We start from the raw sequence: 55,310 nt of genomic DNA, 5'->3' as shown, positions 1-55,310 counted from the left end.
TACGCGTGCTTGCGCAGCAGGCGGCGCTCGGCGACGCCGCGCGAACGGGCCGCGTCGACGTAGCCCGCGCCGAACGTCGAGATGACGTTGGTGCGGACCACGCGGAGGAACACGCCCGCGGTGAGCAGGCCGAGCGCGACCGCCGGCAGGATCGCGTGCCGGAGCACGTCGCCGAGGATCGCCGGGTCGCCGGTCTTGAACGCGTCGATGAGGTAGATGCCGGTCGCGCCGTCGACGCGGCCGAGGGTGAGCTCGGATCTCGTGTCGGCTCGGCCCGCCACGGGCAGCACGTCGAGCCAGACGGAGAACACGAGCTTGAGGAGCAGGCCGAGGAAGAACACGGGGGTGGCGTAGGCGAGGATGCCGCCGACGCGGAACACGGCGTCGGGCCAGCGGTCGCGGTGGAAGGCCGCGAGGCGCCCGAGCGGGATGCCGACCAGGAACGCGACGATCAGCGCGTAGAACGCGAGCTCGAGCGTCGCGGTGCCGAACGTGACGATGACGTCGGTGACGGCGCGCTTGTCCGACAGCGTGGTGCCGAAGTCGCCGGTGAAGACGGCGCCGAGGTAGTCGAGGTACTGCACGAGGATCGGCCGGTCGTAGCCGGCCTCGTGGATGCGCTCGGCGAGCTGGTCCGCGGGGAGGCGGCCGCCCTGCGCGGCGGTGATGGGGTCACCGGTGAGGCGCATCAGCACGAACACCGTCGTGACGAGGATGAAGACGGTGGGGATGATGAGGAGGGCGCGGACGGCGATGTAGCGTCCCAGCGACCCCCCGGGCTTCTTCGCCCAGGCGCGGGGTGCCCCGGCCCTGGCCGCGGGAGCGTCCGTGGTGGTGGTCATGCGAGGTCCAGACTGGCCGCGAGCGGCCCGGTGACACGCTCAGGGGCGTGGGAGGGACCCGGAGGCCCCTCCCACGCCCGTGAGGATCAGCCCTTGGCGAGGGCCGCGTAGCGGAACTTGAACGAGGCGTCGAGGGTGTCCTCGGCGCCGGTGACCGTGGTGCCGGTCACCGCGACCTGCGCGCCCTGCAGCAGCGGCAGGGTGGAGAGGTCGGCGGCCACGGTGTCCTGGATCTCCTCGATGATGCCGGCGCGCGCGGCGGGGTCCGCCTCGGTCGCCTGCGCGAGGATCAGCTCGTCCACCGTCGGGTTCGAGTAGTGGTTGCCGAGGAAGTTCTCCGTGAGGAAGAACGGCGTGAGGTAGTTGTCCGCGTCCGAGTAGTCCGGGAACCAGCCGAGCTGGTAGGCCGGGTACACGTCCGAGGTGCGGTCCTTGGCGTACTGGACCCACTCGGTCGACTGGAGGTCGACCGTGAACAGGCCGCTCGCCTCGAGCTGGTCCTTGACGAGCGCGTACTCGTCGGCCGAGCCCGAGCCGTAGTGATCGGGGTTGTACTGGAGGCTGAGCTGGACCGGGGTCTCGACGCCGGCGTCCTCGAGGGTCGCGGCCGCCTTGTCGACGTCCGGGGCGCCCGCGCCGTCGCCGTAGAGCTCCATGAGCGACTCGGTGGCGCCGGTCAGGCCCGCCGGGACGTAGGAGTACAGCGGGGTGAAGGTGCCCTTGTAGACCTGGTCCGCGATCTCGGCGCGGTCGACGATGTCGGCGACGGCCTGACGCACGGCCAGCGACTTCGCCTCGTCCGCCTCGGGCGTGGTGGCGCCGTAGGGCATCGTGTCGAAGTTGAACACGATGTAGCGGATCTCGCCGCCGGGGCCGTCGATGACGTTGACGTTCTCGTCCTCGCGGAGGTCCGCGATGTCGGTGGCCGACAGCGAGCGGAACGCGACGTCGATGTTGCCCTGCTGGATGTCGAGCTTGAGGTTCGACTCCTCCGCGTAGTACTTGACGTCGACGATCGGCGTCTTCGCGGCGCCCAGGAGGCCCTGGTAGTCGGCGTTGGCCTCGTAGCTGACGAGGTTGTTCATGTCGTAGTCGGTGATGACGTACTGACCGGCGAAGGCGTTGCCCGCGACGATGTCGGCGTCCGGGGTCAGCGCGTCGGCCGCGAAGACCTCCTCGTCGACGATCGGGCCGGCCGGCGACGACAGGATCTGCGGGAAGACCTGGTCGTTGGCGGACTTGAGGTGGAACACCACGGTCACGTCGTCGACGGCCTCGACCGAGTCGAGGTTGTACAGCAGCGAGCCGGGGCCGTTGCCGTCGTCCGCGCCGGACTCGAAGATCGCGAGCATGCGGTCGAAGGTGAACTTCACGTCCGAGGAGGTGAGGTCGTGGCCGTTGGCGAAGGTGAGGCCCGGCTTGAGGACGACCGTGTACTCGGTGTCGCCGGTGAACTCGGCCGACTCGGCGATGTCGGGCTCGACGTCGGGGCTGCCGTAGGGCGTGTTGACGAGGAACGGGAAGACCTGGTTCATCACCGCGAACGAGCCGTTGTCGTACGAGCCGGCCGGGTCGATCGTCGTGATCTTGTCGGTGGTGCCGACGATGATCGAGTCGCTCATCGACGAGCCGCCGTCGGCGCTCGCGGAGGAGTCGGACTCGGTGTCGCCGCCCGAGCACGCGGCCAGCGTGAGCGCGGAGGCCGCGATGCCGGCCACGAGGGCCGTGCGACGGAGGTTGGACGGGTACGGCATAGGTACTTCCTTCCTGAGGTCCATCGGCGCCGCGGTTGGGCGCGGCCGCCGTGGGATGAATTCCTAGCACGCGGTGCCACGCCCGGAGCCGGCGAACCGGCTTTATTTACACCCCTGCAACATTTGGCCCGAGCCATCCCGTCTGGCGTGACCGAATCGTTACGGTCACGGGCGCGCCCTATCCGCATCGTGAGACGGTCGCGCGCACGACCCCCCAGGAAGCCCGACGAGCCGGGACAAGTCACCCAGAACCGCGCGCCGAGATGTCCGCGAGCTGAGACGGTCGGGAGGCGCGCGGAGGGCTGATCTGGGACCGCTCCCAAACGATGTACGGCCTGCGAAGTGAGGGTCGCGCTCCCAATTCGCCAAAAGATGCCGAAGTCCGCGAAAAAGCGCACAGAATCTCGTTGCCGCGCCCCGTCCGTACCCCTACACTGTTGATCGGCGAGGGGCCGGGAGACCGCCCTGGATCGCCGAAGACGTCCCCGGGAGCGGACGGCCGCGGTGCCCCCCAGCGCAGCCGTCCCCCCGGGGCACCTTCGTCTTCAGGCCGTGTCGTCGTCCGGCCGCTTCTCCCCCTCCGGCGCGTCCGGCCCGGCACCCTCCGCGACGCCGGCCGTCGCATCGTCCACCGCCGCGCGCGCCCACGCGAGGTCCGCCTCGTCCGCCTCCGCGAGCGGCCGCGGGCGCTCGGGCGGGTCGCGCCGCTCGAGCCACAGGTCGTGCCAGCGTTCGAGGCCGACCACCACGCCGAGCACACCGACCGCGACGCACGCGCCCGCGAGGACGTCGGTGAGGAAGTGGTAGCCCAGGTAGAGGCGGCTCGCGCCGACGAGCACGATCAGCGCGAGCGAGGCGAGCGTCCAGCCTGCCAGGGCCCACGACGCCTCGGCGTCCTCGTGCCACAGCAGGTAGCCGACCACCAGGATGAGGGTGGTGGCGCCGATCGTGTGGCCGGACGGGAACGAGCCTGACGTCTCGCCGCCCGGGATGCTCATGAGGTCCGCCGCAGGGCGCGTGCGCCCCACCGCGAGCTTGAGCACGACCGACAGGCCGGTCGACAGCAGCATCGCACCGACGAGCAGCGCGGGCTCCCACCACGACCGCGTGATGCGCCACCAGAGCAGCGCGATCACCGCGACGACGATCGGCAGGAACACCGGCCCGAAGAGGTTCGTCACACCCGTGAGGAAGGTGGTGAGGCCGTCGCTGCGGTTCGCCGCGAGCCATTCGAGGAGCGGCTCGTCGAGCCGCCACAGGTCCTCGCGCTCCGTCACCCAGTCGAGCAGGACCGAGAAGCCGACGACGCCCAGGCCGATGAGGACGACCGCCGGCCACAGGGCCAGCGCGACGTCGCGCGCACGCATCCGCTGAGTCATGCGGACCACCCTAGGCATGCCCGTGCCCGGGGACGATGCGGCGCGCGCCGCCCGCGCGGAAGGGGTCGCGAGCCTCGGACGATGCGTCAGCCGGCGGTGCGCTCGCGCGCGACCATCGCCTCCTCGAGCGTGGGGGTGACGGGCTCGAGCGTCGCCGCGAGGCCGCCGAGCGCGGCGCGGACGCGCTCCTCGTCGGCGTCGACCGCGCGCACGTGGGTGCCCGACAGCATGACGAGCACGCCCGCGTCGTCGAGCGCCGCGAAGGCGTCCTGCCACCGGTCGGTACGGACCGCGAGCGCCGTGGTGCCGCCGGTGATGTCGCCGAGCTGGCCCTCGGCGACCGCGACGCCCTGGGACATCAGCACGAGGCGGTCGCACTGCTCGGCCTCCTGCATGTAGTGGGTCGTCACCAGGACGCCCACGCCCGCGTCCGCGCTGTCGTGGACCGTGTCCCACAGCCGGGCGCGCGACAGCGGGTCCACGCCCGAGGTGGGCTCGTCGAGCACGAGCAGCTCGGGCCCGTGGCCGAGCGCGGCCGCGAACGCGAGCTGGCGCTGACGACCGAGGCCGATGCCGCCCACGAGGCGGTCGCGCGAGTCCGCGAGCGCGTCGGGGACCGCGGTCGCGCGGGACCGGAACGCCTCGTCGACGAAGGCGAGGTTCTCCGCGACGGTGAGGTCGTCCCACAGCCCGAGCCCCTGCGGCACGTAGCCGAGACGCGCCCGACCCTCGCGGGACGGCGGCTCCCCGAACAGCGCGAGCGCGCCCTCCGTGGGGGGCAGCAGCCCGAGGATCATGCGGATGAGCGTGGTCTTGCCGGCGCCGTTCGCGCCGAGCAGGCCCACGATCTCCCCGGGACCGACGGTCAACGAGACGTCGTCGACCGCGGTGAAGTCGCCGAAGCGGCGGGTGACGCCGGTGGCGCGGATGAGCGGCTCGGTCACGTCAGTCCCCCTTCGCGATGGCCGCGGCGACGACGGCGTCCTCGATGTCGGCGACGCGGGCGACGCCGGCGGGCGGGTCGTCGGGCGACCACACGCGGTACCGACGTCCCCGCCGCCACGTGCGCGCGGGCTCGCCCGGCGCATCGGCCGCCACGACGTGGCCCGGGACGCCGTCGAGCACCTCGGCGGGCGTGCCGTCGAGCAGCACCGCTCCCCCGTTGAGCACGAGCACGCGGTGCGCGCGCTCCGCCTCGTCGAGGTAGGTGGTGGCCATGACGACCGCGGCGCCCTGCGAGGCGGCGAGCGAGACCATGCGCCACAGGTCGACGCGGCTCACCGGGTCGACGCCCGTCGACGGCTCGTCGAGGATGAGCAGCTCGGGGCGGTGGAGCATCGCGAGCGAGAACGCGAGCTTCTGCCGCATGCCGCCCGAGAGGTTGCGCGCGAGCCGCGTGGTCGCGCCCTCGAGGCCCGCGCCCCGGAGGAGGGCGGCGCGGCGCTCCTCGAGCACGCTCCCGGACAGCCCGTGGGCCGCGGCGACGAACGCGATGTTCTCGTCGACGGACAGGTCCCGCCACACGCCCGCGGCGGTGGGCATGAAGCCGATGCGCTCGAGCGACGGCGCGCTCACCTCGCCCTCCGTCGGGCGGATCGCGCCGGCGAGCGTCCGCAGGAGCGTGGTCTTGCCCGCCCCGTCACCGCCGACGACGGCCACGATCTCCCCCGGGTCGACCGACACCGAGACGTCGGCGAGCGAGACATGCCCGCCGCGCTCGACGGTGAGGCCGGTCACCCCCCAGGCGGTCATCACGCCGCCTTCGCCTTCGCCCGGTGGTGGGCGCTGGGGGCGAGGTCGCGGCGGAAACGCAGGACCGCCGCGGTGAACACGAACAGCGCCATGCCGGTGAGCACGACGTACGGCAGCCACAGCGCCTCGATCCCCGCGCCGCGCAGGAAGATGCCCTGCGCGATCTCGACGAAGTAGGTGAGCGGCAGGCAGCGGCCGATCGCGGCGATCGCGGTGGGCATCGCGTCGAGCGGGAAGATGAAGCCCGACAGCAGGATCTGCGGCAGCAGCATCATGATCGCGAGCTGGATCGCCTGCGCCTGGGTCTGCGACGCGGTCGAGATCAGCACGCCGAGCCCGAGCACGACGAACAGGAAGATGCCCGCGCCCAGCGCGAACAACCACGGGTTGCCGTTGAACGGCACGTCGAAGATCCAGACGCCCAGCAAGGTGACCACGAGCATGTCGAAGGACGCCAGCAGGAAGTACGGCGCGATCTTGCCGACGATGACGTCGGCGGGCTTGAGGGGCATCACCGCGAGCTGCTCGAGCGTGCCGGTCTGGCGCTCCTTGACCAGCCCGATCGACGTGATGATCGTGCCGATGAACGTGAGGATGAGGCCGATCAGCGCCGGCACCATCACCCACGAGGTGTCGAGGTCGGGGTTGTAGAGGATGTCGACCTGCACCTGGTCGCCCATGCGGCCGAAGGCCGCGGAGGCGCTCTGCGCGGTGAAGAGGCTCGCGCCGTCGATGTAGGCGGTCGGCGGCTGCGTCGTGGTGTCGATCACGACCTCGGTGTCGTTGTCCTGCATCCAGGTCAGCGCATCGTCCGTCGTCGCGTCCGTGTCGACCTCGCCGATGTCGAAGAGGTCGGGCGCGTTGGCCGCGACCTGCTCGGCGCCGGGCCCGATCACGCGCGTGGGGATCGAGTCGACCGTGAAGTTGGCCGCGTAACCGAAGATCGTGAGCAGCACGATCGGCAGGATGATCAGCATCGCCATCGTGCGCCGGTCGCGGCGGAGCTCGCGGAACTCCTTGAGGATCATCGCCTTCATCGGGGTCACCCTTCTCGATGGATGCTTATTCTCCACCTAGGGAAAAACTAGCGCATCGTGCGCGCCCTCGCGTCACCCCAGGTCCCACACCTGTCAGCATGGCGCGGGCGGTCCCCCGTGTCGACGGCAGCGCGCCGGGTGGCACGATGCGTCCATGCAGATCTCCGTGGCCGACCCGGCCGTCCCCGACGTGGTCGCGCTCCTGGCCGAGCACCTGGCCGACATGCACGCGACGTCCCCGGCCGAGTCCGTGCACGCCCTGGACGTCGAGCGCCTGCGCGCGCCGCACGTCACGTTCCTCACCGCACGCACCGCCGACGGCGAGCTCATGGGCGTGGGCGCGCTGGCCGAGCTCGGCGACGGGCACGCGGAGGTCAAGTCGATGCGGACGGCGCACGGGTACCGCGGCGCCGGCGTCGCGGCGGCGGTGCTCGACGCGCTAGTCGACGCCGCCCGCGCGCAGGGCTGCACCCGGGTGAGCCTCGAGACCGGGACCGAGGCGTACTTCGCGGCCGCGCATCGTCTCTACGCGCGCGCGGGATTCGTCGATTGCGCGCCGTTCGCCGACTACGTCGAGGACCCCCACTCGCGGTTCTTCACGCTCACGCTCAGCCCCTGAGGTCGCGCGCGCGGTAGCCCGCCACGCCGAGCGCGAGGAGCACCGCGGTCGCTCCGAACAGCACCACCGGCTGGTACCAGTACAGGCCGTTGTCGAGCGGGAACCCCCACGTCACGTAGTAGTACGGCGACACGTGGGCGATCGGCTCGAGCGCATCGTTCACGGCGGCGAAGGCCGTGAGCGCCCAGCCGATGATCGCGACGCCCGTGCCCGTGCCGATCGCGATGCGTGGGACGCCCGTGAACGCGCCCGCCGCGAAGGACGCGGCGCCGAGCACGGTGCCGAGCCCCGCGATCAGCAGCCCGGTCGCGGCGATGTTCGCGTAGGACATGCCGAGCGAGCCGATCCAGTTTCCGAGCGCGATGCCGGCGGCGATCATCGCGGCCACGGCGAACGACACGAGCACCATGGCCGTCGCGCGGCGCCACGCCACCGTCGCGCGCGACACCTGCGAGGTCAGCAGCACGGAGATGGTGCGGCGCTGCTCCTCGCGGGCGAGCGCGGCACCGGCGGCGATGGCGGGCACGGCGATCGCGACGGGCGCCAGGATCGACAGCCCCTCGCCGTGGTACCAGCCCTCGGGGCGCGAGTAGTCGGCGAAGCCGACCATCGCCATGATCGAGTCGGGGAAGGCCTCCGCGAACTGCCCCACGAAGTCCGAGACCGCGTTGAACAGCGGGCCCATGACGGCCATCATGAAGAACATCCCGCCGCCCGCGATGGTGACGAGCGCGCGCGAGTCGCTGAGCGCCATGCCGACCATGCCGCGCGTGCTGGAGCCGCCCTGCAGCATCGCGAGGACCGGCGCGAGCCGCTCGTCCTCCTGCAGGCGCGCGACCAGCGGCAGCCGCCCCTCGCCCGAGCGCAGGTCGCGGCGCACCAGCGCCGCCCAGCCGACGAGCACGAGCGCCGCGGTGATCGCGAGGAGCACGCCCATCTGGCCCCAGTCGACGCCGTTGGTGAGCGGCGCGGAGGCGTTGATGTAGTGCCAGGGGAAGATCTTCGCCCAGTCCTCCCACCCCTGGAACATCGGCAGCAGGCCCGAGGCGAGGAACGACACCACCAGGAAGGCGGTGGCGATGCCCGAGGCGAGCTGCTGCTGGCCGGTGGCGGCGCCTATCGCGAGCGCGACCGCGCCGTAGAGCATCGACACGACGAGGACGTGGAGCGTCGCGGCGCCGATGTCCACGCCAGCGGTCGGCTCGCCGAACATCACCGTGATGCCGAAGTAGCCCAGCCACGCCAGCACGTTGACCGCGAGCGCGATCGTGAGGATCGCGAGCGACTTCGAGGCGAACAGCCGCGAGCGCGAGCGGGGCGCGGTGGTGAGCACGTTCATCGTGCCGTCCCGCTCCTCGCCGGCGATCGCCGCGGCGCCCATCGAGATCGCGATGCCGGCGACCACGAACGGTCCGAGGAAGTTGAACATCATCGACATCATCAGGCCGGTGACGCCCGCGTCCCCGCTGATGCCGATGAGGGTCGAGTAGAACTCGGGCATCTCGTCGAAGAATGCCACCGCATCGTCCCCGATGCCGGCGTACGCCCACATGCCGAAGACCGCGACGAGCCACAGCGAGCCGACGCCGATGAGGGCGCCGAGCCAGCGGTCGCGGACCGTCTTGAGGTACAGGGTCTGGAGCATCACGCACGCTCCGCGGCGGACGATGCGGCGGCGGGCGCGGGCGCCTCGTCGCCCTCGGCCTCGGTCACCTCGTCGCGGTAGAACTCGAGGAAGATCTCGTCGAGGTCGACGCTCGCCGAGCTGAGCGAGATCACCTCGTGCGCGGTGGCGACCTTGAGCAGCGGCGCCATCGAGCCCTCGTACTGCGCCGTGACGGTGTCGCCCTCGGCCGACACGGTGTGGACGCCCTCGACGCCCTCGAAGGCGGAGGCGGGCACCGGGCGGTCGAACTCGAGGGTGACACGGCGCAGGGCCTTGTCCTTGAGCTCGTCCATCCGCTCGACGGCGATGAGGTGGCCGCGGCGGATGAAGCCGACGCGGTCCGCGACGCGCTCGACCTCGGACAGCGTGTGGCTCGACAGGAACACGGTGTTGCCCTCGTCGACGTGCTCGCGCATGAGGGTGTGGAACTCGAGCTGGACGAGCGGGTCGAGGCCGGTGATCGGCTCGTCAAGGATGACCACCTCGGGACGGTTCATGAAGGCCTGGATGAGCCCGACCTTCTGGCGGTTGCCCGAGGACAGCTCGCCGACCTTCTTTCCGAGGTCCGCGTCGAAGCGCTCGGACAGCGCGTCCACCCACGCCCAGTCGACACCGCCGCGCAGGTTGGCGAGGAACTGCAGCGTCTCGCGCCCGGTGAGGTTCGGGTAGAGGGCGAGGTCCGACGGCAGGAAGCCGAGGTGGCGACGGATCTCGACCGCGTCCTTGCGGGCGTCGAGGCCGGCGATCCGGCACTCCCCCGCGGTGGGGCGGATGAGGTCGAGGAGGCAGCGGATGGTGGTCGACTTGCCGGCGCCGTTGGGGCCGAGGAAGCCGAAGATCTCGCCGGGGCCGATCTGGAGCGAGACGTCCTGCACCGCGGCGACGTCGCCGAAGTGCTTGGTCAGGCCGATCGTCTCGATGGCGGGGGTGGTGGTCATGCTGATCCCTTCTCAAGCTCTGCCGTCATGCGCTCCATCAGCGGAGGCCATTCACGTGCGAAGAAGTCGGCGAGGTCGCCGAGCTCCGTGACCCGTTCGGGCCGGTCCCGGGGAAGAACTGTCTCGCCCGCGCGCGCGAGGTCGCCGAGGGCGCGGATGCGCTCGAGCTCGGAGGCCATGACGCCGTACCAGGCGCCGGGACGGAGGCGGTAGCGCTGTGTGCGGTCGCCACGCACGCGCACCTGCTCGACCATGCCCAGCTGGACGTGGGAGCGCAGCTGCGTGGAGACGGTGCCGGCGCTGAGCCCGAGGTCCTCGGCGATCTGCGCCTGCGTCTGCTCCGCGGGCTCGCAGATCATCAGCCAGCCCAGGATCTCGGCCCACGCGCGCGCCGAGCCGAGCATCGCGAAGAAGGTGGCGACCTTGTCCACGTACTCGTGCTGCGCATCGTCCAGCGGCATGATTTCAGTATGACCTGAAACAACTGAAACATACAAGCCGGCCTGGCCCCGCGGGGGGTGGCGGGGGCCAGCGGCGCGTGGAAGCATGGCCCCATGCCTGAGAGCCTCGACATCAACGACGCGACCCCCGCCCCCGCACCCGCCGAGGGCGCGGCCCTCGTGACGGAGTCCGAGGAGACCTATCCGGTGCCGACGGTCGAGTTCGAGGAGGACGAGGCGCCCTCGCCGCTTCCCGACGACCGCTTCCTCGACCGCGAGCTGTCGTGGCTCGCGTTCAACGAGCGCGTCCTCGAGCTGGCCGAGGACCCGCAGACGCCGCTGCTCGAGCGCGCGCGCTTCCTCGCGATCTTCGCGTCGAACCTCGACGAGTTCTTCATGGTCCGCGTCGCCGGCCTCAAGCGCCGCATCGCGGCCGGCTTCGCGGTGCCGTCCGCGACCGGCATGAGCGCGACCCGCCAGATCGAGGCGATCACCGAGCGCGCCCATGAGCTCATGGACCGCCACGCCGAGACCTTCGAGGACCAGGTGCGGCCCGCCCTGGCCAACGAGGGCATCCAGCTGGTGCGCTACTCCGACCTCGAGGACCCCGAGCAGGAGCGCCTGCGCAAGCTGTTCCGCTCCGACATCTTCCCGGTGCTCACGCCGCTCGCGGTCGACCCGGCGCACCCGTTCCCGTACATCTCGGGCCTGTCCCTCAACCTCGCGATCGAGATCCGCGACCCCGACACCGGCAAGGACTACTTCGCCAGGGTCAAGGTGCCGGAGACGCTGCCGCGCTTCCTGTCCGTCGACGCCGCGGGCCATGTCGGCCAGGTGACCGACGCCTCGGCCCTCTCGGACGAGCCGCGCAGCTTCGTGCCGCTCGAGGACGTCATCGGCGCGCACCTCGACTACCTGTTCCCCGGCATGGAGGTCGTCGACCACTACACGTTCCGCGTCACGCGCAACGAGGACGTCGAGGTCGAGGAGGACGACGCGGAGAACCTGCTCAAGGCGATGGAGAAGGAGCTGCTGCGGCGGCGCTTCGGCCCCGCCGTGCGGCTCGAGGTGGCGGACGACCTGCCGCCCAAGATCCGCGAGCTGCTGGTGCGCGAGCTGGGCATCACCGACAACGACGTGTTCCACCTGCCCGCGCCGCTGGACCTCACGGGCCTCAACGTGATCGCCGACCTCGACCGGCCGTCGATCCAGTTCGCGCCGTTCCGCCCCACGACGCACCACAAGCTCGCGCCCGTCGAGACCGCGGACGAGCAGAACATCTTCGAGGCGATCTCGCGCGGCGACGTGCTGCTGCACCACCCGTACGACTCGTTCTCGACGTCCGTGCAGGCCTTCCTCGCGCAGGCGGCCGCCGACCCCAGGGTGCTCGCGATCAAGCAGACGCTGTACCGCACCTCGGGCGACTCCCCCATCGTCGACGCCCTCATCGAGGCGGCGCATGCGGGCAAGCAGGTGCTGGCGCTCGTGGAGATCAAGGCGCGCTTCGACGAGAAGCGGAACATCTCGTGGGCCCGCAAGCTCGAGCAGGCCGGCGTGCACGTGGTCTACGGCCTCGTGGGTCTCAAGACGCACTGCAAGCTGTCGCTCGTGGTCCGCCAGGAGGAGGACGGGCTCCAGCGCTACAGCCACATCGGCACGGGCAACTACCACCCGAAGACCGCGCGCCTGTACGAGGACTACGGGCTGCTCACCAAGAACCCCGACGTGGGCGCGGACCTCACCAAGCTCTTCAACCAGCTGTCGGGCTACGCGCCCAAGGCGAAGTTCCGCCGCCTGCTGGTCGCGCCCAACAGCGTCCGCTCGGGCCTCATCGAGCGGATCCAGAACGAGGCCCGCCACGCCGCCGCCGGCAAGGAGGCGTGGGTCAAGATCAAGGTCAACTCGATCGTCGACGAGAAGGTGATCGACGCGCTGTACGAGGCCTCGCGCGCGGGCGTCAAGGTCGACGTCAACGTCCGCGGCATCTGCGCGCTGCGCCCCGGTGTGCCGGGCTTCTCCGAGAACATCCGGGTGCGGTCGATCCTGGGACGCTTCCTCGAGCACTCGCGCATCTACGGCTTCGCGAACGACGGCACGCCCGAGGTGTACATCGGCTCGGCGGACCTCATGCACCGCAACCTGGACCGCCGCATCGAGGCGCTCATCACGGTGCCCGACGAGCAGCAGGCCGCGAACCTCATCGAGAACATCGACATGGCGATGAGCGACCGCGTGGCCGGCTGGGAGCTGCACGAGGACGGGTCGTGGAGCCACGTCGTCACGGACGGCGAGGGGGCCCGGCTCAAGGATCTCCAGGAGACCTACATCCGCCGCCAGCCGAAGCGGAGGGCCAAGGGCAAGTGAGCCACCACCCCGCGGGCACCGTCGTGGCCGCCGGTGCCCTGGTGTGGCGCGTCCGTGAGGGCGAGCTCCAGGTGCTGGCGGTCCATCGTCCGCGCTACAACGACTGGTCGTGGCCCAAGGGCAAGCTCGACCCGGGCGAGTCCCTGGCCGAGTGCGCGGTGCGCGAGGTCGCCGAGGAGACCGGCAAGCAGGTGGTGCTCGGCCAGCCGCTCCCGACGCTGCGCTACCCCATCGGGGAGAAGCAGAAGGTCGTGAAGTACTGGGCGGCCGAGGTGATGTCGCCGACGTCCCGCGCGGTGCGCGCCCGGCCCACGTTCAAGAGCGCGTCGAAGAACGAGATCGACCGGCTCCGGTGGCTGTCGGTGCCCGAGGCGCACAAGCTCATCACGTTCCCCGACGACCTGCGCCCGCTCGACGCGCTGGTCGACGCGTACGCCGCGGACCGCCTCGACACGCGGCCGTTCGTGATCGTGCGGCACGCGCGGGCCAAGCGCCGCGCCGCCTGGCACCGCTCCGACCTGCTGCGCCCGCTGACCAAGAACGGCCAGCGACGCGCCGCCGAGCTGGTGCCGCTGCTCGCGGCGTTCGGCGTCGCCAAGGTCGAGTCCTCCCCCGCACGGCGCTGCGCCGACACCGTGGGTCCCTACGCGGCGGCGCTCGATGTGAAGGTGCGGACCCACGAGAGCCTCACCGAGCCGGGGCACGCCGCGAAGCCGCTGGACACGGCCAAGACGTTCAACGCGCTGCTGCGCAAGAAGACGGCGCGCGCGGTGTGCGTGCACCGGCCGACGCTGCCCACCATCGTCGAGATGCTGCGCGCGGCCGTGCGCCCGTACACGCGCGGCGCGCTGCCGCGGAAGAACCCGTACCTGCCCGCCGGCGGCGTGCTGGTCGCGCACGTCGCCGACTGGGAGTCGGGTCCCGTGGTGATCGCGGTCGAGACGCACCTGCTGCGCGTCCACGTCTGACCCCCTCCGACACTACGAACGGAGTGGGTCCCGGATCGCCAGCGCGTCGCGGCCTGCAGGGAACTCGAACCGGCGTGTCGCGGCGAGATCCGTTCGGACTGTCCGGCGGGCGGGAGAGGTGAAGACGTCGGACCGGGAGCGCCAGTCGGCGCGAAGGCCGCTCGAGGCGGCTGATGTTGGAGCCCGGGGCTACCGCGGTCCGACGTCATGACCACCATACGCCCGATGAAGGGGCCCGCAACGTGCCTTTCGCCCCTTCTCGCGGAGCGCGAACAGGTCCTCTCGGCGCCGCGCCGAGCCCCGCTGTCGATCCGCGCGGCGCCGACGCACGCTCACACCGCGATGAGCTCGATCAGCACGCCCTGACCCGGGTCGAGCTGGGGCAACGGCACGCCCGCCGACGCGAGGACCGCGCCGGACATGACAGGCAGCGGACCATCGATCCACGCGGGGTCCGCGACCGAATGCCGCGAGGCGCCGCCGAGGTCGTCGCGAACCCGTACGCGGTACCGCAGCGCCGGCTCCAGTCCTGGGATGGGCGTTCGCGGCGTCGACGCGGCGCCCGACGTCGCGATCCGGACGTACGCGAAGAGCGCCCCGCGGCCGTCCGCCGCCACGACGCCGTGGAGAAGCAGCCCGGGATCCGCGAGATCGGCACGCACGGTCTCGCCCGAGTGCAGCAGCGCGCGCTGCTCGCGGTGCATCGCGATCCATCGCGCGAGCGCCTCGAGCTCGTCGGCACCGCATTCGTCGATGGCCCACTCGATGCCCGCGTGCCCGAAGTGCGCCGTCAGCATCCGCATCGACAGGTCCGCGGTCCGGTGGGTCGTGTGGGCGCGGCCGGGACCGACGTGCGAGCCGACAAGCTCCGGGGGCACGAGCAACCCCGTCCAGCGCTGGATCGCCTGCCGCTCGACGGGATCGTTGGTGTCGGACGCCCACACGCGCTGGACGCGCGCGAGCATCCCGAGATCGACCCGCGCGCCGCCGGAGGCGCAGGACTCGATCTCCAGCCGCGGGTGGCGGGCACGGAGCTCGTCGATGAGCGCGTACACGGCGGTCGTCTGGGCGTGGACCGCGGCGCGGCCGCTCGCTCGCGAGACGGCACCGTGGAGCTCGCGGTTGTGGTCCCACTTGAGGTAGTCCACGCCCAGCTCGGAGACGAGCGCGTCGAGCCTCGCGAGCATGTGCGCGCGCGCGTCGTCGCGGGTGAGGTCGAGGACCAGCTGGTGGCGCCATTCGGCGGGCTCGTCCCGCACGCCGAGGATCCAGTCCGGGTGGCGCCGTGCCAGGTCGGAGTCCCGGTTGACCATCTCGGGCTCGACCCAGAGGCCGAGCTCCATGCCCAGGCCGTGGACATGGCGCGCGAGCGGGCCGAGGCCCTCGGGCCACTTCGCGCGGTCCACCTCCCAGTCGCCGAGACCCGCGTCGTCCCCGTGGCGACCCCGGAACCAGCCGTCGTCGAGCACGAACCGCTCGACGCCGATGCGTGCGGCCGTGGACGCGAGTGAGGCCAGCCGCGCGGGATCGTGGTCGAAGTAGACCGCCTCCCAGGTGTTGAGGGTGACGGGACGCGGCCGCTCCGGGTGCGACGGCAGCGCGCGGACGTGGCGGTGCAGCGCCCGGCTGACCCCGTCGAGGCCGGCGTCCGACCAGGCGCAGACCACGGTCGGGGCGACGTATGTCGCTCCGGGTGCGAGCCGGATCTCGCCGGGGGCCAGCAGCTCGCCCGCGGCGATCACCGCGCCGTGCACGCCCGCTCCCTCGGGCAGCCGCTCCACGACGACCTCCTGGTTGCCCGACCATGCCACGTGCGCGGCCCACACCTCGCCGGTGCGGAACGCGAGTCCCGGGGTGCCGACCATCGTGAGGATCGGCGCATCGTGCCCGGGACGGCCGCGCCGCGTCGCCCGCACGTGGGCGCCGTCCACCACCGGGAGGCGCTGGGGCGCCCGCTCGCGCGTCCACCTCCCGGTCATGTCGAGGATCTCCGTCGCGCGCGTCGGCAGCGGGAGGACCGCACGGGCCGCACCGAGGTCGAGCACCGCCGTCTCCGCCAGGTTCGTGACGGACAGCGTCGTTGCGAGCACCCCGTGGACGTCGAGCACCAGGGTCACGGCGACGGAGGCCTGCGCCACCTCGTCCCGCAGGTCGACGCGCACGCCCGAGCCGCCGCGCTCGGGACGCACGTCGGTGAGGCCCACGGCCACGAGCTGCGCGTCCGCGGCGGACCCGTCGCGATGCCACGCGACCCCCGGATGACCGGACCATCCGTCCCCGTCCACCGGGACGAGCGGGAGCACGCGCGGCGCGTCGAACGAGCTGAACGCGACGGACGGGAGGTCCGTCGCCGCGAGCGCGTCGACGTCGTCGTCGGCGAGCGCCGCGCCCCAGTGGAGCAGGCGGACGCCGCGGTCGTCGGCGACCAGGGCGACGCTGACGCCCCCCTCGCGGAGGTGGACGATGCGCGGGCCGTTCGTCAAGGTGTCTCCTCAGGACGGAGGGGCGGGCGCCGCGCGGCGCCCGCCCCCAGTCTGGCGGTCAACGAGCGATGATCACTCGGCGACCGGGATCGACTGCGCCTCGAGCGCGTCGATGGTCTTCTGCTGGCCGGACTCGAGCGCCTCGGCCAGGGTGCCCGCGCCGGTCGCGGCGGACTTGAAGCCGTCGGCCACGTCGGAGTAGGTCTGCGTCATGGTCGGACCCCAGGTGAAGTCCGGCACGACCTGCTGGGCGGCGTCGGCGAAGACGTCGTAGATCGCCTGGCCACCATAGAAGTCGACGCCCTCCTTGAGCGCGGGCAGCTCGAGACCGGCCTTCGTCGCCGGGTACAGGTTCGCCGCCGCGTTGAGCGCGGTCAGCGCCTCCTCCGAGGTGTTGAGCCACAGCGCGAACTTGGCCGCCTCGTAGGGGTGGTCGCTGCCCGTGAGCACCGCGGTCGAGGAGCCGCCCCAGTTGCCGGCAGCCTCATCGCCCTCGTTCCACTGCGGGGCGGGCGCGACGGCCCAGCTGCCCGCGGTGTCCGGTGCGCCGGACGCGATCGAGTTGGCGCCCCACACGGCGGAGACCCAGGTCCACACCTCACCGGAGTTGTACGCGTTGTTCCACTCGTCGGTCCACGCGGGGTGCGTCGCGACCAGGTCGTCATCGAGGAGGCCCTGCCAGTAGTCGGCGACGTCCACGGAGGTGTCGGACGCGAGCTCGACCGACCACGCGTCGCCGTCGTTGCCGAACCACTGACCGCCCGCCTGCCACACGAAGCCCGCGAACTGGTTGATGTCGGTCTGCGAGAAGTTCGTGATGTACCCGCCCTCGGCGCGGACCTTCTCGGCCGCGGCGCGGTACTCGTCCCACGTCGTGGGCACCTCGATGCCCGCCTTCTCGAAGAGGTCCTTGCGGTAGAACAGCGCCATCGGGCCCGAGTCCTGCGGGATGCCGTACACGCCCTCCGAGCCGAGCGTGACCTGGCTCCAGGTCCAGTCGACGAAGTCGTCCTTGGCGGCCATGACCTCCTCGCAGCCGGACAGGTCGACGAGGCCGCCCTGGACGCGGAAGTTCGGGATGGCGTCGTACTCGATCTGGCCCAGGTCGGGAGCGTTGCCCGCCTCGATCTGGTTGAAGAAGTTCTGGTACGTGCCGCCATTGCCGTTCGGTCCGGTCTGGACCTCGACCTGGATGTCGGGGTTGGCGTCGTTCCAGATGGCGACGACGTCCTCGATACCCGGGATCCACGTCGTGAACTCGAGCGTCACGGGGCCGTCGGCCGGTGCGCACTCGGGCGCGGCCTCGGTGGATCCCGCGCCGCTGGAGCAGGCCGCGAGGGTGAGGGAGGACACGAGCGCGGTGAGCGCGACGGTCGTGATGTGCTTCATTGCAGTGATCTGCCTTCTCTCTATGCGGGCGACGCGGCGGGGCACCGCGCCGGTACTGCGCTACTTGACGGCACCGGCACCGAGGCCGTTGCGCCAGAACCGCTGCAGTGACAGGAACGTCACGATGAGCGGCACGATGGACACCAGCGCCCCGACGAGCACGTAGGTGCGGAGCTCGGGGATCTGGTTGAGCTGGGTGTTCCAGCCGTACAGACCGAAGGTCACGGGGAACAGCGACTGGTCCCGCAGCATGATCAGCGGCAGGAAGAAGTTGTTCCAGATCGTGACGAACTGGAAGAGGAACACGGTGACAAGGGCGGGCGACATGAGCCGCAGGCTCATCGTGAAGAACGTCCGCATCTCCCCGGACCCGTCGAGGCGCGCCGCTTCGAGGATCTCGTCGGGCACGGACGCCGCCGCGAAGATCCTCGTGAGGTAGACGCCGAACGGGCTCACGATCGACGGCAGGAAGACCGCCCAGAAGGTGTTGGTGAGCTCGATCTTGCTGAACAGGAGGAACAGCGGGAGCGCGAGCGCGGTCGCGGGCACCAGCACGCCGCCGAGCACGATGTTGAAGATCGTCTCCCGCCCGCGGAATCGGTACTTCGCGAGCGCGTAGCCCGCCATGCCGGCGATGAGGGTGGCGACGGCGCCGCCGAGCCCCGCGTACAGGACCGAGTTGCCGAGCCACCGGAGGTAGAGGCCGTCACGGAACGCGAACAGCTCGCCGAGGTTCTCGCCGAGACGCATGTCCGCGAACCACAGCGGGTTCGTGGTGAACACGTCGCCCGGCGTCTTCGACGACGCGACCAGCAGCCACCACAGCGGCACGAGGAAGTACACCGTGAAGACACCCATTACGAGCATCGCGCCGGTACGGGACAGGCGCGAGTCGCGCGGGCCGCGGGGTGAGGAGGCCTCCGCGTGCGCGTCCGCCGGCGCCTGCTGCGGGGTCGGGTCGACGAGGATGCTCACGACTGCGCCTTTCGCTGGGTGAACCGAAGGAAGGAGAACGAGAGCACGAAGGTCACCAGCGCGAGCACCACCGAGATCGCGGCGGCGAGGTTCGTGTTGGGGATCGCGGCGGTCGCATACACGGTCATGTTCGGCGTGTAGTTACTTGTGACGGCCGAGCTGAACGACTGGAAGACCTGAGGCTCGGCGAGCAGCTGGAGCGTGCCGATGATCGAGAACACGGCCGTCATCACGATCGCGGGACGCACCAGCGGGATCTTGATCGACCACGCGATGCGGAGCTGGCCCGCTCCGTCGATGCGCGCCGCCTCGTAGATCTCGGCCGGGATCGCCAGCAGGGAGGAGTAGATGATCAGCATGTTGTAGCCCACGAACACCCAGGTGACGACGTTCGCGATGGACCACAGCACCAGGTCCGCGCCGAGCAGATCGACGTTCCTGGTCAGCGCCTTGAAGGGCGACAGGTTGGGAGAGAGCAGGTTGCCCCACATGATCGCCGCGATGACTCCAGGGACCGCGTACGGCACGAAGAACGCGAGCCTGAAGAACCTGCGGCCCTTCACCAGCGACGAGTCGAGGAGCAGCGCGAACAGGAGCGCGAGCCCGAGCATCACCGGCACCTGGACGATGCCGAAGAGGAGCATCCGGCCCATCGACTGCCAGAACGCCTCGTTCTGGAACACGAGCGCGTACTGCGTGAGGCCGCCGAAGACCTCGCGCGCCTCGCCGTAGGTGCCGTCGCGCTCGACGACCAGGAGCGACTGGTAGACCGCGTAGCCGATGGGCAGCAGGTAGAACAGGGCGAACAGCACGCCGAAGGGTGCGACGAGCGCCGCGATCGCGCCGCGGTGGGGGGTTCGCCGACGGACCTGGGGTCGATGCTCGCGGCTCGCGCTCGCTGCCGTGACCTGCGTGGTCATCGCGTCTCCTCTCTCACGATGCGGGCCTCGCCCGCGTCGAGCGTGGTCGCGGCTCGCAGCACCTCACCGGTGAGCAGGTCCGTGCCGCGCACGTCCAGGGGGACCGGACGGTCCGAGTTGTTGATGGCGAACACGTACGTGCGACCGTGACCGGTGCGCCGCACGAGCTCGACGTGCGGCCCCGCGTGCGGGTCGCGACTGACTCCTGCGTCGTCCGCCGCTCGCGCCACCAGAGCCGCGTACGCATCGGCGGCGAGCGCCGTCGCGGCATACCAGGCTAGGCCATCGCCGCGGCGGTGACGTGTCACCGCCGGATGGCCGAGCGCGGGACCGCTCGCGAACGATGCGACCGCCTCGGCACCGCGGAGCTCGACCCGCTCCGACCACAGGGAGGCGCGCGAGCCGTCGTCGAGCGCGAGCTCCTCATCCGGAGCGACCGGGCACATCTCGTCCACGCGGATGCCGAGCATGTCGCGGAAGGCGCCCGGATACCCGCCGAGCCGCACCCGGTCGTCGTGGTCGACGATGCCGCTCGCGAAGGTCACCAGGGCGCTGCCGCCGTCGCGGACGTACGCGTCGAGGGTGTCGGCAGCGGCGTCCTGGACGGCGTGGAGCGCCGGCACCACCACGAGCCGGTACCCGTCGAGGGCCGCGCCCGCCGGCACCACGTCGACGGTGACGCCCGCCGCGCGCAGCGCGCGGTACGCGTGATGCACCTGCTCGAGGTAGCGCACGTGGGTGCTCGGGTTGCCCTCGCCGTCGAGGGTCCACCACGAGATCCAGTCGAAGAGGATCGCCACGTGGGCCTCGACGCGCGTTCCCGCGACCTCGGCGAGGACGCCCAGCTCGCGCCCGAGCTCCACGGACTCGCGCCAGGCCCGCGAATCGGTGCCCGCGTGCGGCAGGAGCGCGGAGTGGAACTTTTCGGCACCCTGGGCGGATGCCCGCCACTGGAAGAAGCACACGGAGTCCGCGCCGCGCGCGACGTGCGTCAGCGCGTGGCGGCGCAGCTCGCCCGCGGCGCGCGCACGGTTGAGCGGCTGCCAGTTGACCGCACCGACCGCGGTCTCCATCAGCATCCAGGGCGCACCCCCGGCGAGACCCCGGGTGAGATCGGCCGCGAACGCCATCTCGGTGACGGGATCCGCCAGACGGTGATCGAGGTAGTGGTCGTTGGCGACGACATCCATGTCGGACGCCCACGTCCAGTAGTCGAGGTTGCGGATGTGCGCGGTGACCATGAAGTTCGTCGTGACGGGGGCGTCCGAGCGGGCTCGGATCACCTCGGCCTCCGCCCGGTAGTGGTCGAGGAGCGCGTCGGAGCTGAAGCGGTGGAAGTCGAGCATCTGGCCCGGGTTGCGCGATGAGAGTGTGAGACGCGGGGGAAGGATCTCGTCGAACGCGCCGTAGCGCTGGCTCCAGAAGGCGGTGCCCCACGCGGCGTTGAGCGCATCCACCGTGCCGTACCGCTCGCGCAGCCAGCCACGGAACGCGTCCGCGGAGGCATCGCAGTAGCAGTGCGCATTGTGGCAGCCGAGCTCGTTCGAGACGTGCCAGAGCGCGAGCGCGGGGTGGTCGCCGTAGCGCTCCGCGACGCGCGCGACGAGGTCCAGCGCACGGTCACGGAGGATGGGCGAGCTCGGGCACCAGGCCTGCCGGCCGCCGGGGTACCGCGTGGTGCCGTCGGCGGCGACCGGGAGGATCTCGGGGTGCTGTCGCGTCAGCCACGCGGGCGTCGACGCGGTGCCGGTGCCGAGGTTGACGCGGATCCCGTGGGCGTGGAGCAGGTCCATGACCTGGTCCAGCGCGGCGAAGTCCCAGCGGCCATCGGCGGGGTTGACGTGCGACCACCCGAAGATGTTGATGGCGACCAGCCGGACCCCCGCCTCACGCATGAGGGCGACGTCCTCCTGCCAGACCGTGGGGTCCCACTGCTCCGGGTTGTAGTCGCAGCCGAGGACGATGCCGTCGAGTGCGAGCCCCAGCGTTCCGCCGGCGCCCGTTCGGGTGTGGGTCGTCATCGATCCTCGCTTGCTCCATCGCAGTATGTGCACGTGCACAGATCGCGAAGAGGTTCATCGACGCCGTAATCTGTGAACGTGCACACATTAGAGTGGCGTTCGCCGCCATGTCAACCTCGCCTCGATAGTGTGAGCCCATGAACGTCACGCCATCCCCGCCGCGACGCGCGACGGTCCACGACGTGGCGCGCGTCGCCGGAGTGTCGCGGGGCACCGTCAGCCGGGTGCTCAACGGCGAGCGGTACGTGTCGGAGAGCGCTCGCGCCGCGATCGAGCGCGCGATCATCGAGGTCGGCTACATCCCCAACACGGCCGCCCGCAACCTCGTGCGCCAGCGCACCCAGGCGGTCGCGTTCATCGTCCACGAACCGCATGCGCTCTTCCTCGAGGACCCGAACATCGGCGGCATCCTTCTGGGCGCCAACGCGGCCCTGTCCGAGGAGGACTACCAGCTCGTGTGCCTCGTGGTCGACTCGGAGCGCGACACGACGCGCGTGGCCCGGTACCTCAACGGCGGTTTCGTCGACGGGGCGATCGTCGTCTCCGCCCGCGTGGACGACCCGATCTCCCGAGCGATCGAGAAGCTCCAGATCCCCGCCGCCTTCGTCGGCCACCCGCCCGGGCTCTCCGTGGCCTGGGTCGGGATCGACAACCGCGACTCGGCGCGAGCGATCACCGAGCGGCTGCTCGGCACCGGCCGCCGGCGCGTGGGCATGATCGCCGCGGCCCTGGACCGGGACTCCGGTGCCGACCGCCTCGAAGGCTTCCGTGAGGCGATGGGCGACCGGCTCGACGAGTCGCTCATCGAGCCGGTGGGACTGTACTCGTTCCACGACGGCATCGCCGGCATGGAGGCGCTGCTACGTCGATCGCCGGACATCGACGGCGTGTTCGCCGCGTCGGACGCGGTCGCCGCCGGCGCGCTGCGCGCCCTCGCGGCTGCGGGACGCCGCGTGCCGGAGGACGTCGGCGTCGTGGGATTCGACGACAGCAACTGGGCACGCCGAACCGAGCCGCAGCTGTCGACCGTGCACCAGCCCGCCGAAGGCCTCGGCGCCGCCGCTGCGCAAGCGGTGCTCGCACGGATCGCCGGCGAGAGCACGGGCGACGGCGGCACGATCCTCGCCACACCCATCGTGTGGCGCGCGTCCGCCTAGCGTCCGCGAGGAGGTCAGTCCAGCCGGCCCTCGCGCCACATCGCGGCGCAGCGCTCGAGGTCCTCGCCGGTGCGCAGCAGCTGCGAGGCGCGCATGGTGGTGCGGTGCGCGCGGCGGTCGGCGTGGCCCTCGTCGGTCTGCGCCTCGAAGGCCGAGCCCGTCGCGACCACGCGGCAGAACGCGCCCGCGCGCTCGAGCGCGACAGCGAGGTCGCCCGAGAACACGCCTGAGAGGACCGCGTCGGCGAGGGTGCGCACCTCGTCGGGACCGGGCGGGTCCTCGACGCCGGCGATCGCGTGCCGGACGTGGGCCGCGTGGACGCCGTGGTGGTACGAGCGCGCCACCGAGGCGGCGTCGTGCTTCACCCACTCGCGGATCATGTAGATGCGCCACAGCGCGCCGGGCAGGGTGTGCTCCCCCGCCTTCGACCACATCATGGCGACGGTGTCGATGCCCTCCTCGTCGACGAGGCGGATGAGCCTCTCGACCAGCTCGGGGTCCTGGGCCTCGCGCGCCTGCGAGACGATCGCGAGCGCGGTCTCGTGCGCGATGAGGCCGCGGTCGGCGGGGTCGATGTCCCCCTCGATCTGATCGGCCATCTCCATGTCGAGCATGGCCGGACGGCGGAAGCGCGGCTCGACCACTACGCCTGCTCGCTGACCTCGACGAAGACCAGCGACACGGAGTTGATGCAGTACCGGTCGCCCGTCGGCGTCTGGGGCGCGTCGGGGAACACGTGGCCGAGGTGGGACTCGCACGAGGCGCAGCGCACCTCGGTGCGGACCATGCCGTGCGAGAGGTCCTCGTGCAGCGTGACCGCCTCGGGGTCCGCGTCGTAGAAGCTCGGCCATCCGCAGTGCGAGTCGAACTTCGTGCCGGACACGAAGATCTGCGCGGAGCAGGCGCGGCACTGGAACACGCCGTCGCGCTTCTCGTCGATGTGCTCGCCGGTCCACGGTCGCTCGGTGGCGGCGTTGCGCAGCACCTCGAACTCGAACTCGGTCAGCTGGGCGCGCCACTCGGCGTCGGTCTTGACGATCTTGTTGGGGCTCATGCTTCGGCTCCTTCCCAGGCAAGCGTACGCGCGCGGCACGCTCCCGAATCGCGCACCGTGCTCGTCGCCGCCGGCCAGTCCCGAAGGGAGACGCGAGGCGCCCGACCTCCGAGGGGGGGAGGAGGTCGGACGCCACGCGTTCTCACCTGGGCGTCCCATGCGGCGACTCCGCCGTGGTGGGTACATCGATACAGACGTCGGGCGGCCCGGATTTGTTCCCGCGTCACCGAACTTTCTTGACGGGTGTCGGACGATGCGCGGCGTACCCCCTGGGGATGCCGCCGCGGGGATCGCGGCGGATTCCGTGCGTGGAGGAGCGCGGAAATCGAATTTCGAAACGCCCGCGGAAATCAATTCGGCGCGAATTCGATAATGCGATACGCGCATATATCGGGCCGCCTTGAATTCGACGAAAGCGCGCGTATATTGGCGATTGTCACGACCTTGCGCCGCCACGGCGGCCCTTCCCCCGGAGGCTCGAATGCCCGTCTCGATCGGACTGCCCATCGTCTCGTCCTGCTCCGTCGCCTCGTGCGGCTACAACCACGACGGCTGCCACGCCGGAGCGATCTCGGTCGGCGCGCACGCCGCCTGCACCACGTTCGTCGACACCGACCACAAGGGCGGCGCGGACTCCACCGCCGCGGTGGGCGCCTGCTCGCTCGAGGACTGCCAGCACAACGAGGACCTCATGTGCACCGCGGACTCGATCGCGGTCGGCGGCAGCACCGACGTCGCCGACTGCCTCACGTACGCCGCGCGCGTCTGAACCGTCACCCCGGCCCCGGCCGCCCTGGATCACCAGGCGCCGCCGGGGCCGTGGCGCGTCCCCCGACACATCCGCGTCATACCCGGGTGAGACACTCGCCTGCGTGACCCTCTCCCGCCCGACCCTCGGAATCGCGCCGCGCCAGTGGGCGGACGCGTGGGCCGGGCTCAAGGCGATCGCACCGCTCATGCCGGGCTCCGCCCTGTTCGGGCTCGCGTTCGGCGCGCTCGTCAACATCGCAGGTATCAACCCGTGGGTGGGCAACTTCGCGTCCTTCTCGGTGGTCGCCGGGGCGAGCCAGATCGCGATCGTCGAGGCGATCCGCACGGGCGCGCCGGCCGCGATCGCGGTCATCACCGCGCTCGTCATCAACGCGCGCTTCGCGCTGTACTCCGCGGCGCTCGCCCCGGTGTTCGCGGCGTTCCCGATGCGCTGGAAGCTGGGCCTCGCCCACCTCATGACCGACCAGGCGGCCGTGGTCGCGCTCCAGCACCACGACGACTGGCCGGACCCGGTGCGACGGCGCTGGTTCGTCGTGGGAGGGGCGCTGCCGTTCGTGGCGGTGTGGTGCGTCGGCGGCGCCGCCGGCATCGCGCTCGGGCCCGTGATCCCCGAGGCGTGGCAGATCGGCTTCATCGTCCCGCTCATGTTCCTCGCGGTGATGGTGCCCGGGCTGCGCGGGGCGCCCGCGCTCACCGCGGTGGGCGTCGCGACCGTCGTCGTGCTCGCCGCGCACGACCTGCCCTACGGGCTCAACGTGCTCGCGGGCGCGCTGGCCGGCATCGCGGTCGGCTCGTTCGTGCCGGACCGCGGACGCCATCCCGACACCGACGACGGCCTCGCGCACGATGCGGGGGCAGGCGAATGAGGACCTTCCTGATCTTCCTCGCCGCCGCCATCGGCACCTACGCGATCCGCGTGTCCGGGATCGTGATGTTCGGCGGCGAGCGACGCCTGCCCGAGCGCGTCGAGCGGTCGCTGCGCCTCGTCGGACCCGCCGCGCTGGCGGCGATCGTGGCGAACTCGCTGCTGCTCGACGAGGGCGAGTGGCGCCCGCTCGGCGCGTGGCACCTCGCGGCGCTGGTCGCGGTCGGCGTCGCGCTGTGGAAGCGCTCGTCCGGCTGGACCATGGCCGCCGGCGCCGCCGCCTTCGCCGCGCTGCTGCTGGCCGGGCTGTGAGCCCCGCTCAGGCCGCCGCGCCGGAGCTCCGTGGTCGCGCCATGGCCGCACCCTCGGCCGCCGCATGCGCGACCGGATCCACCAGGTCCGCGATGCCGCGGCCGATGAGCCGCGCCACCACGTCCTGCGCGACGGCCTCGGCGGCCGCCGCATCGTCCACCACGTCCAGCGCCGCGCGGTGGGCCGCGGCGCGCATCCTCTCGAGCAGCTCGACGTCGATCATGCGACAGAAGATAGCGCCGCCCTCCGACAGCCACCCCCGAGCGTCCGCCAGACCCGCGCATCGTCCCTCCCGCCGGCCCTGCGCCGCTGGTAGCGTCGCGCGCATGACCTGCATCGACGCGGGCCTGGTGCCGTGATCCGCGACTCCGGTCCGCCGCCCGCGCACCCCGCGATCTCGCGGGCGCTGGCGCGAGCGCTGGTGGACCGGCAGCTGCCGGGGCTCGCGCACCTCGAGGTCGGCGAGCGCTTCGACGGCTGGGACATGGTCGTGTACCGCCTCGGCGACGAGCTGGGGCTGCGGCTCCCGCGCGTCGAGGAGGCTGTCGGGCCGCTCGCGCGCGAGTCGCGCCTGCTCGACTCGGTGGGCGCGGGATGGACGTTCCCGCACCCGCGCGTGCTCGCGAGCGGCATCGCGCAGGACGGCTACCCGTGGCCGTGGGCGGTGGTGTCGTGGCTGCCGGGCGAGACCGCGGACACGCGTCCCCTCGACGCGAGCGCGGGTGCAGCGCTGGGGCGTGCCTTCGCGGAGGTGCACTCCCCCGCGCACGAGGACGCGTGGTTCAACCCGGAGCAGTCGATCACCCTGGTGGAGCGCGAGGACAACCTCGACTGGGCGCTCGGGCTGCTGGTCGACGCCGAGGGCCCGGACGGCGAGCGGCTCGACCGCGGCGCGCTTCGCGAGCTGTGGGTCGAGGCGCTCGAGGCGCCCGCCCCCACCGAGGTGGTGTGGTCGCACGCCGACCCGCACGGCTCGAACCTGCTCGGCGTCGACGGCGCGTTCGCGGGAATCATCGACTGGGGCAAGATGGCCGGCTGCGAGCGGGCCGTCGACCTGTCGTTCCTCTACACCGCGATGCCGGCCGCCGGGGTGGACGATGCGGTGGCCGCGTACCGCGAGGCGTCCGGCTGCGACGACCGCGGCCTGGAGGCGCGGATGCGCGGCATCGCGGTGGCCAAGTGCGCGTCATGGGCGGTGCTCGACCGGCCGCTCAACATCGCGATGGCGTGGCGCGGGTTCGGCGAGCTGGGGGTGCTGCGGTGAGCGCGCATCGTCCCGTGCGACGGGCGCGGGCACAGGCACGTACGCTCGGGCGTTGACCCGGCGTCATCACCCAGGAGGACCCATGCGCGCGCTCGACTCGCTGGACACGCTCGACGTGTTCGGCACGCACGGCGCGCTGCCGATCGCGCTGGCGGGGTCGGTGCTCGTGGTCATCGCGTGGGGGCTGGGCTCGCTGTTCGGGCACGGGCGGCGGACCGCGCTGTGGGTCGCGATGCTCACATGCCTCGCGGTGATCGGGTGGCTCACGATCGGGCTCACGGTCGTGACGCACACCGGCGGGACCGGCGGCGTCAACCTCACCCCCGGCCAGGAGATCCAGCGCGCGCTCGAGACCGGCGCGCGGGAGCCGTGGATGAACCTCATCGGCAACATCGTGCTGTTCATCCCGTTCGGGACCGTGGCGGCCCTGCTTACCCGCTCGGGGCTGGTGCTGCGGGTGCTCACCGGCACCGCGCTCGGGGCGGCGCTGTCGACGCTCATCGAGGCGACGCAGTACCTGCTGGGGCGGGTCGCGGACGTCGACGACATCATCCTCAACACCGCCGGGGCGTTCCTAGGGGCGCTGGCCGCCGCGCTCGTGCTGGCGCTCGGCGCCGGGGACGGGTCCGGGCGGGGGCGCGGGGCGCGTTCGGCGGCGTAGGACCCGCCGCTAGCATGGGGGGCGGGCCTCTAGCTCAGTCGGTAGAGCAGCGGACTTTTAATCCGTAGGTCGTGGGTTCGAGCCCCACGGGGCCCACCACATGCGCGCTTCCCACCACGGGTCGCGCTCACCATGCGGGTTCGACATGCGGCTACTCGTGTTCAGGCAGCCGCGGCGCCGACAAGCCAGGATCACGACCGATGAGCGCCGCGCGTGTGACGGCCGCGGAGCCGAACCGATCGCGGACCGCGTCGAGGGCGGTGTCGAGCGCGGTGTCGATGCGCGCCCCGTCGTTCCAGTCGATTTCCAGCTCCGGCTGAACCGTGCCGGTGCTGGTCAGCTGCGCGAGCGAGACGCCGATGAGGGTGACGCCGCGGGCGGCGATGTCGGGAGCCGCCGCGGCGAGCAATCGCTGGGCGACGGCGAGCACCACCTCGGTGCGATCGGTCGGCGCGGCGAGCGTCCGCGATCGCGTCGCCTTGACGAAGTCGCCGTAGCGAAGCCTCAGGACCACGGTGGTGCACGACGATCCGCGATCGCGCAGGCGCTTCGCGAGGCCGTCGACGATCTGAGTGAGGATCAGCCCGAGCTCACCGGCTGAGCACGACCGACTTCCAAGCGCCCGCTGCGAGCCGATGGATCCGTGCCGCTTGGTCGTGTCGACGGGCCGCGGGTCCCGGAGCCGGGCCAGCGCATGCAGATGCGCGCCGGCCGCCTTGCCGAGCCACCGCTCGGCGGTCGCGGCCTCGAGCTCGGCCAGCTGCCCGACCGTGTAGACGCCGTTGCGGTGCAGCTTCTCCGCGGTCACCGCGCCGACGCCCCAGAGCCGTTCGACGGGGAGCGGATGAAGGAACGCCTCCTCGCGGTCCGGCCCCACCACGAGGAGCCCGTCGGGCTTGCTGACCGCGCTCGCCACCTTTGCGAGGAACTTGGTTCTCGCGACTCCCACCGAGATCGGGAGCCCGACCTCGGCACGCACGCGTTCTCGTAGGCGCACGGCGATCTGCTCGGGCGTCCCGGCAAGGCGACGCAGTCCCCCCACCTCGAGGAACGCCTCGTCGATCGAGACTCCCTCCACGTACGGCGTAGTGTCCCGGAAGATCGCGAACACTGCCCTGCTCGCTGCGGAGTAGACCTCCATGCGGGGCGGGACGACGATGGCATCGGGACAGAGCGCACGCGCACGCTGCAGCCCCATCGCGGTGCGCACGCCCCGGGCTTTGGCTTCGTAGCTTGCGGCCACCACGACGCCGCCGCCCACGATCACGGGCCGTCCACGCAGTGCGGGGTCGTCCCGCTGCTCGACCGAGGCGTAGAACGCGTCGAGGTCGGCGTGGAGCACGGTCGCCTCGCCCCGCATCCCGCACCTCCTGCCACCACACGTTCTTCTAGGAATGGTCTCACCGCCGCCCGACATCGCGGGCGCTCCGTGGCTGGCCAACGCGCGCTCGCCGTTCGCCGCCGACGGGTCGCGCCGACTCGGCCTAGCGAGGCGACGCGTGTGGCTCGGGTCCGATGACGGAAGTCAGCCCTTGAGGAACCGGATGAGGATCGGATTCACCCGGTCGGGCGCCTCGTAGTGCGCGAGATGGCCAGCGCCGTCGATCTGGTGATACTCGAGCTCCGGCATCAGATCCCGCAACCTGCGCATCTGCGCCTCCGGCAGCTTCTGGTCCTCGGCGCCGTAGGTGAGGAGCACCGGGATGCCCTGATCCTTGACGCGCCGATAGCAGGTGGTCGCCGGCCTCAACGCGTCGCCCCTGAGGTTGGCGAGCACCGCGCGCCGCTTGCCCTCGAACTCGAACTGCCGGAGCACCTCGGGCTGGAGCGTCTCCCGGGCGACGGGGTCGACCATCGCATCGGAGAGGTCTGCTAGACGCTTGTCGGGGACGATGCGCTGCGCGAGCTCCCCGACACCCCGAGCTGTGACGAGGCGGAACAGCAGCCCGTTCGAGCCGGGCAGGTCGTCGAAGAACGGCGCGAGCAGCGCGAGCCTTGCGACCATCCCGGGGTTCTCGGCGGTGAAGCAGGTCGCGATGCTTCCGCCCTGCGACGACCCCACCATCCGGACCGGGTCCGTGATCCCGAGCGCGCTCAGCAGCTCGGCGAGCTGGGCGTTGTAGAGGCTCTTGTCGTACGTCCGCAGCTCGGGCCGGTCGGAAAGACCGTGGCCGAGCACGTCGTAGCGGAGCACCCGGAACCCGGCGTCGGCCAGGGCGCCGACGTTCCTGTCCCAGGTGACGTACGGGGCGGCGTTGCCGTGGACGAGGACCACCGGCGGCCCGTCGTCGTCGCCGACCAGCTCGTAGTGGGTGACCCCCGTCGGGAGCTCGACGAAGCTGCCGGGCAGGCCGCTCCGGGTCTCGGCTGTGAGCCTCTGCTTCCCCTTGTCGGACATCTCGCCACCGTCCTCCGCTTGGCGCGGACCGGTCCGGGGCCCCGATCACCGATCCGCCGCCTCGCTCGCGCGCGGATCTCTCTTCAATCGTAGGAGCCCGGCGGGCCGGGCGCCTCCGGGCGCGCTGTGGGGACGATGCGCTCAGCCAGCGCTCGCCCGCGGCGTCATGTACCACTCGACGAACCGCAGCGCCCGGCCGTCGGGGGCGAACCAGACCTCCCACAGATTCGTGTACTTCTCGTCGCCCGGGTAGTCGACGGTGCCCTTCACGATGCCGAGCTCGTCGTTCTCGATCAGCACCGCGAGGTCGTGGACCGGCACGCCCGGCTCGGGCTCCTTCCACGACTCGAGGATCGCGTCGATCCCCCGCACGGGCTCCTCGTCGTTCGGCCGGAACCAGTACTCGGCGTCGTCGGTGAAGATCGCGCGGACGTCGTCGTCCGCCTTCGTCTCCCATGCCTTGATGTAGCCGTCCAGCCAGTCGCTCGCTCGGGTCATGGTTCGTGTCTACCGTCGCGGCGGCCGCCGCGCCATCCGAGACGGCCCGACCCGCGCATCGTCCCTCAGCGGCGATGCGTCAGGCGTGGATGCGGTCGGCGTCCTCCATGGCCGCCTCCGTGGCGATCCCCCTGTCGGCGGACGGCGGCCCGGAGCTCTCGCGCACGATGACGGGAGCCGCCTCGTGCACGGCCTTCTCGGGAGGCTCGCCCGCGATGACGCGCGCGAGGATCCCGACGCCGCGACGGCCGAGGGACGAGAAGTCCTGACGCGCGGTCGTGAGCGCGGGCATCCACACGTCCGCAAGCGGGTGGTCGTCGAAGCCGACCACCGAGACGTCGTCGGGGACCTTGAGGCCCTCGTCCGCGAGTCCGCGGATCACGCCCATCGCGAGCTCGTCGTTGCCGCAGAAGACGGCCGTGACCTCGGGCATCCCGGCGACGCGCCGGCCCACGGTGCGCCCGGTCTGCGGCTCCCACGTGACGTCGATGACCGGCGGCACGGTCGCGCCCGCCTTCTTGAGCGCGCGACGCCAGCCGGTGGTGCGGCCGTCCTCCTTGCGCGACGGCGGCACCCGCACGTGGTGGACGGTGCGGTGACCGAGGTCGAGGAGGTGACGCGTCAGCTCCTCTCCCGCCTTGGCCTCGTCGATCAGCGCCTGCGGGAGGCCCTTCTCGCGCACGCCGGACAGCGCGACCATGGGGACGCCCGCGGGGAGCCGGTGCATCGCGGCGACGCCCGGCGGGTCGAACTTGAGCAGCACGATGCCCGCGAGCTGCTGGGACATCGCCGTGGCGATGGCGGCGTCGACGGCCGCATCCTCCGCGCTCTCGATCACGACGATCATGACGCTGTAGCCGAGCGCGCGGGCCGCCTCCTCGACGCCGCGGATCGTGGTCGCGTAGCCGTAGATGGTGGTGTCGCCGGCGAGCACCGCGATGACGTTGCTCTGGCCCGAGGCGAGGGCGCGCGCGGCCGCGCTGGGCCGGTACCCGAGCCGGTCGATCGCCTGCTGGATGCGCTCCTGGCGCTTGGGGCTGACCGGCGAGCCGCCGGAGAGCATGCGGGACACGGTGGACAGCGACACCCCCGCGAGCCGGGCGACGTCCGCCATCGTCGCGGGCCTCATCGCGGCACCGCCGCCGCCCGCACGCTCCTCGACCGACATCGCGCTACTTCACCGCACCGCTGGTGATGCCGGAGATGATCTTGCGCTGCAGGAACACGAAGACCGTGAGCAGGGGCAGGCTCATGAGGATGATGTACGAGAAGATCATGTGCCACCTCTGCAGATACAGGCCCGCGCTGGCCACGTCGAAGAGATTCAGCGGCAGGGTGTCGATGCGGCCTCCGATGACGAAGAGCGCATAGAACACGTCGTTCCAAATATAGAGGCAGATCAGGATGCTGGCCGTCGCCAAGGTAGGCGTCAGGAGGGGCACGATCACCTTCCAGAAGACGCGGAATGGGCCCGCGCCGTCCATCCGCGCGGCCTCCTCGAGCTCCATCGGGATCGTGCGGATGAAGCCGGTGACGAAGAAGATCACGGTCGACAGGTACATGCCGGTATAGACCGAGATCATGCCGATCGCCGTCCCGGCGAGCCCGAGCTGCCGCAGCAGCAGCACGATGGTGACCACGGCGGGCGGCAGGACGATGCCGCTGATCGCCAGCGCGTAGAGGACGGCCATCGACCGGCTCGAGCGGCGCGCGAGGATCCACGAGGCGAGCGACCCGAGCACGAGCACGAGCAGCACCGACGGCACCATCACGAGAAGCGAGCCGAAGAGCGCCTGCACCATGTTGCCCTCGTCGAGCACGGTCGCGAGGTTCGACCACAGCTGCCACGTCGCCGGCGGCGAGAGGTCCGGGTTCAGCGCGGCTCCCTGGTCCTTGCCCGCCGTGAAGATGATGATCATGAACGGCACGCCCAGGAGCAGCACCGTGAGAAGGATCGCGGCCGTCGGCTGCATCAGCCGCCGGGCACGCTTGAGGGTCGGGCTGGCGGTGGTCACAGCACACGCTCCCTTCGGCGGAGGTAGATGATGACGGGGAACGCCAGCAGCGCGACGACGAGGAAGAGCACGAGGCTCATCGCGGTCGCCTGGGCGAAGAGGCCCTGGCCGAACGTCCGGAAGATGAAGATGTTGAGCAGCTCGGTGGAGCCGCCGGGGCCGCCGGCGGTGGTCGCCTGCACGATGTCGAAGCCGTTCATCGAGCCGAGCAGCGCGGTGGCGAAGTTGAAGGTGACCGCGGGTGCGAGCAGCGGCCAGCGCACCGCCTTGAAGATGCGCCAGTAGCCGGCGCCGTCGAGCTGGGCCGCCTCGATGACCTCCTCGTTGATGGTCTTGAGGCCCGCGAGGTAGATGAGCATCGACAGGCCCATCCACTTCCACGCGTGGATGATCGCCACGACGACGATGGTCCAGGTGGTGCTGCCGAGCCACGGGATCGAGACCTCGCCGCCCGTGAGCGTCGTGAGGAAGTTGTTGAGCACGCCGTCGGGCTTGAGGATCGCCTGGAAGACGTAGCCGACCGCGAGCGCGGACATGATCACCGGCACGAAGAACGCCGCGCGCGCGAACCGGTTGATGCGGGTGTCGCGCTCGAGGACCAGCGCGAGCCCGAGGCCGAAGAGGTTCTGGAAGATCGCCACCAGGATCGCGTAGATGAGGGTCACGCGGAGGTCCGACAGCAGGCTGCCGTTCTGGAGCAGCTTGACGAAGTTGTCGAAGCCCACGAAGCCGATCTCGGACTTGAAGCTGGACCAGTCCGTGAACGCGTAGACGAAGTTGTAGATCGTCGGCGTGAAGAAGAAGATCACGAGCATCGCGAGCGCCGGCCACAGGAACCAGGACGGGTGGTCCTGACGGCTGCGGCGGTCGGCAAGGCGCGCGTCTCGCGGCTGGTCCTTGCGCCTCGCGGGGAGGAGGGTGGTGGTCATCGTCTCTCCTGGAGGGTGGGGGGCCGGCTCGCCGGCCCCCCACCGTTGCTATCAGAATCCGGCAGCGCCCTGCGCGGCTGCGAACTCCGCGAACTGCTGCTGGGTGGCCTCGGCGACCTCCTGGGGCGTCTTGGTGCCCTGGATCATGTCCGCGAGGTAGATGTACAGGTCGGGGTTCGCGATCGCGAGCGCCTGCATCGAGCCGACGGAGTTGTCGAGCGAGGCCGCGACCTCCTGGAGCGCCATCGGCACGCCCGCGGGCGACTCGACGCCGTCCTGCAGCGACACGGTCTCGACGGTGTCGACGAACGACTGGTAGCCGTCGCCGAGCCAGTAGCTCAGGAACTGACGCGCCGTCGCCTCACGCTCGTCGTCGCCCGTCGCGAACGCGACGACCGCGTTGCTCTGGTCCGGGATGAACGTGCCGACGTTGCCGCTCGGCGAGATCGGGAAGAAGCCGACCTTCTCGTCGAGGGTGGCGCTGTCGCTGAGCGACTGCAGCTGACCGAAGTACGAGTTCACCTGCATCACCATCGCCGCCTCGTCGTCGAGCAGGGCGTTGCCCTGGTCGATGAACGTCGCGGTCTTGATGTCGTCGTTGAAGTACCCGTCGTCGATGAGCGACTTGTAGTTCTCGATCGCCCCGAGGATGGTCGGGTCGGTGAACGTCTCCTCGTTCGCGTTGACGCGGTCCCACAGGCCGTCGGCCGCGGCGTCGGCGAGCTGCACCTGGACCCACCACTGGGTGGCCCAGCGGTCGGCAGCCATCTCGTAGAACGGGGTGATGCCGGCCGCCTTGAGCGTGTCGGCGTCCTCGATCATCTCGTCCCAGTTGGACGGGGTCTCGGTGATGCCGGCCTGCTCGAACAGGTCCTTGTTGTAGTAGACGCCCTCGACCGCGGGGGTCGTGACGAGCGCCGCGTAGCGGGTGCCGTCGAGAAGGCCGGTCATGTCGGCGAGGCTGCCCGTGTAGCTGTCGACCCACGGGGCGCCGTCGAGCGGCTGCAGGTTGGTCTTGGCGTTGAGGGCCGTCAGCATCGAGGCGGTGGGCTGCCAGAAGGCGAGGTCGGGCATGTCACCCGTCGCGACCTTGGTCTGGATGCTCTGCTCGTACGGGTCCGGGATCGTCTCGATGTCGACGGTGGCACCCGTGAGCTCCTCGAACTCGGTGGCGACGGACTCCGCGGTCTGAGTGGAGTTCTGCGCCGCCCAGATCGTGAGGGTGACGCCCTCACGGCTCGTGTCCTGCGCGGGCCACTGCTCGGCGGCCATCTCGCCGCCGGCGGACGACGACGAGTCGGGCGCCTCGGCGGTGGTCGGGTCGCTGCAGCCTGCTGCCACAACGGCGAACGCGGCGGCCGCCGCGAGTCCGGCGATTGATTTCCTCATTGAAATGCTCTCCTTGGTTGTGGTCAGCGTCGCACGCCGACGTCAGTGCTGAGTTGAGTGACGCCTGACGTCGGGGACGAAGCGTCGTATCGGAGCACGCGCGCGCTGACGCTCCCGGTGGGATTGCGCAGCACGGTGGGCTCCCTCCCCGCATCGGTCTCGACGCCCCACGCGTCGAGGCTCTGCGGGAAGATGTGCTCGATCGGCCCGGCGATGCCGGGGATCGAAATCTCGGGGACGGCCGGGTCGCGGTTCCACGCGACCAGCACGGCCGAATCCGCGGTCCTGAGGCCGAGGACCACCCAGGGGTCGTCCCAGCCGGGCAGGCCCACGGGCCAGAAGGGCGTCGAACCGACGAGGTGCGGGCGCAGCGTGCGCGCCGCTGCCACGGCCTCGTCGACCAGCGCGGTGTGCGCCTCGTCCATCTCGTTGAGGTAGCCGGACAGGTAGAACCGTCCCGCGAGCCCCGTCACGAGGCAGAACGCCGCCTCCTCCAAGGTCATGTGCGCCTGGGGGTACGCCCAGCTCGCGGCCTGCTCGGGAAGCATCGCGAGGGGCGCCGCCGCGGCGATGGGCGGGTACAGCAGGAAGTCCTGCTGGTCCGAGGTCGACTGCAGCTGCGTCCGCGACAGCATCGCGTGGTCGGCGCGCATCGCGCCGGACGAGCAGCTCTCGAGCACGAGCTCGGGGTGCCGGTCGAGCACGCCGTCGAGCCACGCGAGGTGGGCGCGGTTGTGGTCGAGCAACGCGGCGGCAGCGCTGACGGCATCGCGGTCGCTGCCCGTGCCGGGGTTGACGTTGTAGTCGAGCTTGAAGAAGCCGACGCCGAACTCGTCGACCAGGCGGTCCACGGTGGCGTCGAGGTGGGCGCGCGCCGCCGGGTGGCGCAGGTCGAGGTGGTAGCGGTCGTGCTCGACGATGCGCTCGCCCGCCCGCTGGAGGAAGGCCTCCGCCGGGAGCGCGTCCGCGATCGGGCTGCGCACGCCGACCACCTCGGGCTCGAGCCAGAGGCCCGCGACCATGCCGTGACCCTTGATGCGCTCGATCACGCGGTCCAGGCCGCCGGGGAAGCGGGTGGTCGAGGGCGTCCACTCGCCGACGCTGTCCCACCAGTCGCCGCCGTCGTCGTACCAGCCGGCGTCGATGCAGAACGTCTCGGCGCCCGCCGCGGCGGCGGCGTCGATGAGCGGCTCGAGCTTCTCGGTGGTCGGGTCGCCGTTGAGGGTGTTCATGTAGTCGTTGAAGACGATCGAGGGCCGCGCGTTGTCGACGTGCGCGCGACGGGTCGCGCGCCGGTACGCGGTCAGCTGGGCGACCGCGGCGTCCACGTCGCGCCCGAGCACGAAGGTCGCCGGCACGGTGGTGAACGACTCCCCCGGCTCGAGGACCGCGAGCCAGCCGTGGTCCGCGTCCGTCGGCCCGCTCGTCGCGAGGTACGGACCCGCCGTGTCCCGGTTGACCTCCCAGCGCCACTCGCCCTGGTGCTCGACCTGCCACGCCCAGGTGGCGCCGGTGACCTCGGACACGAGCAGGCCCATCGGGAGCGCGCGGCCCGTGGACCACGTGCCGCTCGAGGCGACGGCCTCGTCCGCGCGCGGGTTGTGCCCGGTGAGCTCCTCGGCGATGCCCGGGAAGCGGTCGCCGGGAACCGGGTCCGAGGTCCAGCGGCCCTCGGCGAGCCACTCGCTGCGTGCGTGGTGGAGCCGCCACGGCTCCTCGGACGCGTCGACGTCGCCGGTCGCTCCCGCATAGAGCGAGAACGTGGGGAGCGAGCGCAGCCGATGCGTGCGCTCGCCCCGGTTCGTCACGGTCGTCGTCACGCGCACGGCCGCGGCGCCCCACGCCTCGAAGGTCGTGGCGAGCTCGAGCCCCGCCTCCTCGTGCCGCGAGACGATGCGGAGCTCGCGGCGGCCGTCGTGCTCCGACTCCGTGGCGGAGACGACGCGGGCATCGCGACCGAGCTGCCCGTGGACCAGACGACCGCTCGCGGGGACGTGACCGGCGCCCACGGTGATCGGGTCGGCCAGGGGCAGACCCGCGGGCATCGTCACCACGACGCCATCCGCGGCGACCTCGGCGATCCGGGGCGCGGAGGACTCGTCCCACTCGAGGGTGAGGGTGAGGTCATCGCTGCCCCATCGCAGTCGTTCAGTCATCGTCACAGGTCTCCTTCGTCGTGTGCGACGTTCGAAATAGTAGCGCTTTCATTTTGATGCGCAAGCCCTTCGCGAGATCCGCTTCACGGTGGCGTCGCGAGGCCTCTCCGCGACCCGCAAACGCGGCTCTCCCGGCATTTATGCAGGTAAACCGGACGATTTATCGCGCTGCACCGCCGCGAGAGAACGTTTTCATTGACAGCTGCATAGGCCCCCGCGGCCCGCGTCGAGGTCACGGATTCGTTACAAATGAAAGCGCACGTCAAAATGGGCGTGGGTCGGGGACCGCACGATGCGCGGGCGCGCTCGCGCCGTCCCGGGCCCGCGCATCGTCCCCGCCGGCGGCGCGAAAGATAGGTGACCTCACGGATTCACCTAGGTGCCGGACGCGATGGGATCGAAGTGCACGATCACCCGGACGTGCACGACACGGAAGGCACCACGATGGCGCTCTACATGGATGTCCACTCGCTCGACGGCCCGGTCACCCTCGGAGAGGTCGCGAAGGCGCACGCCGCCGACCTCGCGATCCAGGAGGACCACGGGGTCCACTACCTCCGCTACTGGGTCGACGAGGGCAACGGCACGATCTTCTGCCTCGTCGACGCCCCCGACGCCGAGGCCGCCAACACGGTGCACCGCGAGGCCCACGGCCTGGTCGCCGACGAGGTGCACCTGGTCGCCGAGGGCCTCTAGCGCTTGAATAGCAGCATGCTTGTCGAGCGCGACGACCTGCTGCGAGGCCTCTCCGCCTCGATGGACGCTGCGCTCGCCGGAGACGGCGGGCTGGTGTTCATCGGCGGGGAGGCCGGGGTGGGCAAGACCTCGCTCGTGCGGGCGCTGGCTGAGGGGGCGGCCGGACGATGCAGGATCCGCGCCGGCAGCGTCGACAACGTCACCACCGCGGACGCGCTCGCCGCGTTCCACGACGCGGTGCCCGAGATCCGCGGCATGCTCGCCGAGCCGGGCGACCGCATCGCGCTCTTCCGCGCCCTCCGCGCGGCCCTGCAGGCCGAGCCGAGCCTCGTCATCCTCGAGGACCTGCACTGGGCGGACGAGGCGACGCTCGACGCGCTGCGCTTCCTCGCCCGGCGGCTCGACGGCGTCCCCGTGCTGATCGTGGGCACGTACCGGGACGACGAGGTCACCGCGCGCCACCCTCTCACCGCGGTGCTCGGGGACCTGGCGACCGCGCCGCGCATCGACCGGGTGGCGGTCCCGCCGCTCACGGTGGACGGCGTCGGCGAGCTCGTCGCCGCGGCGGGGGCGGCGGTCGATCCCGCGACGCTCCATGCCCGGACCGGCGGGAACGCGTTCTTCGTCAGCGAGCTGCTCGCCGCCGAGGCGACGACGTCTCCCACCGACCCCGGCCGCCCGGCGTCGCTCCCCGCGAGCGTGAGCGACGCCGTCCTCGCGCGCTTCTCCCGGCTGCCGCCCGCCGCCAGGGATGCGGCCGCCGCCGCCGCGACCCTCGGCACCGCGGCCGACGCCGCGCTCATCGCTGCCGTCGCGGGCCGCGACCTCGACGCGGTGGACCTGTGCCTCGACGACGGGGTGCTCGTGGAACGGCCCGAGGGGATCGGCTTCCGGCACGTGCTCGCCCGCCAGGCCGTGGAGGCGGGGCTGTCGGCGCTCCGCGCGCGTCAGCTTCACCGCCGCGCCCTGCACGAGGTGAGCGAGCGCACCCCCGAGGACCACCGCCGCATCGCGCACCACGCCGCGGGGTGCGGCGAGTCCGCGACGGCGGCGCTGCACGCGACCGCCGCGGCGCGCCAGGCCGCCCGGCTCGGCGCGCATCGTGAGGCCGCGAGCCAGTTCCGCGCCGCGCTGCGGCACGGCGTCGCCGGGCCCGAGCGCGCCGGCGTCTTCGTCGCCCTGTCGTACGAGTGCTACCTCACCGACCAGCTGCCGGAGGCGATCACGGCGCGCCAGCACGCGCTCGAGCTGCACGAGCTGCACGACGACCGGGCCGCCGTGGGCGAGGACGAGAGGTGGCTGTCGCGCCTGTCGTGGTTCCTCGGGCGCGGCTCCGACGCCGAGCGCTACGCGACGCGCGCGATCGCGACCCTCGAGCCGCTCGGGCCGAGCCCGGCGCTGGCGATGGCCTTCAGCAACCTCGCGCAGCTCAGGATGCTCGCCTGGGACAGCGCGGAGGCCGAGGCATGGGGCGCGCGGGCGCTGGAGCTCGCCGTCCGCCTCGGCGAGGTCGAGATCCAGGCGCACGCGCTCAACAACATGGGCGTGGCGGCGGTCCTCGCGGGACGCGTCACGCAGGGCACCGCGCGGCTCGAGCAGAGCCTCGACCTCGCCCTCGCGGGCGGCCTCGAGGAGCACGTCGCCCGCGCGTACACGAACCTGGGCTCGGTGGCGGTCGACCAGCGCCGCTACGCGCCCGGGCTGCGCAGCCTCGAGGCCGGCATCGCCTACTGCGAGGACCACGACCTCGACTCGTGGACGCGGTACATGCAGGCCTGGCACTGCGTCGTGCTCGGCGAGGTGGGCCGCTTCGACGAGGCGCTCGCCCTCGCGACCACGCTGCTCGACTACCCGGGCATCTCCCCCGTGTCCGCGATCCCGGCGGCATCGGCCGCCGGACGGGTCGCCGCGCGACGGGGAGACGATGCGGCGGACCACGTCTCGCTCGCGACCTCGCTGGCCTCGGGCACGGGAGAGCTGCAGCGCATCGGCCCCGCGGCGTGCGCGGCCGCGGAGGACGCCTGGATCCACGACCGCGCCGGCGAGATCCCCGGTCTGACCGAGGCCGCGTGGGGACTCGCGGTCGAGCACCGCGACCCGTGGGCGATCGGGGAGCTCGCGTGGTGGCGGAGCCTCGCCGGCATCGCGCCGTCCGAGGGGCTCGAGGCCGCAGATCCGTTCGCGCGCATGCTCGCCGGCGGCTGGGAGGCGGCGGCCGCGGCGTGGGAGGAGATCGGGAGCCCGGTGTGGACCGCGTATGCCGCGATGCTCGACCCGGACGCATCGCACGCCGATTCCCGGATCCGCGGCCTCGACGGGCTCGGCGCGACGGCCGCCGCGGCGGCCGTGCTGCGCACACGGCGCGAGCGCGGGCTCCCGGCGCCACGCCGCCCGCGCGCCTCGGCACGCGCCAACCCGGGCCAGCTCACCGCGCGCGAGCTCGACGTGCTGACGCTGCTGGCGCGCGGGCTGTCGAACCCGGAGATCGCCGCGACCCTCGTGGTCTCGCCGCGCACCGTCGAGCACCACGTCTCCGCGGTGCTGCGCAAGCTCGGCGAGCCCACGCGCGGGCGTGCGGTCGCGGCGGCGCTCCGGGAGGGCCTGCTCGAGGACGCGTAGGCGCCGCGCACATCGTGCCTGGCAATCGCCGCTAGTCTCGGGGCAAGCCAACGAAGTTCCGGGGGGACCATGCCGTCCAGGAGGACCGCGCGGCGCGCCGCCGCGCTGGCCGTGCCGCTGCTCGCCACCGTCGCCGCCGCGGCCGTCTACCTCGGCGTCTCGCCGCTGGGGGACGATGCGGTCGCCGCGCAGGACCCGAGCGGCGCCGAGCCGTCCGCCACCGCATCGTCCACGCCCACCGCGGCGGCCGAGCCGAGCCCGACCGCCGAGCCCGCTCCCGCGTGGACGCCCGCGCCGTACGCCGTGGACTACCCGCTGTACGGCTCGACCGAGATGGTCCGCTTCATCGAGTCGGCGGTCGTCGCGGAGCGCGCCTACTTCGACATCGGCTGGTGGACGATGGGCACGACCGGCCGGAAGGTCGTGAACGACGCGATCCGCGAGATCGTGATCCAGAACCCCTACGCCCTGATCGACAGCGCGCAGGTCTACGTGGGTCCGAGCGGTCAGGCGACGCAGATGACGCCCGGCTACCAGTACGACCTCAGCACGCGTGTCGAGCGGCGCGAGGAGACGCTTCGCGCGGTGACGGCCGCCCTCGAGTCGCTCGAGCTCGAGGGGATGTCGAAGGCCGAGAAGGTCCGGGCCATCCACGACTACGTGGCGCGTGCGGCCACGTACGACTGGGACGCGGCGGCACGGATCGAGGCCGGCGAGGATGCGCCCGAGTCCCAGGAGGCCTACGGGATCCTCGTCACCGGGACCGCGGTGTGCGGCGGGTACGCGGATGCGTTCAACGCCATCGCGCGGGCCGCCGGGCTGGATACCGTCGTCGTGACCGGCTACGTCGCCGAGGACGGCAAGAAGATCCGGCACGCGTGGAACATGGTGCGGATCAAGGGCACCTGGCGCGTGGTCGATGTGACGTGGGACGACCTCGACGTCGAGCCCGTCCCGCACGACTACGTGCTGCTGGCTCAGGACGACCCGCTGCTGGACAGCCGCACGGCGGACAAGGCCTGGATGGTCGACGCGCGGATCGCGGACTACTCGGGCTGACGCACCCGGTACCGCACGAGCACCGTCCCGTTCGCGTACGTCCGCTGCTCGAGCAGCTCCAACTCCAGGCGCACGCGTTCAGGCAGGGCGCGGCGCCCGCCACCGATGATCACGGGCGCGACGGCAAGGATCACCTCGTCCACGAGACCCGCCGCGAGCGCCTGGCCGGCGAGCTCGGGGCCTCCGATGTCGAGGTCGCTGTCGGCGCTCGCCTTCAACGCGGCGACCTCCGCCGGATCGAACTCGCGGACCACGCGGGCCCGCGGCACCCCCGGATCCTCGAGCGTGCGCGAGTAGACGATGGTGTCCGAGTCCACCCATGCGTCCGCGAACCGCTTGTACAGGGGGGTGATCTCGGGATCGACCGCGAACTCCTCCCAGACCGCCATCGTCTCGTGCATCCTGCGCCCGTACAGGTGCGTGCCGATCGTCGACTCGAGCTCCGCGAACCAGTCGTGCAGCTCGTCCACGGGCTCGGTGAAGTCGATGCTGTCGTCGGCGTCGACGTAGTAGCCGTCGAGCGAGCAGTTGATCGCGTAGATCAGCTTGGCCATGGCGGAGGCCCCCTTCCCCGGCCACGGTAACCCGGCGCATCGTCCTAGGGTGGGCTCATGACCCACCCCACCCTGACGCTCAACGACGGCCACACGATCCCCGCGCTCGGCTTCGGCACGTACCCGCTGGTGGGCGACGAGGGCGGGCGCGCCGTCCTGTCCGCGCTCGAGCACGGCTACCGGCTGCTCGACTCGGCGACGAACTACGAGAACGAGGGCGTCGTCGGGCGTGCGTTGCGCGACTACCTGCGCGAGTCGGGCGTGCCGCGTCACGACATCACCGTGCAGTCGAAGCTGCCGGGCCGGCACCACGCGTATGAGCGGGCCATCGCCTCGGGCGAGGAGTCGCGCGCCCGGATGGGCGTCGACCGCCTCGACGTGCTGCTCATCCACTGGCCCAACCCGATCACCGGCCTCTACAAGGAGGCGTGGCGCGCGCTCGTCGAGCTGCGCGAGCGCGGCGTGGTGCGCACCATCGGCGTCTCGAACTTCAACGAGCGGCTGCTCGACGAGATCATCGCGGACACCGGCGTGACCCCCGCGATCAACCAGGTCGAGCTGCACCCCTACTTCCCGCAGGTGGACCTGCTCGCGAGGCACCAGGAGCTGGGCATCGTCACGCAGGCGTGGAGCCCGCTCGGCAAGCGGCAGGCGCCCTACGGCGAGCCCGTGGTCGTCGCGGCGGCGGAGCGCCTGGGGGTCACCCCGGCGCAGGTGATCCTGCGCTGGCACCTCGAGCGCGGCTCGCTGCCGCTGCCGAAGTCGGCGACGCCGTCGCGTCAGGTCGAGAACCTCGAGGTGTCGTCGTTCTCGCTGACCTCCGACGAGGTCGAGGCGATCACCGCGCTCGGCCGCCCCGACGGGCGCCTGTTCGACGGCGACCCCGAGACCCACGAGGAGATGTAGCGGGGACGATGCGCGTCACAGCACGTGCATGAAGCCCAGCACCGCGGAGACCGAGGCGACGACCGCGAGCACGAGCGTGGGCAGCATGCTCTCGTTGCGCTGCGAGTGCACCACCGTCGCGGCGCCCATGTCGATCGCGAGACCGGCGGCGGCGATCGGCGCGAGGACGGGTGCGATCCCCGTCGCGAGCGGCACGATGAGCCCGATCGCCCCGAGCACCTCGGCCGTCGCGATGGCCCTGATGGTCCCCGGGCGGAAGTCGTCGGTCCAGCGCTGGCCGGACGCGCGCAGCTGCTCCTTGGTGCGCAGGAGCTTCATCCCGCCCGCGACGAGGAAGAACACGGCGAGCATCCCGTTGAGGATCATGAGCGCGGTGAGCATGACGTCCCCCTCCCGACACCCCCAGGCAACCACGCCCGGGTGCGGCGCGCCACCGCCGGGACCGGCGCATCGTCCCTGGGAACGGGACGATGCGCTCAGGCGGCGTCCTGCTCGGCCTCCATGCGCGCGTTGAAGTCGCGCTTGCTGGACTGCCAGCCGTCCTCGTTCATGCCGGAGCGCCAGTAGCCGGAGATCGAGACGCGCTCGCGCGGGATCGCGAGGGTGTGGAAGAGGTGGCGGCGCAGCGGCTTCACCATGTCGGCGTTGCCGTGGACGAAGGCCTCGATGGTGCCGTCGGGGAGGCGGGCGTCGATGACGGCGCGCGTGAGGGCCTCGCCGTAGCCGTCGTCCGTCCCGCGGTGGATCCAGTGGACGGTCGTGTGCGCGGTGGCCGGGAGGGGCTGGTGCTCGTCGGCCGAGGCGACCTCGAGGAAGACCTCGACCCGCGCATCGTCCCTGGTGCGCTTCAGGTGCTCGAGGGCGGCGGCGACCGCAGGGAGGGCGGCCTCGTCGCCCACGAGGAGGTGGAGGTCGGCGGTGGCGCTCGGCACCCACGCACCGCCGGGGCCCACGAGGCTGAGCGTGTCGCCGGGGCGCGCGGACGCGGCCCAGGGGCCGGCGAGGCCCTCGTCGCCGTGGATCACGAAGTCGATCGCGAGCTCGCGCGCCTCCCGGTCGAGGGAGCGGATCGTGTAGGTGCGGGTGACGTCGCCGAACCGGAGCTTCACGTAGTGGTCCGTGAACGTGAGGTCCGGGAGCGCGTCGAGGTCGTCGCCGGTCAGGGTCACGCGGACCATGCTCGGCGCGAGGCGCTCCGTGCGGAGGACCTCGAGGGTGCGGACGGGACGGCCGGGGCGGGGACTTGCCATGCGCTCATCCTCGCGCGTCCGCGGGAGTTCTCCACACCTCGCGTCCGGTTTGTCGGGATTGTCAGACCTCGGTGATGTGATGGATCCATGGACATCCCGAGCCTGTTCGACGCGGATCCCGGCGGTGGCGCGCCCACCGTCGGGGCGTTCGCGCGGGCGTGCGGATCGGCACGCGCGGCCGTGGGGACGATGCGCGGGCTGGCGGCGTCGGTGGCGACCGGGGCGACGGGGGATCCGGTCGAGCGGCTCGGCGCGACCGCGCTGCTCGCACGGGACGTCGACCTCGTGCTGGCGCGGGTGGCTCGTGACGTCGAGATCGGGTCGGACACCCCTGGAGGCGGGCTGGCGCGTCGCCATGGGCACCGCAGCGCGGCGGACCTGGTCGCGGCGACGCTGGGGGTGTCGCGCGCGGAGGCGCTCCGGCTGATCGAGGTCGGGCGGGCGCTGGAGGAGATGGAGGGCGGCGGGCCCGGGCCGGACGAGCCGGAGGACACGCCGGATGATCCCGAGGACGACCCGGACGACGACCCTGAGGACAACCCGCCGCCGCCGAAGCCCAAGCCCAAGCCCACGCCCACGCCTCAGCCGCGCTACCCCGCGGTCGCCGCGGCCCTCGACCGGGGTGAGATCTCCGCCGACTGCGGAGCCCAGATCATCACCATGCTCGACTCGCTGTCCCCGGAGGTGCCGGACGAGCGCAAGCAGGAAGCCGCTTCCACCCTCGTGGAGCGTTCGAAGGGGCTCGACGCGACCCGCTTCGCACGGGTCGTGGCACGCTTCAAGGCGGCGCTCGATGTCGAGCAGCACGAGCGGAACCTGGCGCGGATGCGTGCCCAGCGCGGGCTGCGGATCTTCGAGAACCGCGCCGGGATGCTCGTCATCAACGGCGAGCTCGACCCCGAGACCGCCGCTCCCGTCCGGGCCGCGCTGGACGCGCTTGTCGGGGACGCGATGCGCGCCAGCCGCGACAACCCCGGCACGGACCAGCGCACCACCGACCAGATGCGCGCCGACGCCCTCGCCGCACTGTGCCGCCACGGAATGTCATGCGAGGCCACCGACCTGCCGCTCGCCAACGTCACCGTCGTCATGCGGGTGCAGGACAAGGACCTGCGCAGCGGGCTCGGCCTGGGCGAGGTCGATGGCTGCACCCAGCCCATCGACATCACCACGATGCGACGCATGGCCGCGAACGCGTTCGTGATCCCCGCCGTCCTCGGCGGCCAAGGCGAGCTGCTCGACCTCGGCCGCAAGCGCCGCCTCTTCACGCGCGCGCAACGGCTCGCGATCGGCGAGAGGGACGGCGGCTGCGCCTTCTGCGGCGCCCCGCCCGCATGGGCCGAGGTCCACCACATCCGATGGTGGAGCCACGGCGGAACCACCGGCATCGAGAACGGCGTACTCCTCTGCAGCCACTGCCACCACGTCATCCACGACGAGGGCTGGGACATCCGCGCCACCGCCACCGAGATCTGGTTCATCCCGCCCGCGCACGTCGACCGCGAGCGCCGACCCCGACAGGGCGGGCGCGCCAGATTCCATGCACCGCCAGCCACGAGCATGGCCGCATCCGGCTCACCGCCGGGCCGCAGACGCGACGCCGCCTGAGCCCGAGGAGTGGCGGCCCTCGACGCGGTCGAACACGCCTTCGTCGACGCCGATGGCGGCGTCGTGGTTCGCACCGTCGCGCGCCGCCAGGAGCGGGCCCCCGCGGGGGTCCCACGCGGCACCCCCGACGCGCCGCCGGACCAGGCCCGACACCGTCCCAAGGGTCCCGGTACGTGACACCGTGCGTCGATAGGATGGGGGGTACCGACGAAGCCGTCCCCCCTCCCCACGAAGGAACCCCATGCGCGACACGTACGCGAGGGCCGAGAAGATCGTCTCGACCCTGTCCACCGACGACAAGATCCGCCTGGTCTCCGGCAAGGACGCCTGGACCACCGAGCCCGTCGACGAGCATGGAGTCCCGTCGATCCTCGTGACGGACGGCCCCCACGGCGTGCGCAAGCAGGTCTCCGCCGACGACCACATCGGCATCAACGACGCCGTCCCCGCCACCTGCTTCCCGACGGCCGTGACCCTCGGCTCCACGTGGGACCCCGACCTCGTCGAGGAGGTCGGCGCCGCGCTCGGCCGCGAGAGCCGCGCCAACGACGTCAGCGTCCTGCTCGGCCCCGGCCTCAACATCAAGCGCCACCCCGCGGGCGGCCGTAACTTCGAGTACTTCTCGGAGGACCCGTTCCTCTCGGGCAAGATGGCGGCCGCGATGGTCCGCGGCATCCAGTCGCAGGGCGTCGGCGCCTGCCTCAAGCACTACGCGGCCAACAACCAGGAGTTCTTCCGGATGTCGGTCGACACCGTGGTCGACAACCGCACCCTGCGCGAGCTGTACCTCACCGGCTTCGAGATCGCGGTCAAGGAGTCGCAGCCCTGGACCGTGATGTGCTCGTACAACAAGGTCAACGGCGAGCACGCGGACATCAGCCGCGACCTCCTCACCGACATCCTCCGCGACGAGTGGGGCTTCGACGGCCTCGTGATGTCGGACTGGTTCGCCGTCTCCGACCGTGCCCTCGCCATCTGCGCCGGCCTCGACCTCGAGATGCCCGGCAGCTCCGGCGCGTGGGACGCCGAGGTCAAGGCCGCCCACGCCTCCGGCCTGCTCACGACCGCCGAGCTCGACCTCGCCGCGACCCGGGTCATCGACCTCGCGCTGCGCGCCCAGAACGACACCGGCTCCTCGCAGGTGGACCCCGCCGCCCACCACGAGCTCGCCCGCCGCGCCGCCGCCGCCGGCACCGTGCTCCTCACCAACGACGGAATCCTCCCGCTCGAGCGGACCGGCAGCATCGCCGTGGTCGGCTCCTTCGCGAAGAAGCCGCGCTACCAGGGCGCCGGCTCCTCGCTCGTGACCCCCACGCAGGTGGACACCTTCATCGACGCGCTCCGCGCCGCGGTCGGCGACGCCGCCACCGTCCACTACGCGCAGGGCTACGACGTCGCCACCGGCGAGACCGAGGAGGCCCTCCTCACCGAGGTCCGCGAGGCCGCCCGCAAGGCCGACGTCGTCATCGTGCTCGCCGGCCTCCCCGACTCCTACGAGTCCGAGGGCTTCGACCGCGACCACCTCCGCCTCCCCGACGGCCACATCGCGACCATCGCCGCCGCCGCCGAGGCGAACGACCGCACCGTCGTCGCGCTGCTCAACGGCGCCCCCATCGAGATGCCCTGGGCCGACGGCCCCGCCGCGATCGTCGAGGCGTACCTCGGCGGCCAGGCCGGCGGCGCCGCGCTCGCCGACGTGATCCTCGGCGACGTCGCCCCGGGCGGCCGCCTCGCGGAGTCCTTCCCGGTCTCCGCCTCCGACGTGCCCGCGGACCGCGACTTCGCGCGCCACCCCAAGCAGGTCCAGTACCGCGAGGGCCTCTACGTGGGCTACCGCTTCCACGACTCCGCGGGCGTGCCCGCGCGCTTCCCCTTCGGCCACGGCCTCACGTACACCGCCTTCGAGCAGAGCGGGCTCACGGTCCGCAAGACGAAGGAGGGCTACTCGGTCACCGTCACCGTGACGAACGCGGGCCCCCGCGCCGGCTCCGAGGTCGTGCAGGTCTACGTGCGCGACCCCGAGTCGATCGCGTACCGCCCCGAGAAGGAGCTCAAGGGCTTCGCGAAGGTCCACCTCGAGCCCGGCACCTCCCAGAAGGTGACCGTCCGGCTCGACCGCCGCGCCTTCGCGGTGTGGGACATCCGCGCCCAGGAGTGGCGCGTGGAGCCGGGCGCCTTCGAGATCCTGGTCGGCGCATCGTCCACCGACATCCGTGCCCGCCGCACCGTCACGGTCGCCGAGGGCGAGGCGGTGTTCCCGTCGCACGGTCCCTCGGCCTTCGTGGCGACCGACGACGAGTTCCGGACGATGCTCGGCGCCGACATCCCCGAGGTGCCGTCCGTGCTGCCGTACCACCGCGACTCGACCACCGAGGACCTCCACGAGACCGCCACCGGTCGCGCGATCGCGGCGATCATGACGCAGGAGGCCGGCAAGCAGTTCGACTGGGAGCACGCCGACGCCACCACGAAGCGCATGTTCGACGCGAACGTGCGCACCGCGCCCCTGCGCCAGATCGCGATGGAGAGCCAGAGCAAGCTCACGCTCGCGAGCCTCGACCGGCTCATCAAGCTGCTCAACGTCACCTCCGCGAAGGCCTGGCGGGCGCGCGGCTGACACCCGCGACGGCTCGCCGGGCCCCTGCCGAGGGCACGGCTCCTCGGTAGGACCCCGGACCCGCGGCTTCGGCGCGCCCGCGCGGCCTCGCCCCCCAGGGTGGAAGATGGGGGGCGAGGCGCCCCGGGCGACAGCCGGGGGCGGGATACCAGGGGAGGCGTCATGACGACCACGAGCACCAAGCCTCGCGAGCCGATGACTCGCGGAGACCTGGCCCGCTGGGTGTTCTGGCCCTCGGCCATCCTCATCCTCGGCTTCGCGGGCTTCGCGATCATCGCGCCCGGCGCCGCCGAGAGCCTCTTCGACACCATCCAGCGCGACATCATCAACGCGTTCGGCTGGTACTACGTCCTCATCGCGGCCTTCTTCGTCGTGGTGACGCTCTACATCGGCTTCAGCCGCTACGGCGACATCACCCTCGGCAAGGACGGCGAGGAGCCGGCCTTCTCCAAGTTCTCCTGGTACGCCCTCCTGTTCGCGGCGGGCATGGGCATCGGCCTCGTCTTCTACGGCGTCTCCGAGCCCCTCGCCCACTTCGCCGACCCCCGGCCCGGCGTCACCGGCACCGAGACCCAGCTCGCCCAGTCGGCGATGTCGCAGACCTTCCTCCACTGGGGCCTGCACGCCTGGTCGATCTACATCGTGGTCGGCCTCGCGATCGCGTACGCGGTCCACCGCAAGGGCCGACCCGTGTCGATCCGGTGGTCGCTCGAGCCGCTGCTCGGCAAGCACGTCGAGGGCCGGTGGGGCAACGTCATCGACATCACCGCCGTGCTCGGCACCCTGTTCGGCATCGCGACCTCGCTCGGCCTCGGCGTCCTCCAGATCTCGGCGGGCCTCTCCTCCGCCGGCATCGCGGAGCCCACGACCACCACCCAGGTGGTGCTGATCGTCATCATCACGATCATCACGCTCTTCTCGCTGCTCACCGGCCTCGCGCGCGGCATGAAGTGGCTGTCCAACATCAACCTGACCCTCGCCGCCGTCCTGCTGCTGTACGTACTCTTCACGGGACCGACGCTGTTCCTCCTGCGCGAGTTCGTGCAGTCGATCGGCAACTACATCCAGAACTTCGTGGGCCTGAGCTTCAACGTCTCCGCCTACGCCGGGGCCGAGGGCGCCGCCTGGCAGGCCAGCTGGACCACCTTCTACTGGGGCTGGTGGATCTCGTGGGCGCCCTTCGTCGGCATCTTCATCGCGCGCGTCTCCAAGGGCCGCACCGTGCGCGAGTTCGTGTGGGGCGTGCTCCTCGTGCCCGCGATGATCACGTTCCTGTGGTTCGCCGTCATGGGCGGCACGGCGCTCTACCAGGAGCTCTTCGGCAGCGGCGGGCTGATCGGCGCGGACGGCTCGATCGACTACGAGGGCGCCCTCTTCGACATGCTCGGGAACCTCCCCGGCGGGTCCATCGCGAGCCTCGGCGCGATCCTGCTCGTCGGCATCTTCTTCGTCACGTCCTCGGACTCGGGCAGCTTCGTGCTGTCCATGCTGACCTCGGGCGGGCAGGAGACCCCGGCCCGCTGGGTGCGCGTCTTCTGGGCGTGCACCACGGCGGCCGTCGCGATCGCGCTGCTGCTGTCCGGCGGCCTCACCGCCCTCCAGACCGCGGCGATCATCACCGCCCTGCCCTTCAGCTTCGTCATGATCGGCATGGTGGTGTCCCTGTTCCGCGCCTTCGAACGCGAGCATCGGGCGTACCTGCGCGCCACCCGCCAGCAGTTCGTCGAGCACATCGCCGACACCTACGGCCTCGAGCCGTCCACGACCGAGGTGCCGCAGCCACGCCTGCGCATGTCGTGGCGCCGACGACGGCGGGACGATGCGACGGCGCAGCAGCAGTCGGCGGCGGGCGCCGCGATGGCGGCGACGACGGTCGACGCCACGAACGCGCCCCCCACGGGGGGCGTCGCGGATGCCCCGACCGACTCCGAGCCGCACTACGAGTCGCTCGACACCGACAGCATCGCGATCGCGCACCGCGACGTCGAGGAGGCGGCCGCCGCGGACGCCCCGCCCGAGGCACCGCCGGCGGGCGACGAGGACAAGGGCGCCTGAGGCCCGCGGGCGGCCCTAGCCTGAGCGCATGCAGTTCTCCTACGCGCTCGGGCTGGCCCGGCAGCTCGTCCTCGCCGTGACCGCGGTCTCGATCATCGAGATCCCTGTCGCGCACCTGCTGCTGTCGCGGTGGAGCACGGCCGTCGCGCTCGTCGTCACGGTGCTGTCGGTGGCGTTCATCGGCTACGTGCTGGTCGATTGGGCCGCCGCCGTGCGCCGCCCGATCACTTTGGAGGGCGGCACCCTTACCCTCCGCCGCGGGCTGCGCCGGCCCGTCGAGGTCCCGGCCGCGCGCATCGTCGCCGTCCGCTCGGCGCCGTCGAACGACGGCCTGCCGAAGGAGGCGCTGCGCACCGTCTACGCGGGCGAGGCCAACGTGCTCGTCGAGCTCGAGGACGGCTCCGCCCACGCAGTGTCCCTCGACGATCCGGCCGCGTTCGTGAGGGCGCTCGAGGCGGTCATCGGTCCCGCGCGAAAGGGCTTAGAGTCGCCGTCATGAACACCCGCACGCCCGCTCTCGTCCATGGCACGCGACCGCTGCTCCGCACGGTCATGTCCGTCGGCCGGGGCTGGGCGCTGATGTCGGACGGCGACGCGATCGTGGCCTGGCGCGTGGGCGCCGCTGCCGCGGCGCTGCTCGAGGTGGGTGCACAGGTGGCCGACCACGGCGATGGACGATGCACAGCCCCCGGCGGCATGGTCGCCTACCGGGAGGCCGACGAGGAGGGCGACATGGCGGGCCGGACCCGCGCATCGTTCGCCCTCGCCGCCTGAGCGCCCCTAGCCCGCGTCCGCGGGTGCCGTGAGCACCGCGACCTCGACCGGGCCCTCGGGGCCGTGCTCGCCCTCGCGCGGCAGGTCGAGGTAGAGCTCGTACCAGCACGCATAGTCCTCGCCCGTCGTCGTGTGCGCGGAGGCCGGCGCGATCCCCTCCGGGGCCCACGAGTCCATGAGCGCCCGCGTGACCGCACCGATCCGGTTGTACGGACCGTCATGGTGAGCGACCGAGTACTCGCCCGCCGGCAGCTCGTCGGGAGCGATCGGCGAGCCCTCGAGGTCCGCGGGGTCCACGAGGTGGCCGACCTCGATTGAGAAGGTCCCGTCCGGGCGGGCCGCGATGTAGCGGATCACCGCGCCGCGGGGCGCGATCCCGCGGGAGTCGAGCAGCGCGGCCACCCGCTCGAACTCCTCCCCCACCACGCGCGGGAGCTGCTCGAGGGTGACGTCCATGGGCATCGCGACGTAGGCGCGCGCGGGGCGGTGCTCGACGCTGCTCATCATCGGTACTCCGGGTTCGGGTGGTCGAAGCGGGCCCCCGCGTCCCACTCGCGGCGCGAGTTGCCGCCCGCGGGGAAGCCTCCGCCGTCCTTGAGCCAGCGCGCGACGTGCATGAGGTTCCACGCCATGAACGTCGTGTTGCGCTGCGTGAAGTCGTTCTCCGGGCCGCCGCTGTCCTCGTCGAGATAGGACGGTCCCGGCCCGGCCTCGCCCACCCAGCCGGCGTCCGCGTTCGGCGGGATCGTGTAGCCCAGGTGCTGGAGCGAGTAGAGGACGTTCATCGCGACGTGCTTGACGCCGTCCTCGTTGCCGGTCACCACCACGCCCGCCGTGCGCCCGTAGTAGAGGTACTGGCCGCGGTCGTTGAGGTCGCCCGACAGCCCGTACAGGCGCTCGATCACCCGAGTCGCGACCGAGGACTTGTCGCCCAGCCAGATCGGGGTGCCCAGCAGCAGGATGTCGGCGTCGAGGATGCGCGAGGCCAGCACCGGCCAGTCGTCGCGGTCCTGGCTGCCGCCCGGCACGTCCTCGCGCATGTCCGGGTAGACGCCCGGCGCGATGACGTGGTCGACCGCGCGGAACACGTCGACCGTCACGCCCTGGGCCCGCATGATCGCGATCGCGTCGTCGAGCAGGCCCTGCGTATGCGAGAGGGTGGGGGACGGCTTGAGGGTGCAGTTCACGACCACGGCCGTGAGGTCCGAGAAGCCCGGGGTGCTCATGCCTCCGACGCTACGTCAGGGCCGGGCTCCTGTCAGGGCGGGCCGCCGGGTCGGGCGCCTCAGCGGACCACGCCCTCCACGTCGATCGCGTCGGCGCGCAGCGTGGCCTCGAAGCGCTGCTTCTCTCGCGTCACCAGGACGATGAGGATGCCCCACAGCCCCGCATCGTCCACCAACCCGAGCGGCCCGAGGACCAGCTCCGGGATGAGGTCGAGCGGCCACAGCGTGTAGAGGACCGCGCCCGCGGCGGCGATCCACGTCATGGGCGCGAGCCGGTGCTCGCCCGTCCGGACGGCCTTGAGGAAGCGGATCCACATGCGCCCAGTATGCGCCCTCCCGGGCGCGGGCCCTCAGAGGACCTCGCGCAGCTGCCCCGTGTGGACGTCGAAGACGAAGCCCCGCACCTGCGAGGTGTCGACCAGGAACGGGCTGCGACGCAGGCGCTCCATCGACTGACGGAGGTCCGCGTCGAGGTCCTTGAAGGACTCGGGGCTCCAGGTGGGCTTGAGGCCGGTCTCGTCGAGGAGCTGGTTGCGCAGCTCGTCGTCGGTGAAGGTGAGCGCGCCGCAGTCGGTGTGGTGCACGAGGATGATCTCGCGCGTGCCGAGCTTGCGCTGGGAGATGACGAGCGAACGGATCATGTCGTCGGTGATGACGCCGCCCGCGTTCCGCATGACGTGCGCGTCGCCGACCTCGAGCCCGAGCATCGCGAACACGTCGAGGCGGGAGTCCATGCAGGCCACCACGGCGAGCTGACGGCGCGGCGGCAGCGGCCGGTCCGGCGTGTACGTGGTCGCGTACTCGGCGTTGTTGGCGATGAGCTCGTCGGCGATTCCCATGGGTGCTCCTTCGGGGACGGGTTGCGGGCCCAGCCTAATCTGCCTCTTGTCGTGCGCCGGTGCGGTTGCAACGATGAAGCCATGCCGCGCGCCCTCGTCACCGGAGCGGCCCAGGGCCTGGGCTCCGAGATCGCCCGCCGCCTCGCGGGCCTCGGGTACGAGGTCGTGGTCCATGGTCGCGACGCCGCCCGCACCGAGGTGGCGCGGGCCGCCGTGCCCGGCGCCTTCGGATCCGTGACGGGACGGCTCGACTCGCTCGCGTCGACGCGCCTGCTGGCGGACGATGCGCGGGGACGGGGGCCCTACGACGTCGTGATCCACAACGCGGCCATGGGTCCCGGCGAGTCCCGGCAGGTGCTGACGGAGGACGGGCTCGACCGGGTGCTGCAGGTCAACGTCGTCGCGCCGTACCTGCTGAGCGCGCTGCTGCCCCTGTCCCGGCGCATCGTCTTCATCGGCTCCGACGCCGCACGGTCCGGGCGTCCGCTGGTGAATCTCCAGGTGCCGGAGCCGTGGGACGGGCATCAGGTCTACGCGGACTCGAAGCTCCTGCTGACGATGCTCGCCTTCGAGATCGCCGAACGCCACACCGACCGCCCGACCAACATCGTCCACCCTGGGTGGGTGCGCACCCGCATGGGCGGGCCCCGCGCCACGCTGCCGCTGTCCGACGGCGCCGACACCCCCGTGTGGATGGCCACCTCCGACGAGGCGGTCGCGCGGCGCGGCGGGCAGTACGTCCACAAGCGCCGGGCCGAGGCCGCCCCGCCCGCGGCGCACGATGCGGCGCTCCGGGCCGCGCTCGTCGACCGGTTGGCGGAGATCACCGGCGAACACCTGCACTGACGCGCCTAGGATGCCTGCATGACCCCCTCGCGCGCCTCGATGTCCGACGTCGCGCGGCTCGCCGGGGTATCGGGCCAGACCGTGTCGCGAGTCGCCAACGGCTCCCTCAACGTGAGCCCCGGCACGCGGCAGCGCGTGCTCGAGGCGATGGACTCCGTCGGCTACACGCCGAACACCGCCGCCCGCGCGCTGAGGTCGGGCAGCTTCGAGACGATCGGCGTCATCGCGCACCGGCTCGCCCGCACGGGCGAGTCGAGCATCGTGGAGGCGGTGGTGCAGGCCGCGCGGGGCTTCGGCCACACCGTCACGCTCCTCGACATCGACTCGACCGAGCACGAGGACGTCGCCGAGGCCGCCTCGCGCCTCTCCCACCAGGCGATCGACGGGCTCATCATCATCCGGGCCGAGATCGAGGATGCGGGCAGGCTCGCGCTGCCCGCCGGCCTCCCGGTGGTGGTGGCCGACGCGACCTTCGGCGGACGACTCCCCATGGTCGGCGCGGACCACGCGGGCGGCGCGCGCGCCGCGGTCACGCACCTGCTCGACCTCGGACACCGCACCGTCCATCACGTGGCGGGCCCCGCGGACTCGATCCCGGCCCGCGCCCGCCTGCAGGCGTGGCGGGAGGTGCTCGAGGAGCGGGGCATCACCCCGCCCGCTCCCCTCCAGGGCGACTGGACGGCGGAGTCGGGCCGCGCGGCCGGCGCGGAGCTCGCCGCGCGCGACGACGCCACCGCCGTGTTCTGCGCGAACGACGAGATGGCGGCGGGACTGATGCTCGCCTGCACCGAGGCCGGACGATCCGTGCCTCACGACCTGTCCGTCGTCGGCTTCGACGACATCCCGCTCGCGGGCTACCTGTGCCCGCCGCTGACGACGGTCCGGCAGCCTTTCGAGGAGCTCGGCCGGCGGCTCGTCGACGAGCTGCGGGCACGGATCTCGGGCGTCACGCCGGTCGCGGGGGCGGGGAGCACCGACGAGCCGGCGGCGCTCGTGCCGTGCGAGCTCGTGCTGCGATCCTCGACCGCACCACCGCGCCGCTGAGTACGCGAAAGCCCTGGTATACGACAAGAGGCCCCACCTTGCGGTGGGGCCTCTTGTGAAGAAATGCGCCGCAGCGTCCTACTCTCCCACACCCTCGCGAGTGCAGTACCATCGGCGCTGGGAGGCTTAGCTTCCGGGTTCGGAATGGGACCGGGCGTTTCCCTCCCGCTATGGCTGCGGCAACTTTATGGAACTTTCAGG

General features: G+C 71.8%; 52 protein-coding genes, 1 tRNA gene and 1 rRNA gene (1 of these 54 running past the window's edge). 21 read left to right on the top strand and 33 right to left on the bottom strand.

Features of this window, described 5'->3' with window-relative positions:
* From AOM02_RS13145 to AOM02_RS13120, 6 genes are all read right to left on the bottom strand, one after another.
* Positions 1-842, bottom strand: the 5' portion of a protein-coding gene (locus AOM02_RS13145; RefSeq protein ID WP_062299999.1) for an ABC transporter permease. Its footprint begins 247 nt before the window's first position; the window shows 842 of its 1,089 coding nt (coding positions 1-842); its start codon is at positions 840-842; the stop codon falls past the left edge of the window.
* An 86-nt stretch (positions 843-928) separates the two neighbouring features.
* Positions 929-2,596, bottom strand: coding sequence for an ABC transporter substrate-binding protein (locus AOM02_RS13140; RefSeq protein ID WP_062299997.1), 1,668 nt, complete (start codon positions 2,594-2,596; stop codon positions 929-931).
* Between the two features lie 545 nt (positions 2,597-3,141).
* Positions 3,142-3,975, bottom strand: coding sequence for a phosphatase PAP2 family protein (locus AOM02_RS13135; RefSeq protein WP_176564458.1), 834 nt, complete (start codon positions 3,973-3,975; stop codon positions 3,142-3,144).
* Positions 3,976-4,061: 86 nt separating this feature from the next.
* Positions 4,062-4,919, bottom strand: a complete 858-nt coding sequence (locus AOM02_RS13130; protein WP_062299993.1) for an ABC transporter ATP-binding protein — start codon at positions 4,917-4,919, stop codon at positions 4,062-4,064.
* A 1-nt stretch (position 4,920) separates the two neighbouring features.
* The gene (locus AOM02_RS14675; RefSeq protein ID WP_062299991.1) at positions 4,921-5,727 is read right to left on the bottom strand and encodes an ABC transporter ATP-binding protein; all 807 of its coding nucleotides are present in this window, start codon (positions 5,725-5,727) and stop codon (positions 4,921-4,923) included.
* Positions 5,727-6,764, bottom strand: coding sequence for an ABC transporter permease (locus tag AOM02_RS13120; protein WP_062299989.1), 1,038 nt, complete (start codon positions 6,762-6,764; stop codon positions 5,727-5,729). Before AOM02_RS13120 ends, AOM02_RS14675 begins: the two co-directional genes overlap by 1 nt.
* A gap of 154 nt (positions 6,765-6,918) precedes the next feature.
* Between AOM02_RS13120 and AOM02_RS13115 the strand changes: the two genes are divergently transcribed.
* Positions 6,919-7,383 (top strand): GNAT family N-acetyltransferase, encoded by a 465-nt coding sequence (locus tag AOM02_RS13115; RefSeq protein ID WP_062299986.1) that lies wholly within the window; start codon positions 6,919-6,921, stop codon positions 7,381-7,383.
* Here AOM02_RS13115 and AOM02_RS13110 read toward each other — a convergent pair.
* The 3 genes from AOM02_RS13110 to AOM02_RS13100 are packed head-to-tail and all read right to left on the bottom strand — an operon-like array spanning position 7,373 to position 10,448.
* Positions 7,373-9,028: a DUF2705 family protein gene (locus AOM02_RS13110; RefSeq protein WP_228373854.1), complete on the bottom strand. Its 1,656-nt coding sequence runs from the start codon at positions 9,026-9,028 to the stop codon at positions 7,373-7,375. The genes AOM02_RS13115 and AOM02_RS13110 overlap by 11 nt on opposite strands.
* Positions 9,028-9,987, bottom strand: coding sequence for an ABC transporter ATP-binding protein (locus tag AOM02_RS13105; RefSeq protein WP_062299982.1), 960 nt, complete (start codon positions 9,985-9,987; stop codon positions 9,028-9,030). The genes AOM02_RS13110 and AOM02_RS13105 overlap by 1 nt, the downstream gene beginning before the upstream one ends.
* Positions 9,984-10,448 carry a GbsR/MarR family transcriptional regulator gene (locus AOM02_RS13100; RefSeq protein ID WP_062299979.1) on the bottom strand — a complete coding sequence of 155 codons (465 nt, stop codon included), beginning with the start codon at positions 10,446-10,448 and terminating at the stop codon, positions 9,984-9,986. Before AOM02_RS13100 ends, AOM02_RS13105 begins: the two co-directional genes overlap by 4 nt.
* 93 nt (positions 10,449-10,541) lie before the next feature.
* On the opposite strand from AOM02_RS13100, the gene AOM02_RS13095 reads away from it, so the two are divergent.
* Together AOM02_RS13095 and AOM02_RS13090 are read left to right on the top strand one after the other, a co-directional pair.
* Positions 10,542-12,791: an RNA degradosome polyphosphate kinase gene (locus tag AOM02_RS13095; RefSeq protein WP_082099754.1), complete on the top strand. Its 2,250-nt coding sequence runs from the start codon at positions 10,542-10,544 to the stop codon at positions 12,789-12,791.
* Complete coding sequence (locus AOM02_RS13090) at positions 12,788-13,759, top strand: NUDIX hydrolase (protein ID WP_062299977.1); 972 nt, start codon at positions 12,788-12,790, stop codon at positions 13,757-13,759. The genes AOM02_RS13095 and AOM02_RS13090 overlap by 4 nt, the downstream gene beginning before the upstream one ends.
* A 332-nt stretch (positions 13,760-14,091) precedes the next feature.
* Here the strand turns inward: AOM02_RS13090 and AOM02_RS13085 are convergent, their stop codons facing one another.
* The 5 genes from AOM02_RS13085 to AOM02_RS13065 form a co-directional block, all read right to left on the bottom strand.
* Positions 14,092-16,242: an alpha-galactosidase gene (locus AOM02_RS13085; RefSeq protein ID WP_062299974.1), complete on the bottom strand. Its 2,151-nt coding sequence runs from the start codon at positions 16,240-16,242 to the stop codon at positions 14,092-14,094.
* Between the two features lie 72 nt (positions 16,243-16,314).
* The gene (locus AOM02_RS13080; RefSeq protein WP_062299971.1) at positions 16,315-17,631 is read right to left on the bottom strand and encodes an ABC transporter substrate-binding protein; all 1,317 of its coding nucleotides are present in this window, start codon (positions 17,629-17,631) and stop codon (positions 16,315-16,317) included.
* Between the two features lie 60 nt (positions 17,632-17,691).
* Positions 17,692-18,516 carry a carbohydrate ABC transporter permease gene (locus AOM02_RS13075; protein WP_062300036.1) on the bottom strand — a complete coding sequence of 275 codons (825 nt, stop codon included), beginning with the start codon at positions 18,514-18,516 and terminating at the stop codon, positions 17,692-17,694.
* Between the two features lie 86 nt (positions 18,517-18,602).
* Positions 18,603-19,526, bottom strand: coding sequence for a carbohydrate ABC transporter permease (locus tag AOM02_RS13070; protein WP_062299969.1), 924 nt, complete (start codon positions 19,524-19,526; stop codon positions 18,603-18,605).
* Positions 19,523-21,547 carry a beta-galactosidase gene (locus tag AOM02_RS13065; RefSeq protein ID WP_062299967.1) on the bottom strand — a complete coding sequence of 675 codons (2,025 nt, stop codon included), beginning with the start codon at positions 21,545-21,547 and terminating at the stop codon, positions 19,523-19,525. Before AOM02_RS13065 ends, AOM02_RS13070 begins: the two co-directional genes overlap by 4 nt.
* Positions 21,548-21,684: 137 nt before the next feature.
* On the opposite strand from AOM02_RS13065, the gene AOM02_RS13060 reads away from it, so the two are divergent.
* A complete protein-coding gene (locus AOM02_RS13060; RefSeq protein ID WP_062299965.1) occupies positions 21,685-22,704 on the top strand; it encodes a LacI family DNA-binding transcriptional regulator in 1,020 nt (339 codons plus the stop codon).
* A 14-nt stretch (positions 22,705-22,718) separates the two neighbouring features.
* Here the strand turns inward: AOM02_RS13060 and AOM02_RS13055 are convergent, their stop codons facing one another.
* Together AOM02_RS13055 and msrB are read right to left on the bottom strand one after the other, a co-directional pair.
* Entirely contained in the window at positions 22,719-23,348 is a 630-nt protein-coding gene (locus tag AOM02_RS13055) for a hypothetical protein (RefSeq protein ID WP_369344935.1), read from the bottom strand.
* Positions 23,348-23,758 carry a peptide-methionine (R)-S-oxide reductase MsrB gene (gene msrB, locus AOM02_RS13050; RefSeq protein ID WP_062299963.1) on the bottom strand — a complete coding sequence of 137 codons (411 nt, stop codon included), beginning with the start codon at positions 23,756-23,758 and terminating at the stop codon, positions 23,348-23,350. The genes AOM02_RS13055 and msrB overlap by 1 nt, the downstream gene beginning before the upstream one ends.
* A gap of 481 nt (positions 23,759-24,239) precedes the next feature.
* On the opposite strand from msrB, the gene AOM02_RS13045 reads away from it, so the two are divergent.
* The 3 genes from AOM02_RS13045 to AOM02_RS13035 all read left to right on the top strand — a co-directional run bounded on the left by AOM02_RS13045 (position 24,240) and on the right by AOM02_RS13035 (position 25,706).
* Positions 24,240-24,527: a DUF1540 domain-containing protein gene (locus tag AOM02_RS13045; protein ID WP_062299961.1), complete on the top strand. Its 288-nt coding sequence runs from the start codon at positions 24,240-24,242 to the stop codon at positions 24,525-24,527.
* Between the two features lie 103 nt (positions 24,528-24,630).
* A complete protein-coding gene (locus AOM02_RS13040; RefSeq protein WP_062299959.1) occupies positions 24,631-25,395 on the top strand; it encodes an AzlC family ABC transporter permease in 765 nt (254 codons plus the stop codon).
* Entirely contained in the window at positions 25,392-25,706 is a 315-nt protein-coding gene (locus tag AOM02_RS13035; RefSeq protein ID WP_062299957.1) for an AzlD domain-containing protein, read from the top strand. The genes AOM02_RS13040 and AOM02_RS13035 overlap by 4 nt, the downstream gene beginning before the upstream one ends.
* A 7-nt stretch (positions 25,707-25,713) precedes the next feature.
* Here the strand turns inward: AOM02_RS13035 and AOM02_RS13030 are convergent, their stop codons facing one another.
* Positions 25,714-25,929: a hypothetical protein gene (locus tag AOM02_RS13030; RefSeq protein WP_062299955.1), complete on the bottom strand. Its 216-nt coding sequence runs from the start codon at positions 25,927-25,929 to the stop codon at positions 25,714-25,716.
* Positions 25,930-26,061: 132 nt separating this feature from the next.
* Here AOM02_RS13030 and AOM02_RS13025 point away from each other — a divergent pair, with 132 nt between their 5' ends.
* The 3 genes from AOM02_RS13025 to AOM02_RS13015 all read left to right on the top strand — a co-directional run bounded on the left by AOM02_RS13025 (position 26,062) and on the right by AOM02_RS13015 (position 27,730).
* A complete protein-coding gene (locus tag AOM02_RS13025; protein WP_062299951.1) occupies positions 26,062-26,970 on the top strand; it encodes a phosphotransferase in 909 nt (302 codons plus the stop codon).
* An 82-nt stretch (positions 26,971-27,052) separates the two neighbouring features.
* The gene (locus tag AOM02_RS13020) at positions 27,053-27,631 is read left to right on the top strand and encodes a VanZ family protein (RefSeq protein WP_062299950.1); all 579 of its coding nucleotides are present in this window, start codon (positions 27,053-27,055) and stop codon (positions 27,629-27,631) included.
* Positions 27,632-27,654: 23 nt separating this feature from the next.
* Positions 27,655-27,730, top strand: a tRNA-Lys gene (locus AOM02_RS13015).
* A gap of 52 nt (positions 27,731-27,782) precedes the next feature.
* Here AOM02_RS13015 and dinB read toward each other — a convergent pair.
* The 8 genes from dinB to AOM02_RS12975 all read right to left on the bottom strand — a co-directional run bounded on the left by dinB (position 27,783) and on the right by AOM02_RS12975 (position 37,016).
* A complete protein-coding gene (gene dinB, locus AOM02_RS13010) occupies positions 27,783-28,991 on the bottom strand; it encodes a DNA polymerase IV (protein WP_062299949.1) in 1,209 nt (402 codons plus the stop codon).
* A gap of 165 nt (positions 28,992-29,156) precedes the next feature.
* The gene (locus AOM02_RS13005; RefSeq protein ID WP_062299948.1) at positions 29,157-30,029 is read right to left on the bottom strand and encodes an alpha/beta fold hydrolase; all 873 of its coding nucleotides are present in this window, start codon (positions 30,027-30,029) and stop codon (positions 29,157-29,159) included.
* A gap of 141 nt (positions 30,030-30,170) precedes the next feature.
* On the bottom strand, positions 30,171-30,527 hold the full coding sequence (locus AOM02_RS13000) for a nuclear transport factor 2 family protein (RefSeq protein WP_062299946.1): 357 nt from the start codon (positions 30,525-30,527) through the stop codon (positions 30,171-30,173).
* 79 nt (positions 30,528-30,606) lie between these two features.
* Entirely contained in the window at positions 30,607-31,695 is a 1,089-nt protein-coding gene (locus AOM02_RS12995) for a LacI family DNA-binding transcriptional regulator (protein ID WP_062299944.1), read from the bottom strand.
* A gap of 4 nt (positions 31,696-31,699) precedes the next feature.
* A complete protein-coding gene (locus AOM02_RS12990; protein WP_228373853.1) occupies positions 31,700-32,542 on the bottom strand; it encodes a carbohydrate ABC transporter permease in 843 nt (280 codons plus the stop codon).
* On the bottom strand, positions 32,539-33,471 hold the full coding sequence (locus tag AOM02_RS12985; protein ID WP_082105097.1) for a carbohydrate ABC transporter permease: 933 nt from the start codon (positions 33,469-33,471) through the stop codon (positions 32,539-32,541). Before AOM02_RS12985 ends, AOM02_RS12990 begins: the two co-directional genes overlap by 4 nt.
* A 51-nt stretch (positions 33,472-33,522) precedes the next feature.
* On the bottom strand, positions 33,523-34,860 hold the full coding sequence (locus AOM02_RS12980; RefSeq protein ID WP_062299942.1) for an ABC transporter substrate-binding protein: 1,338 nt from the start codon (positions 34,858-34,860) through the stop codon (positions 33,523-33,525).
* Positions 34,861-34,883: 23 nt separating this feature from the next.
* Entirely contained in the window at positions 34,884-37,016 is a 2,133-nt protein-coding gene (locus tag AOM02_RS12975) for a glycoside hydrolase family 36 protein (RefSeq protein WP_062300028.1), read from the bottom strand.
* A 420-nt stretch (positions 37,017-37,436) separates the two neighbouring features.
* Here AOM02_RS12975 and AOM02_RS12970 point away from each other — a divergent pair, with 420 nt between their 5' ends.
* From AOM02_RS12970 to AOM02_RS12960, 3 genes are all read left to right on the top strand, one after another.
* Entirely contained in the window at positions 37,437-37,712 is a 276-nt protein-coding gene (locus AOM02_RS12970) for a DUF4242 domain-containing protein (RefSeq protein WP_228373852.1), read from the top strand.
* Between the two features lie 15 nt (positions 37,713-37,727).
* A complete protein-coding gene (locus tag AOM02_RS12965; RefSeq protein WP_062299939.1) occupies positions 37,728-40,331 on the top strand; it encodes an ATP-binding protein in 2,604 nt (867 codons plus the stop codon).
* Between the two features lie 69 nt (positions 40,332-40,400).
* Positions 40,401-41,390, top strand: coding sequence for a transglutaminase domain-containing protein (locus tag AOM02_RS12960; RefSeq protein WP_062299937.1), 990 nt, complete (start codon positions 40,401-40,403; stop codon positions 41,388-41,390).
* Here the strand turns inward: AOM02_RS12960 and AOM02_RS12955 are convergent.
* Positions 41,378-41,944: a dihydrofolate reductase family protein gene (locus tag AOM02_RS12955; RefSeq protein ID WP_062299935.1), complete on the bottom strand. Its 567-nt coding sequence runs from the start codon at positions 41,942-41,944 to the stop codon at positions 41,378-41,380. The two genes, AOM02_RS12960 and AOM02_RS12955, sit on opposite strands and share 13 nt — an antisense overlap.
* 57 nt (positions 41,945-42,001) lie before the next feature.
* On the opposite strand from AOM02_RS12955, the gene AOM02_RS12950 reads away from it, so the two are divergent.
* Positions 42,002-42,850, top strand: a complete 849-nt coding sequence (locus AOM02_RS12950; RefSeq protein ID WP_062299933.1) for an aldo/keto reductase — start codon at positions 42,002-42,004, stop codon at positions 42,848-42,850.
* 15 nt (positions 42,851-42,865) lie between these two features.
* Here AOM02_RS12950 and AOM02_RS12945 read toward each other — a convergent pair whose 3' ends face one another.
* Positions 42,866-43,231, bottom strand: coding sequence for a DoxX family protein (locus AOM02_RS12945; protein WP_062299932.1), 366 nt, complete (start codon positions 43,229-43,231; stop codon positions 42,866-42,868).
* Positions 43,232-43,326: 95 nt separating this feature from the next.
* Positions 43,327-44,100: a siderophore-interacting protein gene (locus tag AOM02_RS12940; RefSeq protein WP_062299930.1), complete on the bottom strand. Its 774-nt coding sequence runs from the start codon at positions 44,098-44,100 to the stop codon at positions 43,327-43,329.
* 87 nt (positions 44,101-44,187) lie between these two features.
* On the opposite strand from AOM02_RS12940, the gene AOM02_RS12935 reads away from it, so the two are divergent.
* From AOM02_RS12935 to AOM02_RS12910, 5 genes are all read left to right on the top strand, one after another.
* On the top strand, positions 44,188-45,708 hold the full coding sequence (locus AOM02_RS12935; RefSeq protein WP_062299928.1) for an HNH endonuclease: 1,521 nt from the start codon (positions 44,188-44,190) through the stop codon (positions 45,706-45,708).
* A gap of 241 nt (positions 45,709-45,949) precedes the next feature.
* Positions 45,950-48,325, top strand: a complete 2,376-nt coding sequence (locus AOM02_RS12925; RefSeq protein WP_062299924.1) for a glycoside hydrolase family 3 C-terminal domain-containing protein — start codon at positions 45,950-45,952, stop codon at positions 48,323-48,325.
* 162 nt (positions 48,326-48,487) lie between these two features.
* A complete protein-coding gene (locus AOM02_RS12920) occupies positions 48,488-50,380 on the top strand; it encodes a BCCT family transporter (RefSeq protein ID WP_082105096.1) in 1,893 nt (630 codons plus the stop codon).
* A gap of 28 nt (positions 50,381-50,408) precedes the next feature.
* A complete protein-coding gene (locus AOM02_RS12915; RefSeq protein WP_062299922.1) occupies positions 50,409-50,879 on the top strand; it encodes a hypothetical protein in 471 nt (156 codons plus the stop codon).
* Positions 50,876-51,154 (top strand): hypothetical protein, encoded by a 279-nt coding sequence (locus AOM02_RS12910; RefSeq protein ID WP_062299919.1) that lies wholly within the window; start codon positions 50,876-50,878, stop codon positions 51,152-51,154. Before AOM02_RS12915 ends, AOM02_RS12910 begins: the two co-directional genes overlap by 4 nt.
* Before the next feature lie 6 nt (positions 51,155-51,160).
* Here the strand turns inward: AOM02_RS12910 and AOM02_RS12905 are convergent, their stop codons facing one another.
* The 4 genes from AOM02_RS12905 to AOM02_RS12890 are packed head-to-tail and all read right to left on the bottom strand — an operon-like array spanning position 51,161 to position 53,219.
* A complete protein-coding gene (locus AOM02_RS12905; RefSeq protein WP_062299917.1) occupies positions 51,161-51,661 on the bottom strand; it encodes a GyrI-like domain-containing protein in 501 nt (166 codons plus the stop codon).
* Positions 51,658-52,380 (bottom strand): flavodoxin family protein, encoded by a 723-nt coding sequence (locus AOM02_RS12900; protein ID WP_062299915.1) that lies wholly within the window; start codon positions 52,378-52,380, stop codon positions 51,658-51,660. The genes AOM02_RS12905 and AOM02_RS12900 overlap by 4 nt, the downstream gene beginning before the upstream one ends.
* A 59-nt stretch (positions 52,381-52,439) precedes the next feature.
* Positions 52,440-52,697: a DUF1232 domain-containing protein gene (locus tag AOM02_RS12895; RefSeq protein WP_062299914.1), complete on the bottom strand. Its 258-nt coding sequence runs from the start codon at positions 52,695-52,697 to the stop codon at positions 52,440-52,442.
* A gap of 33 nt (positions 52,698-52,730) precedes the next feature.
* A complete protein-coding gene (locus tag AOM02_RS12890; RefSeq protein WP_062299912.1) occupies positions 52,731-53,219 on the bottom strand; it encodes a beta-class carbonic anhydrase in 489 nt (162 codons plus the stop codon).
* An 81-nt stretch (positions 53,220-53,300) separates the two neighbouring features.
* Here AOM02_RS12890 and AOM02_RS12885 point away from each other — a divergent pair, with 81 nt between their 5' ends.
* Positions 53,301-54,065: an SDR family NAD(P)-dependent oxidoreductase gene (locus tag AOM02_RS12885; protein ID WP_062299910.1), complete on the top strand. Its 765-nt coding sequence runs from the start codon at positions 53,301-53,303 to the stop codon at positions 54,063-54,065.
* Positions 54,066-54,083: 18 nt separating this feature from the next.
* Positions 54,084-55,109 (top strand): LacI family DNA-binding transcriptional regulator, encoded by a 1,026-nt coding sequence (locus AOM02_RS12880; protein WP_062299908.1) that lies wholly within the window; start codon positions 54,084-54,086, stop codon positions 55,107-55,109.
* Between the two features lie 65 nt (positions 55,110-55,174).
* Here AOM02_RS12880 and rrf read toward each other — a convergent pair.
* Positions 55,175-55,291, bottom strand: a 5S ribosomal RNA gene (gene rrf / locus AOM02_RS12875).
* Positions 55,292-55,310: the final 19 nt, after the last annotated feature.

The sequence above is a fragment of the Demequina maris genome (genome assembly GCF_000971155.1).
Classification (GTDB): Bacteria; Actinomycetota; Actinomycetes; order Actinomycetales; family Demequinaceae; genus Demequina; species Demequina maris.
Note: the sequence above shows the minus strand (reverse complement) of the source record. Positions and strands in the feature narration are given on the sequence as shown.

Bases quoted from the DNA above. Each gene is read 5' to 3' on its own strand.
- AOM02_RS13140 (WP_062299997.1), bottom strand. From the start codon at position 2,596: ATGCCGTACCCGTCCAACCTCCGTCGCACGGCCCTCGTGGCCGGCATC.
- AOM02_RS13135 (WP_176564458.1), bottom strand. From the start codon at position 3,975: ATGACTCAGCGGATGCGTGCGCGCGACGTCGCGCTGGCCCTGTGGCCG.
- AOM02_RS14675 (WP_062299991.1), bottom strand. From the start codon at position 5,727: ATGACCGCCTGGGGGGTGACCGGCCTCACCGTCGAGCGCGGCGGGCAT.
- AOM02_RS13120 (WP_062299989.1), bottom strand. From the start codon at position 6,764: ATGAAGGCGATGATCCTCAAGGAGTTCCGCGAGCTCCGCCGCGACCGG.
- AOM02_RS13115 (WP_062299986.1), top strand. From the start codon at position 6,919: ATGCAGATCTCCGTGGCCGACCCGGCCGTCCCCGACGTGGTCGCGCTC.
- AOM02_RS13110 (WP_228373854.1), bottom strand. From the start codon at position 9,028: ATGCTCCAGACCCTGTACCTCAAGACGGTCCGCGACCGCTGGCTCGGC.
- AOM02_RS13105 (WP_062299982.1), bottom strand. From the start codon at position 9,987: ATGACCACCACCCCCGCCATCGAGACGATCGGCCTGACCAAGCACTTC.
- AOM02_RS13100 (WP_062299979.1), bottom strand. From the start codon at position 10,448: ATGCCGCTGGACGATGCGCAGCACGAGTACGTGGACAAGGTCGCCACC.
- AOM02_RS13095 (WP_082099754.1), top strand. From the start codon at position 10,542: ATGCCTGAGAGCCTCGACATCAACGACGCGACCCCCGCCCCCGCACCC.
- AOM02_RS13080 (WP_062299971.1), bottom strand. From the start codon at position 17,631: ATGAAGCACATCACGACCGTCGCGCTCACCGCGCTCGTGTCCTCCCTC.
- AOM02_RS13070 (WP_062299969.1), bottom strand. From the start codon at position 19,526: ATGACCACGCAGGTCACGGCAGCGAGCGCGAGCCGCGAGCATCGACCC.
- AOM02_RS13065 (WP_062299967.1), bottom strand. From the start codon at position 21,547: ATGACGACCCACACCCGAACGGGCGCCGGCGGAACGCTGGGGCTCGCA.
- AOM02_RS13060 (WP_062299965.1), top strand. From the start codon at position 21,685: ATGAACGTCACGCCATCCCCGCCGCGACGCGCGACGGTCCACGACGTG.
- msrB (WP_062299963.1), bottom strand. From the start codon at position 23,758: ATGAGCCCCAACAAGATCGTCAAGACCGACGCCGAGTGGCGCGCCCAG.
- AOM02_RS13045 (WP_062299961.1), top strand. From the start codon at position 24,240: ATGCCCGTCTCGATCGGACTGCCCATCGTCTCGTCCTGCTCCGTCGCC.
- AOM02_RS13035 (WP_062299957.1), top strand. From the start codon at position 25,392: ATGAGGACCTTCCTGATCTTCCTCGCCGCCGCCATCGGCACCTACGCG.
- AOM02_RS13030 (WP_062299955.1), bottom strand. From the start codon at position 25,929: ATGATCGACGTCGAGCTGCTCGAGAGGATGCGCGCCGCGGCCCACCGC.
- AOM02_RS13020 (WP_062299950.1), top strand. From the start codon at position 27,053: ATGCGCGCGCTCGACTCGCTGGACACGCTCGACGTGTTCGGCACGCAC.
- dinB (WP_062299949.1), bottom strand. From the start codon at position 28,991: ATGCGGGGCGAGGCGACCGTGCTCCACGCCGACCTCGACGCGTTCTAC.
- AOM02_RS13005 (WP_062299948.1), bottom strand. From the start codon at position 30,029: ATGTCCGACAAGGGGAAGCAGAGGCTCACAGCCGAGACCCGGAGCGGC.
- AOM02_RS13000 (WP_062299946.1), bottom strand. From the start codon at position 30,527: ATGACCCGAGCGAGCGACTGGCTGGACGGCTACATCAAGGCATGGGAG.
- AOM02_RS12995 (WP_062299944.1), bottom strand. From the start codon at position 31,695: ATGTCGGTCGAGGAGCGTGCGGGCGGCGGCGGTGCCGCGATGAGGCCC.
- AOM02_RS12985 (WP_082105097.1), bottom strand. From the start codon at position 33,471: ATGACCACCACCCTCCTCCCCGCGAGGCGCAAGGACCAGCCGCGAGAC.
- AOM02_RS12980 (WP_062299942.1), bottom strand. From the start codon at position 34,860: ATGAGGAAATCAATCGCCGGACTCGCGGCGGCCGCCGCGTTCGCCGTT.
- AOM02_RS12975 (WP_062300028.1), bottom strand. From the start codon at position 37,016: ATGACTGAACGACTGCGATGGGGCAGCGATGACCTCACCCTCACCCTC.
- AOM02_RS12965 (WP_062299939.1), top strand. From the start codon at position 37,728: ATGCTTGTCGAGCGCGACGACCTGCTGCGAGGCCTCTCCGCCTCGATG.
- AOM02_RS12960 (WP_062299937.1), top strand. From the start codon at position 40,401: ATGCCGTCCAGGAGGACCGCGCGGCGCGCCGCCGCGCTGGCCGTGCCG.
- AOM02_RS12955 (WP_062299935.1), bottom strand. From the start codon at position 41,944: ATGGCCAAGCTGATCTACGCGATCAACTGCTCGCTCGACGGCTACTAC.
- AOM02_RS12950 (WP_062299933.1), top strand. From the start codon at position 42,002: ATGACCCACCCCACCCTGACGCTCAACGACGGCCACACGATCCCCGCG.
- AOM02_RS12945 (WP_062299932.1), bottom strand. From the start codon at position 43,231: ATGCTCACCGCGCTCATGATCCTCAACGGGATGCTCGCCGTGTTCTTC.
- AOM02_RS12940 (WP_062299930.1), bottom strand. From the start codon at position 44,100: ATGGCAAGTCCCCGCCCCGGCCGTCCCGTCCGCACCCTCGAGGTCCTC.
- AOM02_RS12935 (WP_062299928.1), top strand. From the start codon at position 44,188: ATGGACATCCCGAGCCTGTTCGACGCGGATCCCGGCGGTGGCGCGCCC.
- AOM02_RS12925 (WP_062299924.1), top strand. From the start codon at position 45,950: ATGCGCGACACGTACGCGAGGGCCGAGAAGATCGTCTCGACCCTGTCC.
- AOM02_RS12920 (WP_082105096.1), top strand. From the start codon at position 48,488: ATGACGACCACGAGCACCAAGCCTCGCGAGCCGATGACTCGCGGAGAC.
- AOM02_RS12915 (WP_062299922.1), top strand. From the start codon at position 50,409: ATGCAGTTCTCCTACGCGCTCGGGCTGGCCCGGCAGCTCGTCCTCGCC.
- AOM02_RS12910 (WP_062299919.1), top strand. From the start codon at position 50,876: ATGAACACCCGCACGCCCGCTCTCGTCCATGGCACGCGACCGCTGCTC.
- AOM02_RS12905 (WP_062299917.1), bottom strand. From the start codon at position 51,661: ATGATGAGCAGCGTCGAGCACCGCCCCGCGCGCGCCTACGTCGCGATG.
- AOM02_RS12900 (WP_062299915.1), bottom strand. From the start codon at position 52,380: ATGAGCACCCCGGGCTTCTCGGACCTCACGGCCGTGGTCGTGAACTGC.
- AOM02_RS12895 (WP_062299914.1), bottom strand. From the start codon at position 52,697: ATGTGGATCCGCTTCCTCAAGGCCGTCCGGACGGGCGAGCACCGGCTC.
- AOM02_RS12890 (WP_062299912.1), bottom strand. From the start codon at position 53,219: ATGGGAATCGCCGACGAGCTCATCGCCAACAACGCCGAGTACGCGACC.
- AOM02_RS12885 (WP_062299910.1), top strand. From the start codon at position 53,301: ATGCCGCGCGCCCTCGTCACCGGAGCGGCCCAGGGCCTGGGCTCCGAG.
- AOM02_RS12880 (WP_062299908.1), top strand. From the start codon at position 54,084: ATGACCCCCTCGCGCGCCTCGATGTCCGACGTCGCGCGGCTCGCCGGG.